Source organism: Leuconostoc rapi, from assembly GCF_016908715.1.
In the GTDB taxonomy this organism is placed as follows: domain Bacteria; phylum Bacillota; class Bacilli; order Lactobacillales; family Lactobacillaceae; genus Leuconostoc; species Leuconostoc rapi.
This window is the reverse complement of sequence record NZ_JAFBEK010000003.1, coordinates 1-57,671: the sequence shown is the minus strand read 5'-3', so window position 1 is coordinate 57,671 and position 57,671 is coordinate 1. Positions and strand designations below refer to the sequence as shown.

Genomic DNA, 57,671 nt, shown 5'->3' with positions numbered 1-57,671 from the left:
TCAATTTTAGCCGGTAAAGGTACGACAAACGCCGTTCCTGATTCGCGCAAATCAAATTGTTGAACTAAAGCTTTGGTTAATATCAGATAAGCAAAGCCAGAAGGCAAAATAGTTAGATTTTGTAAAACATAGCCGGATAATTTGGCAGCACTCTCAGAAATTGTTTCCATGCTATGGTGAACAGCTTCATAATCAAAATGGTACCCAAACAGTTCCGAAACAACGCGAAAAGTTTCCTGATCCATACTATACATAAACCGACCAGTGTCGCCAACAATACCAATATATAGTAAACGTGCCGCCTGGTCTGTCATAACAAGCCCTTGGTCCTTGAGCGCTTCATAAAACTCAAAAATCATGGTACTTGTTGCAGAGTGACCTTCCTTAACCCACTGCCAATCACCATAAGGTTCATCATTAGGGTGATGATCAATCTTAATTGTTTCCAATCCATTCGACCAACGTTGGTCATCAATACGTGGCGCATTTGCCGTATCTACCATAATAACTAAGGCATTACGATATGTTTTGTCAGGAATGTCATCCATAAACGAGCTATCTTCGCTCATCCATGCTAATCCAGGAACTGCTTTACCAACGGCATAAATATGTTTTTCTGGAAAGCTTGCCTTTAATATAGCCTTTAACCCTAGTTGTGACCCAAATGCATCTGGGTCAGGTCGTTGATGACGATGAATAATAATGGTCTCGTATCGTTTAATTTGTTCAAATAATTGCACTTCAATTGTTGCCATAATTTTGTCTTTCTCATTTTGTGTCTCGGCACGTGGACGTCGTATGCCTTTATCTAGTATATCACGTTTAAAACAACGTCATTTCCTCAAATGCACTTGATTGTAAATTACTCATGGACATGCCTAATAAACGAATGGAAAACGGCGCTTCCACCAGTTCATCAAATATTACTTGTGCATTTTGGACAAATGCTTCTTCTGAGAGCGGCCAAGGTTTTTCATGCGTTGTCGCTCGTGTCGTTGTCACAAAATCAGCATCACGTATTTTAATATTAAGTGTTCGACCCACAAGATGACGTGTGCGCATGGCTTTAATCATGCTGGCAGCTAGTTTTTTAAATTCTTCTTGTATATCAAGTTCTCGATGTAACATCTGGTCAAATGTTTCTTCTTTACCAATCGACTGCTGCTGACGTTGCCATTTTACCTCGCCAAAATGAACGCCACGTGCCTGCCAATAAAGGTTCTCGCCCATTTTACCAAATAATGCGCGTAGTTCTTCATAAGACATAACTCGTAATTGCGCGCCGTTTTCAATATGTATGTTTTCAAATTTTTCACGTGTTTTTTGACCAACGCCTCGAAATTCACCAATACTTAATTCGTCAAGAAATAACAACATATTTTCTGGTGTGATCACTGTGACACCATTTGGCTTATTAAATTCGGAACCTAATTTTGCCAACAATTTATTATGGGATACACCAATAGAACTTGTTAATCGTGTCGCTTTTAATATGTCATGCCGGATTTCTGCAGCTATTTGCGTACTTGGCTGGCTTAAGTCCGTTATGTCAAGATATGCCTCATCAAATGCTATAGGTTCGACCTTATCTGTAAAAGTATGAAAAATCTCATGAATTTGTTTGGAAACAAGTTTATATTTATTAAAATTAGGCGTCAAAAAAATGCCATTAGGTGCCAAGCGTTTGGCCTCAGCTGCACGCATTGCGGAGTGAACACCGAGCTTTCTGGCAATATAATTAGCTGTCGTCACGACACCATGCCCGCCCGTCTCTTCTGGATTACGTGAAATAATCAGCGCCTTGGTTCGTAATTCAGGATTATCACGCATTTCAACTTGGGCATAAAATGCATCAAGATCCACATGTAAAATTTTACGTGTATCATTAGCAATTAAAAAATCAGTCATATCTATATTTTATCACAAAAAGAACATTTGTTCGTCTTTTATCGCATAATAACTTTTGCTTTGCTTGACTAAATCTAAATGCATATAAAAACCCCCTGACCGAAGAGGGCAATGGTCAGGGGGTAGCTGCTAACCATAAAGTTAACAACTCAATCAATCAGTAATTGGGGGGCTGATTGAAACATTACTAGGGGAGTAATGAAACTCAAATATTATTCGAGTATGTATTAAGTATAAACCCTCGAGGGCGTTTTTTTATATCGTAGACTTTGCTGTTCTATTACGTAAATATTACAAAATAAAAAGTTTAATTTTATGCTTTACTTAGATAAAAACACACCCCAGGGGTGTGTTTTTAAATAAATTAAACGTCGCGACGGCGTTCTTTGATACGAGCTGCTTTTCCTTGCAAAGCACGCAAGTAGTACAACTTGGCACGACGAACGGCACCAAAACGCGTTACTTCAATTTTATCAACACGTGGTGAGTGTAATGGGAAAGTACGTTCCACACCAACGCCAGATGAAATCTTACGTACTGTATATGTTGCTTGGATACCAGTACCCTTACGTTTGATAACAACACCTTCGAACAATTGAATACGTTCGCGTGTGCCTTCAACAATCTTAGCAAAGACCTTGACTGTATCACCAGCACGGAATTCAGGGATATCAGAACGTAATTGTGCTGATGTAATGTTTTCTAAAATACTATTTTGACGCATTGGTCATTCTCCTAGTCGACAATCTTACACTCGTCCTTAGACTAAACGCACAGCGGATTATCGTTAATATGGCTTTTAGGCCTTCATACATTATAACAAATTATTTTTTTATTGTCTATTGTTGGTATATTATTTTGTGTAAGTCATTAAATCTTCTGATATCACATCAATTTTAGCTTGAGACGCTGACTGTGACTCTGATTCTACGCCAATATAAAATTTCAATTTAGGCTCAGTTCCTGAAGGACGTACTGCAACCCATGACCCATCTTCAAGCCAATACTTCAAAACATTAGCCTTCGGCTGTGGTAATGTTGTCACTTGACCTTCATTAGTTGTTTGTGTCGCTGTTGAAAAGTCTTGTGTTCGGATAACCTTTAAACCACCAATTGTGATAGGCTGATGATCTCTAAACTTAGCAATAATGGCTGCCATCTCATCAACACCATGAATACCTGGAAAATCTAAACTAATGGTCTTTTCTTCAAAGTAACCAAACTTTTCAAACAACTCCTGCAAGCCATCCGCAAAAGTTTTACCTTGAGATTTATAATAAGCAGCAACTTCAGCAAATAGAACAAGTGCTTGAATGGCATCCTTATCATGTGAAAATGGTTTAACGAGATAACCAAAACTCTCTTCAAATCCAAACAAGAAAGTCTGTTCTTTAGTCGCTTCGTACTGGTCAATTGTTGCAGCAATGTATTTGAACCCTGTCAAAACATCTGCAGTAATCACGCCAAAGCTTTCGGCCACTTTTGAAGCAAAACGTGATGATACAATAGATGTAACAATTGCGCCATTTTCGGGTAATGTATGTGTATTTTTCTTAGCTGTCAACAAATAGTTAACTAAAACAGCCGCAATTTGATTGCCTGTTAATACTTGGAAACTACCATCTGCCAATTTAACTGCAGCACCCATACGATCAGCATCTGGATCGGTTGCAACGACAGCATCAGCACCGTCTTTTTTAGCATAAGCAATCGCCATTTCCAACGCAGCCGCATCTTCAGGGTTAGGCTTTTTCACCGTTGGAAAATCACCATCAATAACAGCCTGTTCCTTGACGATGGAATAGTTCGTAAATCCAGCTTGTTGCAACGCTTTTTCACCAATGTATTGTCCAGTCCCATGTAATGGCGAGTAGACAAACTTTAATGACTCTCCTTCTTTAGCAACTAAGTTTTTATCAACTGTAACTGTCGCAATATTCTGAAGATATTTATCATCAATATCTGAATCAATTATTTGAACATATTCATCTGTCGTATCTAAGGCAATATTGAATATGTCTGTAATCTGCTCTAGTTCCGCAACAACAATATCAACCGCCTCTGGTACCATTTGTCCACCGTCTTCACCGTAGACTTTATAGCCATTATATTCTTTAGGATTATGCGATGCCGTGATCATAATTCCTGCAAAGGCACCTAACTCACGAACTGCAAAAGACAATTCAGGTGTTGGACGCAAACTCCTAAACAAATATGACTGGATATGATGCGCTGATAATACACGTGCCGCATCTGATGCAAATTCAGGCGAAAAATGACGTGAATCAAAGCTAATAGCAACTCCACGCTGTTTTGCGGTTTCACCTTGGGCATCAATATATCTTGCCAATGCTTCTGTTACTTGGCGTACCGTAAAAATATTCATACGGTTTGTTCCAGCACCTAAAACGCCACGCATACCGGCAGTACCAAAACTCAAATTTTGATAAAAGGCATCTTCTTGTTGATCCGGTGTGTATTCAGATAGATTCTTTTCCAAGTAGTCAGGCAATGTAGCTGCTTGCCATTGTGCTAAACTTTTTTGATAGCTCATGTTTTTCTCCTATATTTTATAAGTTCATTATAACAAAATTTAATTCTTTTCAAACAAATAAGTTAAGTCTCACCTTTACAAGGCCGCTATTTTCGTATGATTTTGAAAAATATACCACAATCATTAATTTATTCTAGCAAAAAAGCGCCTAGGCGCTTATGAATTTGACAATTACCTTGTCGTAAATATTTCTTTACCATTTTCAGTTACAGTAAAGTTTTTAGTTGCAAAGTTAGCGTCCAATACAGCTACTGTCTTACCATCTGCTGATGAACGTGTTACTGTTAATTCATTTTCACCATCATTGACAACTTCAATTTTACCTTCTAAATCAAAGGCAGCGCTTGTATTGCGGAAGCGTAGCAAATCAAACAAGTTTGAAACTACTGGTCGCTTTGTTGTTTCAGCAATTTCAGCCAAATCATAATAATGGCGGTTAATGTTACGACCTTCTTTTGAGCTTTCCAAAAGTTCGATATCATTTTCACCAGCAAGCAAACCAACATAATAAATTTGTGGAATACCAGGCGCAAAGATTTGTGTGGCACGTGCTAATAAGTAAGCCGCATCATTGTTGCCCAATGCTGAATAGTATGTGGTGTTAATTTGATAAATATCCAAGTTGTTGTAAGCAGCTGAAGAGAATATCTTCTTAACATTTGCCCCAACCTTATACATTTCTTCAGTAGTAAAGTCTGTTTCTTCTTGCGTTAACAAGTCTTTTGCATCAACAACACCAATACCATCGTGCGTGTCCAATGTTGTGAATTGCTTCATTGGGCTTTGACGTAACCAGTCAGCGATACGGTTGGTCTTACCTGAGTATAATGAATACAGTGTCAATAATGGCAATGCAAAGTCATATGAATACATGTCGTGATCAGTAATCTTACGAACAATCTTGTAGTGTTCGTGAATTTCAGGTAATACTTCTGAGCCTTCAGCAGCCAAAATTTCACGTACTTCGTCTAAGATTGCCCAAATTTCAGGTTCAACGAAGAAATCATTTGTGTCTAACTTCTTGATAGCATATGCAAAGGCGTCCAAACGGATAACAGACGCACCATGATGAGCCAAATTAACTAATGAATCTTTAATAAACTTTTTTGTTACTTCTTTAGTAACATCCAAATCCATTTGTTGGTCACCAAATGTGTTCCAAACTTGGTCAGTTGTGCCGTCAGCAAACGTTACAGGGGCAAAAGGTGCCTTATCCTTACGCTTGTAAATCATATCAATATCTGCATCTGTTGGACGATTTTCTGGCCAGAATTCTGAATACTTCAAGAACATATCATAATATTCTGATTCTTCCTTCTTTTCCAAAAAATCTTGAAAATACTTTGATTGTGGTGAAATATGGTTCAACATAAAGTCAAACATTAAGTAATACTTATCTGCTAATTTTTCAACATCAGACCAGTCACCGAACTTTGGATCTACTGTTTCATATTCTTCAGGTGCAAAGCCACGATCGCCAGTTGATGGGAAAAATGGTAAGACGTGAACGCCACCTACAACACCATCAAGTTCGTTAGTCAATACTTGATTAAGTTCCTTTAGGTTCTTTCCAAGTGAATCAGCATATGTGATAAGCATCGCTTCGTTTGTCAGTTTTTTCATGATTTCCGTTCTCCTTGTGTAAACATTGTACATACTATCATAGAATTTGGGTTACTTTTATTGCGCCACCTAAAGGCGCAAATTTAAAATTGATTAAGCTTTTTTTCGATTTGTGATAAATGTTATCACTGCAATAATTAACAAAATAACGCCCAATAATGGAATTGTTGTGTAGGCAGCTTCATCAACACTATTTGTCTCATTACCCATTACTTTAGACAAAAGTGAAATGATAAATGGTTCAACAAAGACGCCGACGTTAAAGCCAATCAATACAATTGACGTCACAAATGGTTGTTTTTTCAGCGGTGCTAAGTTAGGTAATTGACTAAATATAAATGGTGATATCAATTGCATTGGGAAACCTATTAATAGGACACCCACTGTTAGCATGATAAAATTGTGATTTGAGAAAGCTACTAAGAAGTTAGATACTGCCATTAATAACAAACCAACTTGTAAAGTAAACCGACCAAACAACTTTTGCATACCACCATACACTAGACCACCAACCATTGCGGCAACTAACATAAACGATAAGATTGTAGAAACCAACAAACCGGATACGCCAGCGCTCTGTGCCATGAATGGGAAACTAAGTTGAATTGCCATGTAGTCAATCACTAAAAATGCAGCAAACAACGTCAAAACCCAAACAAGTGGGCTAATTGATTTTGGTGAATCAACCTGAACCTTTTCTGTTTTTTTCTCTGCTGTATGATCAGCTAGCATTTCCGACGTGTCTGGTACGCGAACATAAAACAAATAAAGAATTGGAAAAGCTAAAAGATAAACCAAGAATGTCGCATGCCAATTAATATTCAAAAGCAAACCAGCGACAAACGTCAAAACTGCTTGACCGATTTGTTCTACTGCCGCACGCCAGCCAAGCATTGTTGCTCTTGTTTGACCTTGATACATCACAGCAATCATCGAAACAGCCAGTGAATTAAAGATACCAAGACCTGCGCCTAATACCATTCTTGATACTAAAATGGCATAGTACGAATTAACAAAAAAAGGCACAACTCCTGCAACACCGACTAAAAATAGCCCTAAGATAATCGTCTTTTTATCACCTAGTTTAGCTGCGATGAACGAACTTAATAGCACAAACACAGTCACGACAATTGATGGTGTCGTTGCTAAGGCTTGCACCTGTGTTGCAGATACGCCTAAAGCTTTTGTCATTTGAGGCATGGCCCCATTGATCGCATAGGCGCTAGTTAACATGAATGAAATAGCCAGAAATGCGATTTTGGTAACCCATTTATCTTGACTTTGCATTATTCTCTCCTTAAAATATCGGTTTAGAACCGGTTCCTTTTTTAAACAAAAAGACACTTTCTTTGTGCATCTTAACACAAATAATTGTAACCGCTTGCACCTCAATTGTCAAACGCTTTTCAAGATGAAAATAAGAATGATTATTTTCAGAAAATTTCATATTTTTTCCAATACTTATTCTTCAAAGAATTAGTCACTTTTATGAGAAAATAAAAATAAAAACTTTTTTTATTTTTTACCTAATAAAAAAAGTAAATTGCTGGCAATTTACTTTTTAAAACACATTACACTGATTTAACTTCGGCAGGCAAAGCACTAATATAATCATAAACACCCTGTCCTGCCACACTACCGTCACCGACAGCAGTTGTAATTTGACGTAATTCTTTTGCCCGAACATCACCCACAGCAAAGATACCATCAACAGATGTCTGCATACGATCATCCGTAATTATCCAACCGGCTTTATCCGTAATATTCAAATTCTCAAGTCCTTGTGTATTGGGTTTGAGACCAACATACACAAAAACACCACCTGTCGCAATTTCAGATACTTCTTGCGTTTGATTATTAATCACACGAACACCAGTAACCTTGTCGCCATTACCGAGAATATCAGTGACTTCAATGTGCCAACGAAATGACATTTTATCATTAGCAAAAGCACGTTCTTGCGTAATTTGTTGGGCACGAAGCTTATCACGTCGATGCAACACAGTAACCGATTTAACTACATTAGCTAAATATAGGCCCTCTTCAACAGCAGAATCACCACCACCAATGACAACGACGTCATCATTACGGAAGAACGCTCCGTCACACACAGCGCAATAACTCACACCACGGCCTTGATAGTCCTCTTCACCATCAACACCTAAATGTGTATGTTCTGAACCAGTAGCAATAATAACTGCCTTAGCGATATAATTATCCATATCCGTATGAATAATTTTATTATGCCCTTCTATTTCAATACTTTCAACAACACCGAAACCATATTCAGCACCAAATCTTGTTGAAGAGGCATACATCTTTTCTGATAAATCGGGTCCTAAAATAGACTCAAATCCAGGATAGTTTTCAACCTCAGCTGTATTGTTCATTTGACCGCCATATATGCCACGATCTAACATCATAACTGATAAATTAGCGCGTGATGCATAGGTGGCAGCTGTCATGCCTGCAGGTCCCGCCCCAATAATCACAACGTCATACTGCTTATAATCTGCCATCGAGTAGACCTCATTTCACTTACTTTTTGTTAATCTAATTTTACACGCGTTTAGGTTATTTGTCGAGCGGAACGATTTTCTCTTAACCAACACGTTTTAATACGTCTCATGTAACTTAAACACGTTGATAAACTCTAGACGATAGCTGTATCTTAAAGTTTGGCTGCTAGTTCTTTAATATAGGCACGTAATTGATCTTTGGTTTGTGGATGCTTGAGTCCAAACTCAATGTTGGTTTCTAAGAAACCAATTTTTGAACCGATGTCATAACGATTGCCTTTAAATTGATGAGCATAAACATGTTGGCGATTATTTAATGAATCAATGGCATCTGTTAGTTGTATTTCATTACCTTTGCCCGGCTTCGTGTTTTCTAATTCTTCGAATATTTCAGGTGTTAACAAATAACGTCCAATAATTGCTAGATCAGATGGCGCATCTTCTGGTTTAGGTTTTTCAACAAATGATTTGACACGATATAAGCCGTTTGAAGCTTCAGCTGCTGGATCAATTACGCCATATTCAGAAACTTGATCATGAGGCACTTTCATAACAGCCAACGTTGATTCACCAGTCTCTTCATAGCGTTGGATTAGTTGCTTTGTTAATGGCACGTCGTCTTCCATTAGGTCATCCCCTAATAAGACCACAAATGGTTCGTCACCAATAAAGGCTTTAGCTGTTAACACAGCATCACCTAAACCTTTGGGATGTGATTGGCGAATAAAGTACATATTAATATCGGTTGTTTCTTGGACAATCTTTAGTAATTCATCCTTACCCTTATCACGTAAGTTATTTTCCAGCTCAGGGTTTGAATCAAAATGATCTTCAATCGATCGTTTTGACTTACCATCAACAATAACAATATCCTCAATGCCTGAAGCAATGGCCTCACGAACAATGTATTCTATTGTTGGTGTATCTACGATTGGTAACATTTCTTTAGCTAAGGCTTTTGTAGCAGGCAAAAAACGCGTACCTAATCCAGCTGCTGGGATAATTGCTTTACGTACTGGTTTCATTTTAATTACTACTCTCTTTCTTATTCTTCTTTTATGCCCTAGGATAGATTAATCTTCAGACTTGAGTGGTCGTGACATGAGATCTTTAATGACCTCACGCAGCGGCTTATCTTCGTACAATGCTTGATATATTGCATCCGTTATAGGCATATTCACATGGTAGGTTTTTGAAAAATCATAAACAGCCTTTGTTGTGTTTACGCCTTCAATAACCATCCCCATATCATCAATAACCTGTTGCAAGTTTTTACCTTTGCCCAGTGCCACGCCAGCACGATAATTACGTGAATTTGGCGACATTCCTGTCACAATTAAATCGCCAATGCCAGCGAGCTCATATAATGTTGATTCTTTAGCACCCATAGCTAAGCCAAGTTCACGCATCTCAACTAGGCTTCTTGTTAACAATGCCGCTTGCGCATTTGCACCATAACCCAAGCCAATCAACATACCCGAGCCAATTGCCACAATGTTTTTTAAAGCTGCAAATAACTCTGAACCCAGTAAATCATGATTTGTGTATGCCCGAAAACTATGATTAGATAATGCCAATTGCAATAGTTTTGCAGCCGCTTCATCTGAACTACCAATCGAAACAGCTGTTAAGTCATGCTTGATGACATCTTCAGCATGTGAGGGCCCTGATACGACAACTAGCGCTGACCGGTAAGCTGCTGGTACTTCTTCAGCTAACATCTCGGAAATACGTTTATAAGTGTCTTGTTCTAGTCCCTTTGTGGCATGCGCTAAAATAACTGTTTGGGATAGTTCTTGTAAGACTTGCGTAAGTTGTTTGGCGACTTCACGAACGGCCTTAGTTGGTACCACACTTAGTACGATATCAACATCTTTAACAGCTGCCAACATATCGTTGGTCGCTACCAAACGGTCAGTTAACGTGGCATCTGGTAAATATTTAACATTTTGGTGTTTTTGGTTAATTTCTACTACCTGATCAGCATTATGCGTCCACAAACGGACGTCATTCCCATTTTCCGAGGCAGTATTGGCTAAGGCAGTCCCCCATGATCCAGCACCAAGAACCGCTATCTTAGTCATTTTTATTCTCCAAATCTGTTTTTTCGTTTTTTAGCATTTCCGCAGACATGCGCTTTTCTAGTGTTTTTAAGGCATCAATACCCATATTAGCTGTGCGGAATTTTACTGCCGCTGCATCAATCACACTAGCTGTGTTACGACCAGGTGTGACAGGCACAACCATTCGTTTGATTTTAACGCCCAGAATTTCAAGTGTGTCATTATCATTTCCCAAACGGTCAAAGTTAGCTTCACCAATCTTACCGCTGGATAAATGAATATTCAGTGCAATTGTTGCATGTGAACGGACAGAAACAGCACCGTAAACTTGTTGCACATCAATAATACCCACACCACGAATTTCCATCATATTACGGAGAACACCATTTGGTTCACCGATTAAACGTTCTTCATCCTCTTGATAAATATCCACACGATCATCAGCAACCAAACGCGCCTTATCTTGTTGTATTAATTCTAGTGCCGATTCCGTTTTGCCAATACCGGCATCGCCCGTAATTAACACACCTAAACCATGCACATCAATCAAAACACCGTGGACATTTTCACGTGGTGCTAGTTGGCCACCTAAGTAATAAGTCATATTAGACAAAATACGCGAAGAAGTTAGTGTTGACGTTAATATTGGAATTTGCGCCTCACTAGCCGCTTGTTTGAGCTCCTCGCTAATTGGTAGCCCTGTTGACACAACAAACGCAGGCGTTTTAGCATCAGCCATGCGACGATATACCATCAATAGTTCTTCATGACCCATACGCTCTGAAAAAGACGTTTCCGTAATACCAAGTAATTGCACCCGTTCTGGTGCATAATAATTAAAGTAACCCGTCATTTCAAGTCCAGGCCGTGAGATGTCTGCTGTTATAATATCACGTTCTAAGTATTGTGCGCCAGCCACAATTTCAAGACGTGTATTATCGACTAATTGTTTTACTGTTACTGAATTTTGTGCCATTTTATTTTCTTTCTACGTTTACGCGTAAGTCAGTTGTCAACATGGTGTTTACAAGCGACAAAATAATCGCCGTTAACATGGCCCAGCCAAAATTTAAAAAATCAAAGCCGCCAACAAGGTCTGCTGTTAGTTCGAGCATAAGAGCATTGATAACAATTGTAAATAAACCAAAAGTTAAAAATGTCAACGGTAACGTTAAAATCGTCAAAATTGGTTTAATAATTGTATTTAATACTGCCAACACTAAAGCTGCGCCCAAAGCTGTTAACCAATTATCAACACGAAATTGATCTTGAAAAAGTGCTGAAAGCACTAAAAAAACTAACATCGTTATCGCTAATCGTGCAAAAAACCTCATACTACCTCCTAGTATACTACTTTGTAAGCGCTTAACATACTGTTATACCAAGCTTACTCATGAATAGGTACTACTTCATTATACCAAAATTTTGTACATCTTGAGAAACAAAAACGACTAAACAATAGTTTAGTCGTTTTAACTGATTACTTTCGTCTGATTCAGGCCACCAAAGCGGCCATGCTTACTAATTAATCTTATTTAAATGAAATAGTTATAACCTGGGTTTAATTCAATAATTTTACCCGTACGTTTATAAACAATCCATTCAGCAATATCAGTTGTATAGTCACCAATGCGCTTTAGATAACCAGCAATAACCAGATAATCGGCAGCAGAATCAACTAACTCTGCATCCTCTTTCATCCCCTCAACAGAGTCGAAACGAACCTGGGCTGCACGTTTTGATAATGACTGATTTTCATCCGCAATAGCTTCCGCACCCAGTGCATCATTTTTAATATAATATTCCATAACCGTTGACACCATTGTCGCGACTTGTTCGCCCATGGCACCAAGAGATTGTTCAACACTGGCAATATGCTTTGTGCCCTTAACACGGATGGTTGAATTTGCGATGTTACGCGCTTGGTCTCCCATTCTCTCTAACACGGACACAGCCTTTAAAATGGTCACAATCTCACGTAAGTCAGTTGTTACGGGTTGGTATAAGGCAATCATTTCGAATGTTTTCTTTTCAATTGCTGCTTCTCGTTCATTAATTTGGTGATCATTTTCTAGGATGGCTTTTGCCCCTTCACGATCATGATCCACAAATGATTGAACAGACTTTTGAATCGTTTGGGAAACAAGCATTCCCATTTCTGTAAATGAATTATCTAGATCTGCTAACTCTTCATCAAATAATCGTCGCATGTTGTTTCTCCTCCTCATAAATATATGAGCAATTAATTATCCAAATCGACCACTGACGTAGTCTTGTGTTTCTTGTCTTTGCGGATTTAAGAAAATGTGCTTGGTTGCATCAACTTCAATTAAATCACCACTTAAAAAGAAAGCGGTACGATCCGATATTCTTGAAGCCTGAGACATCGAGTGTGTAACAATAATCATCGCATAATCATCACGTAAATTCAAGAGTGTCTCTTCAATGTTATGACTAGAAACAGGATCCAAAGCAGAGGTGGGCTCATCCAATAATAACAAGTCTGGTGATGTAGCCAAAACACGTGCAAGGGATACACGCTGTTGTTGTCCACCAGATAGTCCCAGCGCTGACTTATGCAAATCATCCTTTACTTCTTCCCACACAGATGATTGCTTTAAAGACTTTTCAACTGCCTCATCAAGCACCGCTTTATCTTTAATTCCCGCCAATTTTAAGCCAAAAGCAACGTTTTCATAAATAGAGAAAGGAAATGGGTTGGGTTGTTGAAAAACCATACCAATTTGTTTACGCAGATCAACTGTATCTGTTGTTGGTGCATAAATATCTGTGCCATTAAAATCAAATGTGCCAGTAACTGTCACATTGTCTTCTAAGTCATGCATGCGATTTAAAGCACGCAGATAAGTTGATTTTCCTGATCCTGACGGACCTATCAAAGCTGTAATCCCTTTTTTTGGGAAATTAAGGTTGATGCCATGAAGCGCTTCTTTTTGACCATACCATAATTTAACATCTCGTGTTTCAAGTATATTGTCTTGTTTAATATCTGTCATCCGAAATTCCCCGAAATGTAATCATTTGTCAATGCGACCTTTGGTCGCGTAAAAATCTTACGTGTCAAATCATACTCTATCACTTTACCCATATGGAAAAACGCCGTGTAATCACTGATACGCGCTGCTTGTTGCATATTATGCGTCACAATAATAATTGTATACTGATTCTTTAATTCCAGTAAAGTATCTTCAACTTGGGCAGAAGAAATCGGATCAAGGGCACTTGATGGTTCATCTAGCAACAAAATATCAGGTTTTAGAGCTAACGCTCGAGCAATTACCAGTCGCTGTGCTTGACCACCAGACAAAGCCAAGGCTGATTTATTTAATTCATCCTTAACCTGGTCCCATAATGCTGCTTGTTTTAAACTTGTTTCTACAATTTCATCAAGTTCTTGTTTTTTGTAGTGACCACGTTGTGTTAAGGCAAAGGTAATATTGTTATAAATCGACTTCGCAAACGGATTGGGTCTTTGAAAAACCATACCAATATGCCGACGCATTTCGTAAACGTCAATTGCTTTTGTATTAATATCAACACCGCGATACATAATATTACCATTAACTGTTGCAACACTGTCATTCATACGATTTAAAGAGCGCAAAAATGTTGACTTACCTGAACCAGAGGCACCCACTAAACTTGTGATTTTATAGCGTTCAAACGATAAATCGCCTTCACTCAATGCTAAATTATCGCCATAATACACTTGTAAATCCTTTGTCGATATCGCAATTTCGTGTTTGTCAGAGTTCATGTCCAAAATGAAACGCTCTGGTGCATTTTCAGTGATAAACTCGCTCACTGGTTTTAGATCGATGTTATTAGCCATTTTCTCTCCGTTACTCTAATTATTTGAGATATTAATAATACTGCTGTCGTACCATGAAATGACCGATGCGTCACACAAACGGATGACACAACTGCAACAGTTAAGCACTTGTTAGTTTCTTGTAAAGCTGTGCACCAATTTTTCGAGCACTCAAATTAAATAGCAACACAACAATAATCAAAACTGCAGAAGCACCAGCCGAAACTGCATCTAAATCAGGCATAATACCTTCAGAATTAATTTTCCAAATATGAACAGCTAAAGTTTCAGCAGGCCGCATTGGGCTCAGTGGACTAGCAATGTTAAATGGATTCCAATCGGCAAAGTTCAAGGCTGGAGCAGATTGACCTGCCGTATAAATTAAGGCGGCTGCTTCACCGAAAACACGTCCAGCAGACAAAACAACACCGGTAACTATTGATGGGACAGCCGCTGGTAAGATAACATGAATGACCGTCTCCCAACGTGATAATCCAAGTGCTGACCCAGCTTCACGCTGAAGATTAGGAATTTGTGCTAAACTCGTTTCAATTGAGCGGGTTAACAGGGGCAGGTTGAAAAAAGTCAATGCAATTGCACCAGAGAGGATTGAAAACCCAAAATGGAACTGTACAACAAAGATCAAGAACCCAAACAAACCCACAACAACTGATGGTAAAGAACTCAAAATTTCAATCGCTGTACGCACAACAGTTGTAAATTTACTTTTTTTAGCATATTCATTCAAGTAAATTGCCGCACCCAAAGCGATTGGAAAACTAATAACCATTGCTAGAATAAGCAAATAGAATGAGTTGAAAAGTTGGATACCAATACCACCTCCAGCCTCAAAAGCTTTTGCTGGTGAGGTTAAGAAATGCCAAGATAAGTGTGGCACACCGCGTACCAAGATGAAAGCAAGCATTGCAATCAAAATCAGCGCTACAATAGCAGAAATTGCATAAATCACGCCTGTTGCTATTTTATCAGCAGTTTTTGCATTCATTATTTCATTTCTCCTTTACGTCCAATCGCGCGAACAATTAAATTAAATACTAATGACATCAGAAGCAGAATCATGGCCAATGTCCACAAAACATCATTTTGCAATGAACCCATAACAGTATTACCGATGCCCATTGTTAATACTGACGTCAATGTTGATGCTGGTGATATTAAATTATGTGGCATTAATGCCGCATTACCAATAACCATTTGCACAGCCAAAGCTTCACCAAACGCACGCGCCATACCGAAAACAATCGCTGTTAAAATACCAGGCGTTGCTGCACGAAGCACGACCTTATAGATCATCTGCCATCGTGTTGCACCGATAGCCAATGCTGATTCTCGATAATGTCTTGGTACAGATTTTAAAGTATCAACAGTCATGGAGGTAATTGTTGGTAAAATCATAACAAACAATACAATTGTACCCGATAAAATACCAAATCCCGAGCCGCCAAATATATGACGAATACTTGGTACGACAACTGTTAAGCCAATAAATCCATAAACAACAGATGGAATACCGACTAGCAACTCAATAACAGGTTGCATAATTTTTGCACCACGTTTTTGTGCAATTTCAGTCATAAATAACGATGTACCAATAGCAAACGGTGTTGCTATAATTGCTGCTAAAAATGTGACTAAAAATGAGCCAATGATCATCGGCAAAGCACCAATATATGGTTGCTTGGTTTGCGGATTAACGACTGATGGATTCCATGTTGAGCCAAACAAAAAGTCCTTAACATGTACGCCGCCAGTAATGAACGTTGATAATCCACGGCTCATAACAAAGGCAAATATCGATACGACAACAATTACAATTAGGATTAGAGCCGCTAAACTAATCATCTTTCCTAACGAATCTTTTTTTGTCGATTCAGATTTTTGCATCAACTTCTGTGTAATGTTATCCATTTTATCTCCATTACATCAAACATCGTTTTAAAGTCCGTACATGGTTTGTACCGCTTAAAAGAGATATAAGACGCATTTTTTTTGACTGTTCAATTCTATTAACCAATTAGTAATTACATGTTACAAATTACTTTTCAACAACTTTACCATCTACTTGTCGGGTAATGCGCATATCATGTATAGAGATGTACCCTAATTTGGGTACCAGTGTGCTTTGAATATCTTTTGACATGAGATAATTCAAAAACTTGGCAACTGGCTTACTTGGTTCCCCATTTGTATAGACATGCTCATAAGACCAAATAGGATACTTACCATCTGAAACATTTTTATTTGTCGGTTGTATATTGTTGACAGATGCTGCCACGACTGTTTTGTCAATATAACCAAAAGCCGTGTATGATATTGCTCCCGGCGTCGTTGCAACAATAGATCTTACCATACCAGACGAATCTTGTTCTTGCGCTTGGATACTCTGGGCCCCCTGTAGGCCCCACTTTTCAAATGTGGCTCGTGTCCCAGAACCGGCCGCACGATTAATAATAATAATGTCTTGATTTTTGCCACCTAATTGATGCCAATTAGTTACCTTACCAGTAAATATGGCTTTCAATTGGTTAGTTGATAGATTTTTTATGCCATTCTCTTTATTTAAAAGTGGTGCAATACCCACAACAGCAACTTGGTGGTCCACTAACTTTTTAGCATTAATGCCCTCTTTTTCCTCGGCAAAAACATCTGAATTACCAAGGTCAACAGCACCTTGTGATACTTGGCTTAAGCCTGTACCGGTTCCGCCACCTTGCACATTTATAAATGTGCCCAAATTGGCTTTTGCATATTCCTCACCAGCAGCTTCAACAAGTGGCTGCAGAGCGGTTGATCCAACTGCCGTGATTGATGTGCCAGTGGCACCTTTGTCTCGTGCTGCATAAGCGGTTCCAAATACCGCCACAATACCCACAGCTACAATTGTTGATACAATCGCGCCGCGATGTGATTTCGACATGACAATGCCTCCCAAGATTTAACTACTACACCTTTATTATCTTAGAATGATGTAAAAGTAACAACGATGTTTTGTAAAGGTTGTGTAAAGAAAAAACTTACAAAGGCAACGTCACACTAATCGTTGTCCCAACGCCGACTTGAGAGTTCACCTTTAAATCACCATTATGTTTCCTCACAATTTCATTTACAATAGATAATCCTAGGCCTGTGCCACTCGCAATCGCACGTTGACGTGATTCATCCCCACGATAAAAACGTTCAAAAATACGTGACTGCTGAGTTTTTGGAATGCCAATACCCGAGTCTTTTACATTAATTTGCCAATGTTGATGATCTTTATAAGCCGTAATTAAAATATCACCCTTTAGTTTGTTGTACTTTACAGCATTAACAATCAAATTTTGTAAAATAGTTGCCACATCATTTTTAAAACCTCTGACAAAAAAATCAGAAGGCACGTCATTTTTGAGAGTGACTTGCTTCACACGCGCTAATGTCTGAACGTGTTGCCACTGTTCATCTACCATGTCATGAATTGCCATTTCAAGCGACACTGCCTCATTTTTTTGTTTGACACGTGATAGCGCCAAGATGTCACTAACAAGTGATGTTAATCTTTGGGCTTCCTCAGCTACAATGCCCAGAAACTGCTGTCTCGTTTCAAGTGATTCTCCTGCCGGACCTTGTAACGTCTCAACAAATCCAGTAATTGCAGTTAGCGGTGTTTTGAGCTCGTGAGAAGCATTGGCCAAAAAATCTGATTGCATACGTTCAGCTTGTAAAACAGAAGTTAAATCATATAAAATAATCATCACTTCAGCATGTTGTAAATCTCCTTGATGGTACAATGTACTCACTTCATACTGCTTTACCTCACCAGCAATTTGTAAATTCAAGATTGATTGTTGATGACGTTTTGTATTAAAGGTTTGTGTTATTAATTCAGAAAGCGTAAATTGCCGAATGACCAAGCTTTCGGCAATTGGCGTTGATGGTCTATTAATGCCCAACAAGCTAGCTGCTGTTTCATTAAAAGCATCAATCACATGTTGCCGATTCACATTAATAACACCTACGGGCAAGCTTGCGAGTAATGATTGGTAGTTGGTTACATCTCTTTGCGCTGCTTGTTGTGTATGATAGATATAGTTTTGTAAAACATTAAACTGACGTATCAATCCATCATATGGTAATCCTGGTTCAATTAAAACTTCACGTGGTATATCTCCGGCTATTGTTGACTGTATTCTTTTTTGCATAACTTGTAGTGCTTGTTGTTGCCTATTGTCCCAGAGTGTTGCTAGCCACATTTCAAACATTGCCGCAATCACCATCAAACTAACCACAATGAATCGCTGATGATTATTAAACGTTATCATGCTTTCCAACATGCCGGTCATAATCATATTAACTGCTAAAAATGATAGATATTTCAAGACTTTTTTTTTCATAAACTACTCCAATATAACTATCATATCAAAAAAAACCGCTTTCGCGGATTTTAGTGTTTCTGTTGACAGTTATATTACTACTTGTTAGCTACTTTACCCGTTGCATCACGAGTCACTTTCATGTCAGTTAATCCAATATACCCCAATTTAGGCACAATTGTCTTCTGTACGTCTTTTGTTGTAAAGTAAGCTAAGAATGCTTTTGTTGCCCCCGTTGGTTCACCCTTGGTATACATATGTTCGTAAGCCCAGATTGGCCATGAATTATCTTCAACATTCTTCTTATCTGGTGTGACCTTATCAATATTTAATGCTTTAATACCTGAAGCGTCTAGGTAAGCAAAGGCAAGGTATGAAATAGATCCTGGTGTGGTCGACACAATTTTCTGTACCGTACCATTTGAATCTTGTTCTGTTGATTGCACTGCATTTTGGCCGTCTAACACATTTTTCTCAAAGACTGCTCGAGTACCTGAACCCGTTGCACGGTTAATAACAACAATTTTTTCATCTTTACCACCAACTGATTTCCAGTTAGTAATCTTACCAGTAAAGATATCACGTAGTTGTTCCTTTGAAATGTTGGCAACTTGCACATCGGAATTAACCACTGGTGCAATACCAACGACTGCCACCTGATGATCCTTCAACTTAGAAGCGTCAACACCTTCTTTTTCTTCCGCAAAGACATCAGAATTACCGATTTGTGCTGAGCCACTTGCCACTTGACTCAAACCAGCGCCTGAACCGCCACCTTGAACTGTAATTGTCACGCCGGGATTTTTCTCCTGGAATGATGTGCCAACTTGTTCTGCCAATGGTTGCAAAGCAGTTGAGCCAAGCGAAAGCACCTTACCACTCAAATTTGTTGATGATGCTTTACTTGCCTCATTTTTTGCCGTACTCTTACCTGAATTGGCATTCGTATATATGGCGACACCTGCTGCAATAACAACAACACCGCCAATGACCCCGACAATTGTTTTGTTCATGACTCGTTCTCCCTTGTCTATGCTTCTTTTGAAGCGTATGTAATGTAAACTTGGTTGTAGTAGAGGCTCTTGGGTGCCTGTCCTTGTTTACAAGTTATATATTACGCACGTTGTGTCAAAGAAACACTCGCAAAACTGTCACGATTAGGTAAAGCATTGTAAAGAGAAATTTACATTCTTAATTAACCATGGTATAACCAAACCCACGCACTGTTTTTAGCACTTCTGGTGACTTTGGATTTGTTTCAATTTTTTCTCTCAAATTACTAATATGCATGTCAACCATACGACTTTCACCCACGAATTCATAACCCCAAACTGCTGTTAAAATCGTTTCACGATCAATGACACGACCTGCTCTTTGAGAGAAATACAACAATAGTTCGTACTCTCGTGGCGTCAAAGTTAATGTTTTATCATTTTTCGTGACGACTTTTTTATTATCATCAATGACAAGATTTTGAATTCTAATCACATCTGTTCGTTCGGATTCATGATGATCAACTTGTGAACGGCGCAAAACGGCTTTCAGACGTGCAATGACTTCACGTGGACTAAACGGTTTTGTGATATAGTCATCAGCCCCTAATTCTAACCCAAATACGCGGTCAAACTCATCACCTTTTGCAGTAATCAATATCACTGGCGTACTAATCTTATCCTGACGTATCGTTTTTAAAACAGTCATGCCATCCATCACGGGCAGCATGAGGTCAAGCAAAATGGCATCAAAATCCTGTTTACCCACAAGTTCATAGGCTGTCTGACCATCAGCTACCACAGTTACGGTATAGCCATTTTGCTCTAAGTTGTATTTTAACAACGTTGAAATTGAAGTTTCATCATCCACTACTAAAATTTTTGCCATGATCTGCATACACTCATTTTTGTAAAAGTGCATTCCTCTCCAAATGTTTATTTACTTGCATTGTAACAAAAAAAATGGAAACGCCCTAGCATTTCCATATATTCTTTACAGTTTTTATACAATTGGTTCATCTGTTAAATCATCGTCATCAGATACTAACTCTAGTGTATCCGTCTGATCTAAATCTGAATCAGGTAAATCATCTGGCTCTGTGTTCTCTGATGAAACACCATCACCTATACCAAAAGCATCACGCACTTTGACATAAATTTCCTGTCTCATTTCGGCATTTTCAGGTGCATCCAAAAATTCCTTGGCTTTTTCACGACCTTGACCTACTTTAATGTCGTTATAATAATAAAAAGCGCCTGCTTTTCGAATAATTTCTTGTTCCGCACCAAGGTCTAGTATTTCTCCCGTTTGAGAGATACCCTTACCGTACATAATATCAACTTCGGCAACTTTGAATGGTGGCGCCACTTTATTCTTCACGACCTTAACTTTTGTTAAGTTTCCAGTCACATCGGTGCCATCTTTAATTTGAGTTGAGCGACGCACTTCTAAACGAATTGTTGAATAGAATTTCAACGCACGACCACCAGGTGTTGTTTCAGGATTACCAAACATGACACCAATCTTTTCACGAATTTGATTAATAAAAATAGCAATTGTGCCTGTGCGATTTAGTGTCCCAGCCAACTTACGTAATGCCTGGCTCATGAGACGTGCTTGTAACCCAACGTGAGAATCGCCCATTTCACCTTCAATTTCAGCACGTGGTACCAACGCGGCAACGGAATCAACAACAATCATATCTACAGCGCCTGATTGAACTAACGCATCAGCAATTTCTAACCCTTGCTCGCCAGTATCTGGTTGTGATAGTAACAATTCATCTTTTTTCACACCCAATGCCTCGGCATATTTAACATCCAAAGCGTTTTCAGCATCAATATAAGCCGCTGTACCGCCTGCTTTTTGTACTTCTGCAACGGCATGTAAGGCAATTGTCGTTTTACCAGATGATTCTGGTCCATAAACTTCGATAATACGGCCCTTTGGATAGCCACCAACGCCCAACGCAACATCCAACTTAACTGAGCCTGAAGGATAAGTTTCAACCTGTGTTAACGCATTATCCCCCAATACCATAACAGAGCCCTTACCAAAGTTTTTCTCAATTTTCTTTAGCGCCTCATCTAATGCTGCTTTGCGACCTTTTGCTTGGCTCTCTTTATCATCTTTTTTAGTCGTTTTTTTAGTTACCATATTTGTGGCTAACTCCTTTTACTTTACTTTATTAGTTTACCTGCTTTTAAAGTCAAAAGCAAGCATTTTGCGAACAATTGTTCGTTCATGTTCGCTTCATTATTATGATACGAAAAAAGCGCTTATTGCGCTTTTACATCCCATCTGAAAAAACATAGCGGTTTTTCCAAAAATAATCTATACCGGAATATATGGTAAAAATAACCGCAATCCATAATAAAACATCGCCAATTGGGAAGCCTAGAAAAGCAAATGGTATGTTTTTAAGGTATAAGAAAAAAATAGCAAACATTTGCGAAAATGTTTTAATTTTACCAGGCATTTGCGCTGCCAATACTTGACCGTTATTTTCAACAATCAATGTTCTTAGTCCGGTAATAGCTAATTCACGGATCACAATCACAGCTGTCATCCAAGCAGGCACAACATCAAAACTTGTTAAAAATATCAAGGCTGTTAGAACTAATAATTTGTCCGCTAATGGGTCAGCAAACTTACCAAAATTAGTAACCAAGTGTTGACTACGAGCTATTTTGCCATCCAGGAAATCAGTAAATGATGCAACAGCAAAAACGACCGCAGCAATCAACCAATTTACCGGTAGTGCTATATCTGATACATTAATAGTTGCCCATTGATAAGGTAGTGTCAATATTAAAATAAAAACAGGGATTAAAATCATACGAAAAACAGTTAGTTTATTAGGTAAATTCATCATGTCCTCTTAATTATTCAAGTTCACTAAGACGTTCCAAAACGGCGTTGCCGTGTCGACAACAGTCACTTTTTGCTTATCAAATGTCATAACCGCATTGGTGACATTTGTAAATTGCGCATTAACCGCCGCTGTTCCTTTCGGAATATCAATCGTTTTCTCATCAGTAACCATCTCGTTTAACAAGACAGTATCACCAGCTGTCACTCTAACATTTGTACCTGCGCCTTGCGCACTGATCTTAACAACATGCTGCTTATCAGCCTGCCCAGATAAACTGTAGACAGTTGTTTGTAAAGCAACATTTTGTTCAGGTGTCCCTAAATCTAATTTAGCTTCAGTTTTCTTTGGTTTCTTTTTACTTGAACTTGATGCTTTGGCTGTAGATGACGTCTGTTTGGAAGTATCATCAGGGACGTTTGTTGTTGAAACTGATACATTGCCGCTATCGTTACTTTGTTGCCTACCAATAGTCACGTGTGTTAACACAAACCAAACAGCAATTAATGCCACAACAATCAACGCAACCATCCAAATTGTTGGCAACATGTTTGATAGGCGTGACTGGGCAGATGGCGAGGAGTCCAAGCCTGCACGTACGACCCCGTCATTATCTCGATGCGCGCGACTGAGATCATTGGTTCGAGAAATTGAGGCCGGTGTTTCACCTAACAAATCTTCTGGATTTAACCCAACGGCCATGGCATACTGTCGAATAAACGCACGCACGTAAAAATCTCCTGGCAAAATACCGAGGTTATTGTTTTCAATCGCTTCAAGATATCTTCTCTGAATCTTAGTTGATGCTTGAACATCGTCCAATGTTAAATTTTTCTTAAGACGAGCAGTTTTTAACTGCTCACCTATCTGATTTGTCAAAGTTTCAGTCATATTTTTCCCAATACTATTTTTGCAAAACAAAACGTTGTAACTGAGCGTTTTGATATATTTTTTCAGCGCTATCTAATATATCATTATACGTTAATTCTTGTAGTAACATAATTTTATCAAATAAATTAGTACCAAAAAGCACATCATCCCCACGCAAAGCAATACTTTCTAAAGAATTCAAACGTTGAATACCTTCCCCTAAGGTTGCCCGTCGTAACGATTCAAAATCACTCATCTTACCTGCAAGGACTGTCCGATAATTAGCAATTTGTTGTGCAATTGCGTCAGCTAGTTTATCGTACTCCGTTGTTTCTGAAAAGAAACTAACAAATTGATAACTACGGAGCAAATCAAATGATGTTTCAAATTCAGTATCGATAATACCTTTATTATACAGGTTTTGATACCAGTCTGTCTGCTCACCAAACAACATATCAGCTAAAATATCAGCTACCAACATGAACTTAGTAGCTTCTTGCCCTGTTAAATTATTTTCTGGCAATCTTATACCTAATGCTATTTTAGGACGTGACACATCAAATTTTTTGAATGCCACTTGCTTATTTGGCGGTGTAATTGGGGCTTCAAAACGTTGCACTGCAACATCATCAAAATGTTTCTTATTTTGGTTTTCTTGAATGATTGCTAAAATCGTCTTGGGATCAAAACGGCCAACTAGCTGTATAGTCATTTGTTTTGGTTGGTAAAAAGCGCGATGAATATTGTATAACAGCGCTGGTGTGATTTTGGCAATAGATGCTTTGGTTCCCGCGATATCTTCTGCTAAAGGGGCGTTTGGGTACATGAGTTGTAACAATCCCATATAAACGGCCCAATTAGAATCATCCTCATACATCTGAATCTCTTGACCAATGATTCCTTGTTCTTTAGCAATTGTTTTGTCACTAAAATAAGGTTGTTGAACAAAATCCAATAAATGTTCAAGTGCTTGTTTTAAATTTTGAGTTGTTGAGAAGAGATAACTCGTTTGATAAGCGTTGGTGAACGCATTGGCATCAGCGCCAAGTTCACCAAAACGCGTAAATGCATCACTATGTTCTTTTTCAAATAACTTATGTTCTAAAAAGTGAGCCGTCCCCGCCGGGATATCAATTGGTAACTCATCATTCATCTGAAATCGCGTATCTAAAGCGCCAAAAGGGGTTGTCATCACCGCAAACGTCTTATGATAATCAGCTTTTGGAATCAGGACAACTTTTAACCCGTTATTTAATGTTTCTGTTAACACAGTTTCTTTCAAATTTGGATATTGTTTTTCTATCATGAATTAGGCCTCGGGTAATAATGTAAACTGACTTTGCAAGATAACGTTCCCTGCTAGTTTAGCCACGTCAGATGCTGTGACAGACTCCACAGCACGAACCCAATCATTAACCCGCGTCTCACGATGTGTCAATAAACGTGAAAAAGCAAGCTCAATTTCACTTGTTGGTGAATCTTGTTGGCTTAAATAATCATTAATTAAACTCGATTTAACAGCCGACAAGGTATCATCACTAAAATCTCCTGATTGAATTGCTGTTATTTGTGCTTGGATCATATGTTTCGTTTGTGACACTTTATCCACATCAAGTCCTGCCGCAACAATCATAAAGCCAGTATCATGTTGCCAACGCGAATAAATACTATATGCAAGCGATTCTTTTTCACGGACATTGACAAATAGCTTAGATAGCGGTGAACCCCCAAAGAGCGCATTCATTACTAATGCAACGAATCGCCTTGGATCATCAGGTGCCAAAGCTAGGCGATAACCTAACGTTAAAATCGCTTGGTTAATATCTGCTTGCGTTTCAAACGATTCATGTGGCGTTTCTAACAGTTCTTGTCGATAAAATGGTTGTAAGTTTTTTTCTTGGTGATCTACTAATGGCCAGGTTTTAAATTCTGACACGATACGTGATTCATCAACATCACCGAAAACAATCAGATTCATCGTATCGTCGGTCATCATGTTCTGATAAGCCGCGTAAACATCGGCTGAGGTGAGCGCTTTAACAGCACTCACACGACCTGATGAGGATACTTTCATCGTGGGTTCATTATAGGTTAGTTCACGTAGCTTAGACACCGCATAGCGGTTTTTATCATCGCTCAAACTATCTAATTCATTGATTAAACTCTGCTGTTCCTTGGCAAATGTTACTTGATCAAATTGGTTATTTTCAACTAACGGATCAAAAATCATGTCACGCAAGAAATTAAAAGCATCATGCAACAATGTATTTTTTTGTCCAACATAGATTGGTGCCGGTACTTGCAATGTATAACGCACATGGTGCGTTTGTCCAAAACGTAGAACATCTGTTTGATACTGTGCGCCATACAAGTTAATTGTTTCCTGGGCGACAACTTGCTGACTAGGATATTTTTTTGAACTCACAGCAGTTAAATAAGTTAACAGCGATCGCGCCGCGACATCAGTATCCTGCAAAGGCGCGACAAAATCTACTGCGATATGGAGCGTTTTAAATTGTGTTGTTGGTAGAACGACAAGGTTCACACCTTTTTTAAGTTGTATTTTTTTCATAGTATTGGGGAAAATAGACGGCTGAACTTTTGTAAAAAGGTGAGCCAGAATGATTGCTTTTCAAAATCCTCGATTGTTAATCTTGTTGAACTGTCAATATCTTTTTCAAATAATGTTTCTAAATGGGTCGCAAACTCGGGATCATACACAAAAGCATTTGTCTCAAAATTCAAAACGAACGACCGAATGTCCATGTTGGCCGAACCAACCGTGCCTATCTCATGATCAATAATCACAACTTTACTGTGCAAAAAGCCACCATCGTAACGATAAACTTCTGCGCCAAGTTCAATAAGCTCTTTAGCATAATATTGTGTTGCGCGGTAAACAAGTGGGTGGTCGGGCTTGTTTGGAATCATTAAACGGACACGGATGCCTGACATGACAGCAATTTCAAGTGTTTCTAAAACAGCAGAATCAGGAATAAAATAAGGTGTTTGAATAGTAATTTCAGAGCGAGCCGAGGCAAACATACGCATAAACCCCTGCTTAATTTGTTTCATATCATTGTCTGGGCCACTAGAAACGATTTGCACCATGGCGCGCCCTGGTAATTGTGATATTTCTGGAAAATAGTCAATCGTTTGTGTTAACAATTCTTTTTCTTCAGCAGTGGCATTCCAATCCATTAAAAATCGGCTTTGCATCGATAAAACGGCATCGCCATGGATACGAATATGTGTATCACGCCAATGACCAAATTTTTTAAAATAACCTAAATATTGGTCCCCAACATTAAAACCACCCACATAACCAATAGCACCGTCAATAATCGCTATTTTTCGGTGATTTCTGAAATTAAAGCGTAAGGTGAGTAGTTGGAAACGGCGCATGAGGAAAGGCGCTGCCACACCACCCGCGTCACGTAATCGCTTATACATATCATGATGTTGTCCCTGCGAACCGAATTGATCGTAAACAACACGGACTTCAACGCCCTCACGTGCTTTTTGCGTTAATAAATCAATTAATTGATTGCCAACGCGATCATCATAAATCGTAAAATACTCTAGGTGAATGTGATGAGAAGCATGTTGAATATCTTCAAATAATGCCTTAAACTTTTCATAACCATCTGTGAAAGTCTGAATATCATTTCCACGTGTTAGTACAGCATCGTCAGATGTTAGAAACAACCGAACAAGTTCAGAAGCTGAATCTGGTATTGGCAAGAGCTGCTCGATTTTTTGCAGTTGCCGTCTCTGGTTATCTGCTATCTGTTCCAAGCCACGCTGGTCCTGTGTCCTTAAACGAAAAATTTTCTTATTCGATATACGACTGCCAACTAAGAAAAATATAAAGAAACCAACAACAGGTAACGTGATTAACACAAGTAACCAAGCCCAAATTGTAGCAATATCTCTTTTTTGGCTAAAAACAGTAATAATCGCCACAAATGTGTTAATAACTAGAAGAACTAGCACTATCATCCACAATGAATCTCTTATCATACATTCCCTCTTCTAGTTTTTAATATTACTACTAGTTTACCATTTTTCAGAGTTTCATGACAAAATAACATCATTCTTATGCAAAAAGCTGAAGGTTATTCAATCGGCGAATAACCTTCAGCTTTTATTTTAAAAAAGACATTAATTTGAGAACCATTTCTTCTCAATCTGTGTCATACGGCCATCTTTTTTAAACTTTGTCAGTGTATCATTGACAGCTTGACGTAACTTAACATCAGATTTACGGAAACCAACTGCAGTTTGATCGACAGCGAAACCACCAACTGTAACCGTATAATTCTTAGGGTTTGCTTGATGCGCCACATAATAACGTGCATAATCCTCATCAATTAATAAACCATCAATTCGACCAGCATTCAGATCAGTGAATGCTTTATCAAACGTATCATAACCAATTACTTTCTGATCCTTAACGTATTGCTTCAAAACTTTAGGATGCTCATTGAACGTTTCGTCACCACTAGACGCTGTTTGATCTCCTAAAACCTTACCTTGCATGTCAGAAAATTGATTAATATTATTTTTCTTTAAAGTGACTAACACTTGTGTTGCTTGATGATACGTGTCTGAAAATGCTACCTGTTTAGCACGCGCTGCAGTTTTAGTGTAACCATTCCAAATGGCATCAATATTACCGGTATTTAATTCCGTTTCTTTCATCGACCAATCAATTGGCTGCCATTTGACTGTGATGCCCATTGACTTGAATGCTGCATTAGCCAAATCCACATCAAAACCAATAATTTTACCGTTTTTGTCACGGAATCCCATTGGTACAAATGTATCATCTAAACCAATCGTAATTTGTTTATCTCGTTTAATGCGCTGCCAGTCATCTGTTTTAGTTGATTTTTGCGCATTCTGAGACGTATTTTTAGTTCCTGAATTCAAACTAATTGCCAGCCAGCCAAAAATGCCAATAACGATCAAACCAACAATTGAATTGACAATGATTTTTTTCTTCATACTTACCATCAGCGTGAAACCTCCGTTGCAAAATCAAAAACACGGTCCGAAACTAATTCAGCAAAAGGATGATCATGCGTAATAATCATTTGTGTGACCCCTTGCGCTTTTAACGCTTTAACCACTTCAGCTACTTGATTCGTTGAAGCTTCATCTAGACCACTTGTAGGCTCATCATAAGCTAAAATCTGTGGATTCATTGCTAACGCACGTGCGATGGCCGCACGTTGTTTCTGTCCACCTGACAATTGAAAAGGATACAAATCTGCCTTGTCAGCCATACCTAACGTTTCAAGGATATTGCGAGCCTGTTTTTGAGCTGTTATTTTATCAATTTTATTGACACTAATAGGTGCTAATGTAATATTATCAAGTACGGTGTAGTTCGGAAAAAGATTAAAATCCTGAAAAATCAGGCCGACCTTGGCATCGGAACGTGTACCATTGACTGGTAGTTGCTCGTCATTCAAAATAACTTCGCCACTATCAGCCGTTTCAAGTCCTGCCAATATTTTAATCAACGTTGTTTTACCAATACCCGATGGACCAACGATACTCAAAACCTCACCATCTCGCACGGTTAAATCAAGCGCTTTAAATATTGTATTGCTACTGTACTTTTTAGTTAACTTTTTAATTTCTAACATGCGTTACCTCCATATATTAAGACGCTTTTCGCTACGACGCAATAACACCGTGACGATAGCTGTCATCAGTAAATAAATCAAGCCAACAAGTAGATAAGGGACCAATGTCACATCCCGACTGGCGGCAATATTTCCTGCTCGTAAGATATCACCCAAGCCGATCACATAAACCAACGACGTGTCTTTCACCAAATTGATGACTTCATTACCAAATGAAGGTACAACAATTTTAATAACCTGTGGTAATACGATTTTAAAAAAAGTTTGGGTTCGCGTAAATCCGAGAACGCGGGCAGCATCATATTGACCACGCGGTACAGACTGTAAACCGCCACGGAATATTTCGGCTAAATACGCTGCATAGTTTATAATAAAAGCGATAACCGCCGCCTCAAATCGTGGAAAAGTGATGCCCATCATACCTAAACCATAGTAGACAAATATGAGTTGCAACAATAATGGCGTGCCACGCATAATCCAAATATAGCCATTAATTAACCAACGTACTGTAAAATATTCTGATTTCATGCCAAGCGACACGATAATACCAAGTGGTACAGATCCAATAATTGTTAAAAAGAATACCCCCAGCGTCATTTTCAAACCTGCTAGTAAGTTTGGGGCAATTTCTAGAAAATAGTTCATTATTTACTCCTTTTTAAGCGTTATTAATAACGCTGTTTGAATTAAAAAATCCTCTTGCAAATAATATGCAAGAGGATGCGTCAGCATGGTTCCACCTCAGATTTTAATTTTGTTCACACAAAACTACTCTGTCAGTCTTTTATGTTAAAAACGTCAAAACGCCCTCTGAATACAATATGTATTCAGAGGGCGTTTTCCGCGGTTCCACCTCTTATCACATAACCATCACTGATTACGTCTCAATAAGTCAAAAGACTGTATGCGGTAACGGGCAACCCCGATGTGACCTACTTAACTTCAATCACACACTCGCAGATGTGTTTCATTTAACATAATCATTTGCTCACACTACCCGCAAACTCTCTGAAAAAAATGTTAAACTACTCTTCTACTCAACGTTTTTTAATATAATACTTATTTTAGGCTTTTTTTTTTATTTGTCAAGGGCTATCTCAAAAATTGAAATAACGATAAGGTTGGATAATAACAAAGTGCGACAATAACCGTATTTAAAATAACCGTTGGTAGTACTTCAAACATGAAAAAAGTTGTTAAACTAACGTTTGCAATGCCAATTATAAATCCAGCAACATAGGTTACGACTAAAAAACTGACCAATCCAATTAAAAACACAGATAGTCCACTCAATAAGCGTTCGTCTAATACTTTATGACACTGTTTCATCACAGCAACGGCAACAGCAAATGCCAGCGTATATGTTCCAAAAATACCTGTATAATACATATCAAACAAAACGCCAATAACGATAACATATAGCCAAAGTGGTACATCAGGTTCTACTTCAAACTGAACGGCATAAAACAACCATCCTAGTGTAAGCGTTGGTAAAATATACCAGGGAAATGCAGTGAAAATACCACCCATACCAGCCATCAACGAGCCATCAACAAATAGAAGAAAGACCAACACAACTGGATAAACAACACGCAACCGTGTTAACTGCCAAAATGCCATTATTGCGCTCCAATCTCTGATACTGCAACAACGACCGTTGTAATGTTACCCAAATCAGCGGCTGGTTCAATGTTGATACGCTTCGACAAACCATAGTCATCTTTAGAAACACTAGCTACTTTACCAACGTACAACCCAGAAGGAATAACGCCACCCAAGCCAGATGTTTCAACAAGATCTCCTGATTTGATTTTGTTATCAGATGTGACTTGTCCCATAATTAATTGGTTCTTTTCACGATTAAAACTCGTGACGATACCATTAACATCGCCATTTTCGCCTTTAATTGTAATTGCAAATCGATTTGCATCTTCACTCGTGTCTGAAATTAAGGCCACTTTGGCATTGGTCGTGTTCACTTCACTAATACGTCCAATAATACCAGCTCCAGCAAGTACAGGCATGCCCTTTTTAAGACCCGAATTTAAGCCTTTATTAATGACAAGTTGTGATTGCCAGGTGCTTGGTGAACGACTAATCGTTACGGCAGACACCGTCTTATAGTCAGTTAGTGTGGCTTCTAGTTTAAGTTGCTTTTTAAGGGAGGCATTTTCTTCTTCCACTGTCTGCAACCGAACCTTATCTTGTGCAAATTCATCAATTTTTGATTTCAATGCTTGGTTTTCTTCAAATGTATCCAATAAATTACCAATGCTATTTGCCGTGCGACCGATAGCTGTCGTCGGCACAGAAATAACACGACTAACACCGCCAGCTAAATCATTACCAAAGCGTTGTATAAATGGCGGCTGGTTTGTTCGTTTTGCCCACCAGTTAGACCCTGCAATTAACCCCACAATCACAATGAAGGCAATAATAATTGTTACAACGGCGCGTGACGAAAATAGTTTACGCATCTTGTTGTCCCCTTGTTTCAAAAATAAAAGCGTAGCGCAAGCGCTACGCTGGTGTTCGATTATCTTAATTAATGGTTAACGTTGTCGCATAACATCAATGGACTTCAACGCTTCACCTGTACCAATTGCTACGGCATCAAGCGGTTCATTAGCAATTAAGACTGGCACCTTTGTCGCCTCTTGTATAATTTTGTCCATGTCTCGCAACATGGCGCCGCCACCTGTCAAGACCATACCATGATCAATAACATCAGCTGCTAATTCCGGTTGCGTCGATTCTAACGTCTCACGTATCGCAACGACAATTTCTTGTACGGGTTCTTGAATAGCTGTCGCTACATCCTCTGCCGTAACGTCAATCGTTTTTGGCAACCCTGTCAATAAGTCACGACCTCGAACAGAAGCATCTGGTAGCGTTCTCGCTAATTCTAATGACGCAGCACCAATTTCAATTTTTAATCTTTCAGCTGTGGGTTCACCAATGGTCACATCGTACTTGTTGCGTACAAAGTTAGCAATCGCCTCATCTAACTTATCACCAGCAATACGAATTGATCGACTTGATACAATACCACCTAACGAAATCGTTGCAACATCTGTGGTACCACCACCCATATCTACTACCATTGAACCAGTTGGATCCATAACAGGTAACCCTGCACCAACTGCAGCAGCAAATGGCTCTTCGATGACATATGCATCACGAGCACCAGCCACACGAGCAGCATCAATAACAGCGCGGCGTTCAACTGCGGTGACACCGGAAGGTACACCGATTGTCACATAAGGTTTCCCAATGCGACCACCCAATGCTTTTTGTAAATAGTAACGGATCATCGCTACTGTCGTGTCATAATCCGCAATAACACCATCACGCATTGGTCGGATAGCTGCAATACTGGCGGGTGTTCGACCAAGCATATCTTTGGCTTCAGACCCGACAGCAACGACTTCGTTTGTTTGCGTGTTACGCGCTACAACAGACGGTTCACGTAAAACAATGCCGCGTCCTTCAATGTATACATATGTGTTGGCCGTACCAAGATCGATACCGACGTTTCGTTGTCCAAATGAAAATGCCACTATGCTTGCCCCTTTTGTGCTTTCTGTTATCAAAAAATGCGCACACCTTATTTTATGCTTAACTTATAGTATTGTAGCATAAAATAGCATACTTTTGCCGACTAATTTGCACGGACATATTTGATATGGCCTTGTTTTCCCGCAATACCGCGAATCCGGTTCTGAGATGGAAAATCTCGCCAAATTTTCTGGAAATCTGGAAAAGTATCTGGTGTGATATCTATTTGATTAATTTTACCATCACGTAAATCATTTAGTTGTTGTTCGTAATCCATTATTAATACCTCATATCTATTATACAACATTTATTTTAGCACTCAATGCAAACGAGTGCTAATTTTAATTGCAATTTAATCTTATGGTGTTATACTTAAGGCATATTAAATAGAAAGGAAAGGTGTAAGGTAACTGAAAGTGATTTTACTTTTAGTGGTATTATCTTGCACGACTTGATACTATGGCATCACAAGACCCATTTGGATTTAGTAACATTAATTTTGACGAAATGATGCGCGCTATGAACGATCAAATGCAATCCGCGCAAGATAACGGCCAGGCTAATCTTGGTCCACAACAACAGAATAAAAAAGATAAAAATAAGAAACGGCCAACATTATTAGAAGAATACGGTATTAACTTAACGCAACAAGCACGTGAAGGCAAACTTGACCCTGTTATTGGTCGTGACTCAGAGGTTGCACGTACAATTGAAATTCTCAACCGTCGTACCAAAAATAATCCAGTTTTAATTGGTGAACCTGGTGTCGGTAAAACAGCGGTTGTCGAAGGACTTGCGCAAGCAATTGTTGCCAACAAAGCGCCTGAAAAACTACGCTCCAAGGAAGTCATCCGTTTAGATATGTCTGCTATGGTGCAGGGTACTGCTATGCGTGGTCAGTTTGAGGCACGTATGCGCCAATTAATGAAGGAAGTTGCCGATAATGATGATATCATTTTGTTTATCGACGAAGTACACGAAATTATGGGCGCCGGTAATGCTGAAGGCGGTATGGATGCTGGTAATATTTTAAAACCTGCCCTTGCTAGAGGTGAGTTCCAGTTAATTGGTGCGACAACATTGAATGAATACCGTAAAATTGAAAAAGACGGCGCCATCGCCCGACGTTTCCAACCAGTTCAAGTTGAAGAGCCGTCTAAAGACGCCACGGTTACAATTTTAAAAGGTATTCAACAACGCTATGAAACTTATCATCATGTTCGTTTTACAGATGATGCGATTGCAGCAGCAGTTGACTTATCTGACCGCTACATCCCCGAACGTTTTTTACCGGATAAAGCAATTGATTTGATTGACGAAGCCGGTTCACGGAAAAACCTAACGATGACAATTACAGATCCTAAGGCAATCCAATCTAAAATAGACACTGCTGATAAACTAAAACAAGAAGCTATTGATAAGGAAGATTTCGAAAAAGCCAGCTATTGGCGAGACCAGACGAATCAACTTGAATCCCAAAAAGTACAAGTCGAGGCGCATCCTGAAATGTTTAAGCCTCAAACCATTACAGAAAAAGACATCTTAAAAATTATCGAAGATAAAACTGATATTCCAGTCGGTGACTTAAAGGATAATGAGGCAAATCAATTGCAAGAGCTTGACAGCCATTTATCAGATCATGTTATCGGACAAGAATTAGCTGTTCAAACTGTTGCTAAAGCGATTCGCCGAAACCGTATTGGGTTAACGAAATCTGGTCGTCCAATTGGCTCATTTCTCTTTGTTGGACCAACTGGTGTCGGTAAAACAGAATTAGCTAAGCAGCTTGCCAACGAAATGTTTGGCAGTAAAGAAGCTTTAATCCGTTTTGACATGTCAGAATATATGGAAAAGCATGCTGTTTCGAAAATGATTGGTGCCCCTGCTGGATATGTTGGTTATGAAGAAGCTGGTCAATTAACTGAACAGGTTCGTCGTCACCCCTACTCATTGATTTTGATTGATGAGGCAGAGAAAGCGCATCCCGATGTTATGAATATGTTTTTGCAGATCTTGGATGATGGCCGCCTAACAGATGCACAAGGACATGTTGTCAGCTTCAAAGATACTGTTATTATTATGACATCAAACGCTGGTTCAACAGACACAGGCAACACACCAATGGGATTTAATCAAATTGATTCTCAAAGTCGTCTATTACAGCGCTTAGAAAGTTACTTCCGACCTGAATTTTTGAACCGTTTTGACGACATTATTGAATTCCAACAATTATCAAAAACACATTTATTATCAATTGTTGATCTCATGTTAGCTGATATGAATGCTAACTTAGCTGATAATAATTTAAGTGTGCGCGTCAGCGATGCCGCTAAAGCTAAGCTTGCAGAGTTGGGTTATAATCCAACACTTGGTGCACGACCTCTTCGTCGTGTATTACAAGATAAAATTGCAGATCACCTAGCAGATTATTATTTAGAAAATCCAGAGAGTACACAATTATTTGCAGATATTGATGATGCCACAAATGACATTGTGATTTCCGAAAATGAATATGTCAAAGCTTAAAAAGTACACATTTTAAAAACGCCACTGGGTGGCATGCGTTTGGTATGAAGCCAAGCACATGCCACCCAGTTTTATTTTGAAGTACGACGTATTATAGTATAATATTTATTAATGAGGTAATCTATAATGAACAAAATTTTAGAAGCACAATTTTTGGTTGATCAACTATCTGATGATCAACAACATGTTATCACTCAGTTAAACACTTATATTCATGACAGTATTCTAAGAAAGCAGCATGCCGTTGCGATTATTCAAGGCGCTGCCGGTACTGGTAAATCGGTTGTGCTCATGCAACTAGTCAAACAATATATGACAGACTCGCACTATAAAACTGCCTTAGTAGTCAATCATCCCGAACTTTATAAAGCCTATCAAGATATGGCAAAAGATTTTTCTGGACTTAATCCGCGTGATATTCGCAGACCAACTGCGCTCATCAATGATGCACAGAAAAACCACCGTCAATACGATGTTATTTTTGTTGATGAGGCCCACTTATTATATTCAAAATCAGAACCATATGCCCATTATCGTGGGGAAAATCAACTCACTGATTTAATGAATTTAGCTAAAATTGTTGTCGTCGTTTATGATTTTAACCAGGTTTTTCAATCCAAAATGTACTGGTCGCAAGACCTATTATTAAATACAATAGGTGACCATCCACATCAGCAATTTAATATGGATTTTCAATATCGTATGATTGCTAGTGAATCGCAGATTGATTGGTTAGACAAACTCACGGCCCAAAAACCAATCACACCATTTCCAAAAGATAGTAATTTTGAATTTGAGGTGTTTTCAACTGCAGGTGCGCTCTATGAAAAAATAAAATCTAAAAATAAGGCGTTTGGGTTAAGCCGTGTCGTAGCTACATCTGGATTTCCAAGAATTGACGGTCGCCATAATGTTGAAATGGATTCTTTTTCGTTACCTTGGGATGAATGGGATCCGCAACGGACACATTGGGCAAAACGAGAATCTTCTATCACGCAAGTAGGGACAATTTATACATTACAAGGTTTTGATTTGAATTATGTTGGTATGATTATTGGCCCATCTTTTGGTTATGATGCTAAAACAGATCGTATGACTATTTTGCCAGAAAAATATTCACATAAAGAAATTTTCAAAAAAAGAAAAGACCTACAATTCACGCCAGCACAATATCAAGATTTTATCGCTAATGTGTTAAATGTTCTAATCAAGCGTGGCAAGTATGGTTTGTATTTAACTGCATACGATGATGCCTTAAGAGAACGATTAGTTGCCTTACAACAAGATAGTCAATTGTCTGGAAACGATGATTGATAGTCAAAACATACGTACCTTGAAATACACAAAAATTGCCTGATAGTAAGCACACTTACTATCAGGCAATTTTTTTCATCATAATTAGTGATGCATCACTTATAACACGCCAATAAATTGAAATTCATCTAACTTAGCTAACTGGCTAGGATTGGTTCCTGGCTTATTTAGAGGTACCGCAACACCTAGTTTAGCGTAGTAATTTTGCCAAAAATCTGAAATTACCTGCTTGCCATCACCAAATTGCATCGGTTGCTCTTCAATCATTAATACATCTGCAAATGCTATTGCTACTAACTGAGAACAGTAAAATCCAAAATCATCTGGATAAAACGAAAAATTATAAGGACGCTTGTCAAACTGTTTTGCGCGCGCAACAACGCCATCTAGATTTTTAATCGTTGGCCGATAAACATCCGCATGTTCAAAAGCCTCTAAAAATTCACTCAGAGTCTGTATTGCAACACCAAGATGTGATGTCGCATGAATGACAGTATTCGCGTCAATAACAATCGCCACATGAACGTATTCACCTGTTGATGAAGCTATGGCATCATCTAGGCTATCATGCTGACTGTGAACAAATAATAAATCGGAGTTTCGTATTTTCATGTGACTATTTTACCACGTAGAAACCGACCAGTAAAATTATTGCCAAACTTCACTCAAAAGATGTGTTTCCTCAGGCTTTGGTCCAACTGCAAAACTTAGTAATTCGACCTCAAGTAATTCTGATATACGCTTTAAATAATTTTGTGCATTAACAGGCAAAGCATCAAATGACTGGATACGAGTGATATCTTCATCCCATCCTGGAAGTGTTTCACAATTCACGTCTAACCCTTCAAACCAGGTGTCTGAAGCGGGAAAATGATGAATTTCTTCACCTTTATAAGTATATGACGTTGCAATTTTTAGTTCCTTAAGACCAGACAAGACATCAAGGGAGTTAATAGCCAGCTTAGTCAATCCAGAAACTTGTACAGCGTGTCGTAACGCAACAGCATCAAGCCAACCAATACGACGAGACCGCTTGGTCACAACACCATATTCATGACCAACTTCACGAATATGATCTGCAATATCATCGTGTAGCTCAGTTGGAAACGGTCCTTCACCAACACGTGACGTATAGGCTTTGATAACGCCAACAACATCTTGTATTTGCTTAGGACCAACACCAGCACCGTTCATGACGCCGCCGGCAGTCGGATTAGAGCTTGTAACATAGGGATAAGTCCCATGATCCACATCTAGCATAATGCCTTGTGCGCCTTCAAAAACGACGCGCTTTTTATTGGCCATTAATTGACCTAATAAGTATGATGTATCGGTAACATAGGGTGCCAATTGACGGCCATATTCAACATAAGTGTTGTAAACTGTTTCGTAATCCAAAGCTGCTTCTCCGTATAGCTTGGTCAATTGTTTGTTTTTAAATGGCAGATAGGTCTTGAGTAGTTTTGCAAAGACCTCTGGATCAATGAGATCAGCTACACGAATACCGACACGAGAAATTTTATCTGTATATGCTGGTCCAATGCCTTTTTTTGTTGTACCAATCCGATTATTTGAGGCTGATTCAGCAGCCTTATCAAGTTCAATATGATATGGCATAATCACATGTGCACGATTTGAAATGCGTAAATTTTCAATTGAAATACCTTTTGATTCAACTTCCGCAATTTCTGCTAACAATGCTTCAGGGTTGACAACCACGCCATTACCAAGGATTGCGAGCTGACCTTTTGTCAAAATACCTGATGGTAAGGCTGATAATTCAAATTTCGTCTCACCATGCCAGATTGTATGCCCCGCATTATTTCCACCTTGATAACGAACGACTGCATCAGCGTTTTCAGCAAAAAAATCAACAATTTTTCCCTTACCTTCATCACCCCACTGCGAGCCAACAACAATTACACCAGACATATTTTTCTCCTAGTACATTCCCCAGCTGCTTTCAGACGGGATAGGTTTATCGGAGAAAGTCTTGTGATTAACAACCAGCAATGACCTGTTTGCGCCTATCCGTGAGTGTCCCTCTGTGGACATACATTTTATTTTTTAGCAAAAAACGAACATTAAAACTTTAAACGTCTTTTACCTATACATTTTACCATATAAAAAAGCAGTAAGATAGTTCAAATTCAGCAAAATATTATCATTCTCTCAATAAAATGACATTTTTCGAACCTTTCTACTCAATAACAACTATCACACAACTTGTTGTTTTTAAATTAAGACTTTTTTAGCGCAAGCAGGACTTGTTGCATACCACGATTATCTTCTGGGGTACCTAAAGCAATTCGAATCCATTCGGCATTCAAACGATCATTGACCTGATAGCCTTCTGATAATAAACGCGCACCATATTTTTTTGTATCGCCAACTTTAATCCAGATAAAGTTCGTTTGTGACTCATAAAAAGTAAATTGATTTTCAAATAAAAACGTTTGAAACGCCGTTCTTTCTTCAATTACTTTGCGGACAACTTGGTTTAGGTAATCTTGATCTTCAATGGCGGCTGTACCACCAACAATTTGATAAGTATTTAAGTTATATGGTAAACGTACTGCCTGCATAACACCATACAATGGCTCTTGAATAATACCATATCCAACGCGCAAATTAGCTAAACCGTATGCTTTAGAAAGCGTACGTAAGACGACAAGATTCTCATAGTTTTCAACATCTCTGGCAACCGTAGCATCTGGTTCAGATACAAAGTCATAATAAGCTTCATCAACAACCAGTACAACTGATTTTGGTAACTTATCCAAAAAAGTTAAAATATCTGCTCGTTTCTCAAACACACCTGTTGGATTGTTGGGATTAGCAAGCCACACCATAGTCGTTTTGTCGTCAACTTCGGCTAGCATTGCTTCAAAATCAAGTTGTCCTGTTGTTGGTTGAACGGGTACTCTTTTTGTATCAGCCTGTTCAATTTGAGCGTGCATCGCATATTCACCAAAAGTCGGATCTGGCACAATAATATTTGATCCTGGGGTTAATACCGTTCGTGTTAGTAATTGAATCAATTCATCCGCACCAACACCAAAAACCAAACTTTCAGGGGCTACTTGATCGTGCTTGGCAACCGCTTCACGTAACGCTGTCGCCTGGCCATCTGGATAATAACCTAAGATATCATCTGGTGTCGCTTTAATTGCCTGTGCCACTTTAGGTGTTGGCCCATAGACAGACTCATTGGCTGACAAGCGAGCCAAATATTGTAACCCATACTTTGCTTTAACTGTCTCAGCTGGTAATTCTGCCTGATAAGCAGACATATGTTTAATTGATTCTTTCATTCTTCGACTCTCCAATTCTTGCGCTCGTGCAATCGTGATTTTTGACCTGCCCGACTGCCAAGTTCATTTTTAATGTCATCAAGTGAGACACCCTTTTCAACTAATAATACCATTAAATGAAATAATAAATCAGCCGTTTCATAAATTAATTCATCATTTGTATTCTTTGCGCCGAGAATAACTTCCGTTGACTCTTCTCCAATTTTTTTGAGAATTTTGTCTAATCCCTTTGTATAAAGATAATTTGTGTATGAATTTTCTTCTGGTTGGTTTTTGCGAACCAATGCTTGTTCATACAATGATTCAATCGTTTGTTGTGCCATAATACTATCTCCTTTACTACCCATTACGCCTCTGGAAAATCACCCGTTGTCCACTGATTTGTTACCAACGCTTGATTATTATTTGTCAGGGTTTCGCCAGACACACTGTTAAAAAAACAAGAGTAGGCCCCTGTGTGACAAGCTTGTCCGTTAGGCATGACTTGAATCAGCAATGTGTCCAAATCACAATCCAAAGTCATGGATACAACACGTTGTGTATGACCACTCGTTTCACCTTTATGCCAAAGTGTTTCACGTTCACGTGACCAAAACCACGTTTCTCCTGTTGATTTGGTTAAGTCATAACTTGCTTCATTCATATAACCCAACATCAAGATAGCACCAGTCGTTGCATCTGTTATAATAGCTGGCACAAGCTGATTTTGAGAAGCCTTATTGAAATTTGGTTTTTGTTCCACTGTCATAATCTGACAACCATCCCTTCATGATGTAACCGCTGCTTTAAATCAGGAATGGCGATTTCCCCATAATGAAATACAGAAGCAGCTAACGCAGCATCGACACGTCCTGATTTAAATACTGCAACAAAATCAGATAAATCTCCTGCACCACCGCTTGCAACAATTGGCACATCAATCACGTCATCAAGTGCTTGGTACAAAGCGACATCGTACCCTTGTTTGGTGCCATCAGTATCCATACTTGTCACAAGTAACTCACCTGCGCCATATTGTATCATCTGCTGCGCCCACGCCATTGTCTCCAGGTCTGTTGGTTTGGTACCACCTGAGACATAAACACGATGCATATTTGCGACATCATCCCACTTTGAATCAATCGCACCAACAATCGCTTGTGATCCAAATAATTCAGCGCCTTGTCGAATAAGATCGGGGTTTGCAACCGCCGCTGAATTTAAAAATACCTTATCTGCCCCTGCCTTAATAATCGCACGCATACTTGCTAAATCAGTGACGCCCCCGCCAGCTGTTAAGGGAATGAAAACAGCTGATGATACACGTTCAATCATGTCTATCATCGTGCTACGGCCTTCAAGTGTCGCTGATATATCCAGGAAAACCAGTTCATCTGCGCCAGCATTTTGATAGGCAATGGCTGCATCAACTGGATCGCCAATATCTTTTAGATTAAGAAAATTAATGCCTTTTACCACACGACCATTTTTGACATCAAGTGCCGGTACAATGCGTTTTGCTAATGCCATATTATCCCTCCAATTCAGCCAACTGTGTTAATGATATTGTTCCTGCCGCTAAAGCTTTGCCAACAATGATATCTTGTATACCTGCTTGGTTAAGCTCTTCTAGATCATCTATCTTTGCTATCCCACCACTCGCAATAATGTTAACATGGCTAAATTGATGCTGAAGTTGAGCTAATAGCGTCGTATTTGGTCCACTAAGGGTCCCATCACGTGAGATGTCAGTGACAATAAAATTTTCAACACCGACTTTTATCATGCCAGTCAGCAGAGTTTCAAAGTTGACAGTTGATTGTTCAAGCCAGCCTTCCGTCGCCACCTTACCATATTTTCCATCAATGCCAACTGCTATTAACTTCCCATATTTTTCAATCGCTTGTTGCACTAAATTAGGATTTTTTAAAGCAACAGAACCCAAAATGACACGATTAATGCCAGCATTCACATACTGATCAATTTGCGTCAATGTTCTAATCCCACCGCCAACCTCAATGAAACCAGTAAATACTTGGCGTATATCAAGAATTGTTTTAAAATTGGAGGCGACGCCGGATTTCGCACCGTCCAAATCAACAACATGTAGGGCATTTAGTCCAGCATTATTGATTTGTATTGCTTGCTTGATCGGATCAGAGTTAACGACAGTCCCGGCATTATAATCCCCTTTTAGTAAGCGTACAGACTGACCGCCCAGTAAATCAATTGCAGGTAATATCACGCGATCACCGCCTTATCTGAAACCATATCTGCAAAGGCTTGCCAAACCCGCAAACCTACTTCACCCGATTTTTCTGGATGAAATTGCGCACCAATGATATTATTCTTGATAACAATACTTGGGACCTGCACACCATAATCTACACTAGCCGCAATATATTTTACATCCGTTTTAACATAATATGAATGCACAAAGTACGTAAACTCATCTTTAACGCCTCGGGTAAGCGCATTTTCAATTGCAACATTATTTTGATTCCATCCCATTTGTGGTACTTTAAAGCCTTGTTTTTGCGGTAATGTGACAACCTGACCTGGTATCAGTCCCAGCCCTTTTGTTTCACCAAATTCTGTTGACGAGTCAAACAATAATTGCATGCCAAGACAAACACCAAGGATTGGTGTCCCATTTGCTGCTGCTTTTTGAATAGGTATAAGCAGTTGATACGTATTAATTTTGTCCATCGCTGCTCTGTAGGCACCCACACCGGGAATAACAATACCGTCAGCAGCCAAAATTTCAGCAGGATCTTTAGTCAATTTCGCTGGCATATCGACATAGTCGATGGCTTTCATGACATTACGAATATTGCCTGCGCCATAATCAATCACTGCAATAAACGGATTTTCTTTTGACATTAAATCACTCCTTTTGTCGAATTAACCCCAATAATATCAGGATTACGTGTCACAGCTTGACGCATCGTACGCCCCATAGCTTTAAAAATACTTTCGATTTTGTGATGTGTATTACGGCCGTACAAAACAGCAATATGCACATTAGCGTGTGCTTGATCTGCAAACCCCTGCCAAAAGTCCTCAACAACCTCTGTCTCAAAGGTACCCAACACAGGTGCTGTTAATTCGGCTGCAAACACTAAGTATGCACGGCCAGATAAATCAACAACTGTTCGCGTCAATGTCTCATCCATTGGTACAAATTGTGCCCCATAACGTTCAATACCAGATTTATCACCTAATGCTTGTGTAAATGCCTCACCTAAGGCAATGCCAATATCCTCTGTTGTGTGGTGTGAATCAACATTCAAGTCACCACTAACCTTGACTTGCAGCCCAAATCGGCCGTGTTTAGCAAATAAAGTGAGCATATGATCAATGTAACCAATACCCGTATCAACTGAAATAGGTGTTTGTTCATCAATATTTAAAGTTAACGCGATTTGTGTTTCAAATGTATTCCGTATAATGGTTGCTGTTCTTGACATTGTCAATTAAATTCCTTTCTGATATGGTACAGATATTATTATGATTGACGCACTTCGATGGCACGTGCGTGACCTTCCAACCCCTCTTCACGGGCTAGTGAAGCCACATCGCTGGCATCATCACGTAACGCATCTTGTGAATAATTCAAATATTGGATACGTTTTTGAAAATCCCATACACCCAAGGCTGAACTAAATCTTGCTGTGCCACCAGTTGGCAAAATATGATTTGGTCCGGCCAGATAATCTCCTAAGGGCTCAGATGCATATTTTCCCAAGAACACAGAGCCGGCGTTTTGTATTTTTGCCAAGTAATCATAAGCATTTTCCAACTGAATTTCCAAATGCTCTGGTGCAACGACATTCATCAAATCAATCATGTCATCAACCGTATCAACGAGATAAATAAAACCATTACTATCAACTGCAGCTCGCGCGATATCAATTCGTGGCAATGTTAGCAGTTGTTTGTCTACTTCTTTAGATACAGCTTGCGCTAATTTTTCCGAATTTGTAATCAAAATTGCTCGCGCATTGACGTCATGCTCCGCTTGCGACAACAAGTCAGCCGCAATATCTTGGGGCCGAGCCGTATCATCAGCCAAAATACCAATTTCTGATGGTCCTGCAATCATATCAATCGCAACTTGCCCATAAACTGCACGCTTGGCAGTGGCAACATAGACATTGCCTGGACCTGTAATTTTATCTACTTTTGGTATGGACTCCGTACCATATGCAAGTGCCGCAATGGCTTGTGCGCCGCCCACTTGATAAATACTATCAATACCAGCTATTTTGGCTGCTGCTAGCACCGCTTGATTTAAGCCATCTTTTTGTGGCGGTGTCACCATAATAATATTTTTAACCCCAGCTATTTTGGCTGGCAAAGTATTCATTAAAACCGATGACGGGTACGCCGCCGTGCCACCCGGAACATAGATACCGACTGCTGATAACGGTGTCACTTTGGTCCCTCTTACTACGCCAGGACGCGGAGAATCTTCAAAGGATTTTTGTAACTCCAATTGGTGAAACGATCGGATATTGGCTGCTGCCTTCTCCAATGCCTTAATCACTGCAGGATCGACGGCTTTTATGGCCTGGTTAATTTGTGAGGCACTCACCTTTAATACATCAAGTGACACACCATCAAAAGATTTGGCATATGCTTTTAGCGCTGCATCGCCCTTTTCACGTACAGTTGCAATAATATCAGTAACACGATTTTCAACCTGTGGGTCGATTGTTTTTGACGTTTGCTGGCGTATACGTGCCTTAATTTGATTGATCGATTCATTTTTAATGATTTGCATGATAATCTCCTTATTTTTTCTAACTCAATCGTGTGATCAAGTTATCGATGACTTGCTTTAATTCTGATTGAAATTGAAGCAATGCACCTTGACGTACAAGTAAATGGGTCGACACACGACCAACAGTATCATAAACGACAAGATTATTTTCTCGTAATGTGTTGCCTGTTTGTGTAATATCAATAATCGCATCTGATAACCCGGTTAATGGTCCTAACTCTACTGATCCAGATAACTTAACAAGTTCGACATCTTCACCCCGTTGAGCGAAATATTGTCCTGTTACTTTGGGATACTTTGTTGCGATACGCTTACGCTGCACACCATCTATTTTAAAATTTTTAGGTGCGGCAAGAACAAGTTCTGCCTGTCCTGTTTTTAAATCAAGTACATCAAAATGATTTTGAATTTGTTCAGCGATTGTGTCAGATCCAACAATACCAATATCACCAATACCACGATCAAGATATTTCACAACATCTCCGGGTTTAACTAAGATAAATCTGTAGATACCATCTGGACTATCAAATATTAATTTTCGTTCTGGGTTATCTAATGGCGTTGTGTCGATACCAGCAGATTTTAATAACGGTCGCGTGTCTTGTTCAACACGTCCCTTAGCCAAAACAACAACGATTGGTTCAACTGGCTTATGGTCGACTGCTTCACGCCGCCAGTCTGTCATGATTGTATCAATATTTAAACCCATGCCCACAGCAGGTAGTCGTTTATTTTGGAAACTTTCTAATAGCCGATCATATCGACCACCACTGAACAGGTAACGTCCCAAACTAGGGACAAAACCGCGGATGATCGTACCAGTGTAATAGGGTTGTGGGGATGACGCCGCAAGATCAACCGTAACTGCTACATCGGGATAACGCTCATGAATGAATGTAGCAAGTTGTAACCACCGATCAACAATATCATTAACTTCAGGCAGATCTTGTAATTGCCACATCACTGTTTCACCATCCTCGCCAAAGGCTAAAGGCCAGCGTTTCAGATTTTCTGGGAAATCCTTAATAGTGCGTTGAATTTTCTCAAATGCCGTCATATTTTTATGCTCAATGGCTTGCTTAAGTGCAGCTTGTTGTGTTTTAGAAATACTCAGTGTCGTCAACACGCGATCAATTAGTCTCGTATCACTAATGACAACTTGAACATCTGCAATACCAAACTGTTGGGCAAAATCTAGCATAATATCTAATGCTTTCATTTCTGCATCAAAGCTGGCATCCCCAATCAATTCAATACCAGCTTGTGTTTCCTGGTTGTATTCGCCGGACAAATAATTAGTCCGGCGAAATACATCCCCAATATAATAAAATTGATGCGTTTGTTCTTGTTGTGCCTTAGAAGATAAGAATCGTGCTATCGGCAGCGTAAGATCAGGTCTCAACACGAGGTTTTCACCCACTTGGTCGCGCAAATGAAATACATTATCATGTTGATATTGTTCAAACACACTTTCTCTTTCGATTAATGGTGTATTGATTGCCGTAAATTTTTTTGAATTCAATGTCGTACTAATCACATGACATATTTGTTGCTTTTGTACTAATGACGCGCCAAATTCATCATGTGAACCAGCTGCTAAAATTTTATCACTCATTAACGACTCCTAATTTAAATTTTTTTCTAATAAAAAACGTCCTTGCAAACTATATATCATAGTTTGCAAGGACGTTTTCGCGTGTTCCCACCTTGATTTTAGATAAACTTACGTCTATCTACTCATTCACCTGCTAACACAGGTGTACTCGGTATCGGGAGTTTCCGAAATGATTTTTTATCACTTCACTCATCGGTGTGTTTCATTCAAAACGTAGGCGCCCATCTCAATGCGTTAGCTTAGGCACTTCCTGTACAACGTTACTTCAATTACTCTTCCGACTTCAGTAGCTTTTATTAGATTAAACTAATCATACACCCATAATATTATATGTCAATACTTATTTTAATTTTTTCAAAAATGAGTCAACAACATGATAATCTTGCCCAACAGCGCTAGCTTCATGGGCATCTGATCCGTAAACCATTTCAATTTCAAGATCACGTGCTTTTTTTATTATATCCGTGGTCGGATAAGTTTCGCCATTATACGGTTTTCGCAAACCAGCAGTATTTAAATCTAATTGAAAATGATCATTTTTGATTTGTAACAATAAATGATCTATTCGCACCTGATTGCTAGCATCAAATGGTGGCAAATCAAAATATTTTTGATACTTCCGAATTAAAGTGACATGTCCAATTCGAATGACAAACTGATTAGGCAGTGTCGCCGCAAAATCCAAACTTTTTTTAATCGTTGTTAGGTAATTTTCAAAAACAGCTTGTGGGGCGTGCTTGATTTCTGGAAAATAGGCAGCCAAAGTTTCTGGGTCAAAATCAATTGGTGCCACTAAATGATCATGATTGGGTAAAAAATGAACTGATAAAACAATTTCATCTAGCCAATCCGCCTGTGCCATTAGAAACTGCCGTATGACTGGTTCGTAAGCTTGTAAATAGTCTACTTCAAATCCACTTTTAATATGAATTTGATCCGCATATTTTTTCTGAACGCGCGCCACTTCTTTTTGATAATCTACTAATTCTGTTGATAACATCGCCGAACCACTTTGTGCCGCAGCAGGTCCGGTAAAATTCGCCAAGAAATCTGCCGGTAATGGTGCATGCTCTGTTACTACATACTCTGTGAATCCTAATGCAATTGCTTGTTCAATATAATCATCTAAACGTTCATTAGAACCATGATGTGAAAAACGTGTATGGGTATGACCATCTTTTTTAAACATATGTCGTCTCTCCTTGAAATCATTGTAGCAGAGAATACATTAACACGCCATGACCCATTTTTTTATGCCTGACTACGTCCTTGTTCGTCATTATACAACTTCGTGTCATAGATTTTAATAAATGGTAAATAGATTAGGAAGGCAATAATCACACAGATCACCGCTAATACAGCTGCCTTCCAGTCAACCGTACTGATAAATGCGCCGATACCCACTGGTGATGGCCATGGTGCTTGAATGACGATTGGACGAATAAAGTGAAAATTGATCGCCGCGTAAGCAACTGAAGCAGTCACCATAGGTGCCATAAAGAATGGAATGGCAAGATAAGGATTATAAACAATAGGCAAACCAAAGATTAAGGGTTCATTAATGTTAAAGAAAGAAGGCACAATAGCCGCTCGACCTAACACTTTTAATTGTTCAGAACGCGCAAGTAAAGCGATAAATATACACAATCCCAATGTTGCTCCTGAACCGCCTAAAATAGCGAAAGAATTGTTAAACTCACCAGCAAATGGTATATTCGCACCATGTGAGTTTGACACCATATTTGCTAAGAAAATTGGTGTAATAAAAGCAGAAATAATATTTGCACCATGAATGCCAACGATCCATAAGGCATGAATCAAGAATTCAATCACCATGATACCCAACCAAGTGCTCGTCATATGCGTAACGAAACTAAATGGAATGGCAATCATTTTAAAGATATCGGTGCCGACTAACACTAAACCACCGTTAATAGCTAACACCACAACAGCGATAACAAATGTCGGAATTAATGCGGTAAATGACCTTGAAACACCTTCGGGTACGGCCTCAGGCATTTTAATTGTCCAATTATGCTTGACACAGAAGGCATATAACCACACGGCAAGAACAGCCATAATAATCGCAGTAAAGATACCACTAGTTCCAATACGATCAATCGTGCTTGTCATTCTAAAACCGTTAATAACTTTTACATCTGGTGTGATGGTGTTAAGTAGCACAATTTTGCCACCCTTTAAAACTAACTCAGGTAAACACATAAAGAAAGCAAACAGCGACAGGAAAGCACCATTGAGTGGCGCAACTTTTAGTTTATCCTCAGTCTGGATGATTCGCGTTAATTCAAAGCCAATCGCTAAACTGAAGTACATCGCCAAAATCCCCATGGTTGCTGTGTTAGCAATCATATAGAGGTCACTAAATTTAAAGAATGTGGCATTAAAAAATCCGGTTAAAAAAGGGAAAACTGTTGGTAAAATATTCAATACTAATATCATTGATCCTACAATGGTAAACGGAATGGAAGCCATTCCTGCTGCCATAATGGCACGCACAATACGGTATTGCGCAATTTTCGTCATCGGTTTTAGCAGCACCTTTTGTAAGAAGTTAAACAAACGCCCATTTTCCATAACTATTTCATCTCCTTGCTTGTAAGTGAGTTCTGGTAGGCTATTAAGCGTGCATAGTATTTATCTTGATCCACTGAAATTAAGTTCAGACGCTTGTTAACTACCAATAGTAACAAAATACCAAGTAACAATAAGAATAAAACAATCACCCTGTTTTGCCACGTATTATTAACAAATTGGAATAATGACGAAAACAGCGGTGTCATTGTACTGACAATTAAAACGGCATTAGCAACCATCTGGCTTCTGAAATAAATTTTCGAATAACGTAATTGATTACTGTGTTGACCAAATAATTTTATTTGTTCGATAATTGCCAGTGACGTGATTGCAATTAATAATAATGGTAATGCCACCACCCAAGTGTGTCTCATGATTAAAGCCCAGTACAAATTAACAAAGAAAAAGAAAGCCGTTGCATAGCGAATCAATATAAAACGATTGAATTGCATACTTTTAAGACTCATATCCTGACGATTTTTTTCAATACTGGCTTCTAAGAGACGTTCTTTAGACTTTAATGTTATCCTTTCCGACTTCAAAGTTGTCTTCAATTTCTTTTACCTCCTTATAAAGGTTTTCCATCTCGACAGCCATTTCACGTAATGCCATAGTTGTCATCAGATGATCTTGCGCATGTACTAAGATAATTTCCATATCAATTTTCGTGCCCGCGGCATAGCTTTGTAATAACTTTGTTTGTGACTTGTGTGCTAATAATAATTCATCGTTTGATTGTTTTAATTTTTGATCAGCTAATTCAAAATTTTTATGACGCATCGCATCAAAAGATTCGTGTATATTCGTCCGTGAGTTGCCACTGTGCAAAATAATTTCAAAGGCTATGACTTGAATTTCTTCAGAATTCATCAATTTTTACCCCCTTTCATCATCAGCATAAATTGTTGCCGAAATGTTTTAAAGTCAGCTGCTGAAATTAACTGCTCTTGTGATACGATATTTTCTGTCAAACGTACAATTGTTTGGGTTGTTTCAGTCAATCCTTGATTATTCCAATACGACGGTGATAATAGGAACACCAATTTAATATTGGGATAGTCGTCTGACCATTTCAGCCCATTTGGTATCACGCCAATAGCAATTTTAGGCACTTGACTAATAGGTCTCAATGGATGTGGGACGGCAATCACATCACTAAATGTGACTGCACTCAACTGTTCACGTTGGTTAATTTGATCTAAAAAATCTTCTTTGAATTCTGGCAGTTCATGCGTCATAATCATACGCGTTAATTGATCTAAAACCTCCAAACGCGTTGTTGGTTTTTGCCAGATTTTAAAACGTGTTTTATTTGTAAATTGGTCAAAATAATCTAATGGTTCGTTTGACGGCTCATTTATTGATGAATTTTTATAACCGACGCTAGCATTGACCTCGAGTTGATCCAAAAAGTGATGTAATTTTTGCATATCTACAGTTGTTAAAAAAATACTCACTTGAACAATCGGTACTTTAAACACCTGTGTTGATAAATCTATGGCACTTATAATAAAATCAACGCCTTGGAGTACACTGTCGTCAATTTCGTAATACCCTTTGATACCAACAATATGAATAAATTTACCAAACTCTTTTGCAATTCGATTATTAAGTAGTTGCGCTGATCCAAAACCCGTAGCACAAATAATTAATGCTTTTGGTTTATTAAAATCCTTATATTTTTCAATCGCTGCCATAAAATGTAGTGTTAAGTAAGCAATTTCGTCATCATTAATATCAAAATGCGAGAGTTGTTCAGAAAAGCTAAGGTAATGTTTAACAGCAGTAAAATACGGGGCATAATTCATTTTTATTTCTTGCAATAATGGGTTTTTTAATTGTAAACCTTGTTCAAGCCTCACAATCATCGGTTTCAGATGTGCAACAAGATTCTTTCGTAACTCATAGTCCTGAGACACTGGATAACCTGTTTCCCATTCAATTTTTTGCAAAATATCGTCTAAATCATGCCAAATTTTCGCATCACTTGGCACATTATTATTTTTTCCTTTAGCTAACAACTGAATTGTTAGGTAGGCTACTTCATTTTCTGGTACATTGAGCTCTGAACTGGTTTCAACACGATCAATAATATTTTGAGCAACTGCATGAACACTTTTTGTTTCAGCAGTGTCATCAAGAATAATCGGTTGTAATTCAAAACCACCAGCCATCCTCTGAACACTTAAAGCGATATACAATACGATATTTTGTATCGTAAAGTCAGTTAAGTCAATACCAGCTTCACGGCACTCATCCAGAACAATAATTGTAATCTGATCAAAACTAATTGTTTTAAAAAATGACTTGTTTGCCATGTAATGTTGAAGCGTATTGCCACTATGATTAAAGAAATAATCTAGAATAAAATGTCGCCGATCACGCTCTAAACCAGTAATAAATATGCCTCTGTTTGGCTTGCTATCAATTACTAATCTGTAGGGCACCAGTATTTTTCGAATTAATGTAAGGTCTTTGGATAAAGTAGACCGTGTGACAAATAGTCTTTCTGCCAAATCATCAATTAAAAATGTTTGGTTCTCAATAACTAATTTATTCAATATATATTTTTGACGATCAATCGTATCTGTTTTATTGATGGTACTAATTGCCCACTGTGATAATTCATAATTTTCATTTAAAAATAAATCAAACATCACCGGGTGATCAATGTGTAAACGATAGCCAAAGCTTGGTTTGGATTCGAACTGAGCGCCGTTTGCAATCAGTTTTTCTTTTAATTTTTTAACATAACTTCGAATAGTTCTTGATGAGAATGAGAGTGTTTCAGCCAGTTCCTCGCTAGTAACAAAACGGTCTTGATTATCTAGTAAATAAAGCAACAAATCCCGCTCTTTTTGTAACATCATCTCACCTCATTATCAGTTACACGATTAGTTCAAACATTTGTTTCAACTAATTTGGCCATTTTTTCAATCCCCATTGGAATCGGAATGTAGGCATCAAATGGAATTGACACAACTGGCTTGCCAACCTCTTCACCAATTTTTGTGAAATTATCCAGATACATCGTTGTTTGAGGACTAATTAAATATAAGTCAAATTGCCCACCACGAATGGCATCTTCACCTTCAGTAGCTGTAATGGCATCTAATTCGATAGCCTTATTTTGTGCTTTGAAGTAATCTGTTGTTTTTTTAGCCATCATAGATGATGACATACCCGCTGCACAAATAATCAATGCTTTTTTCATGATATATTCCTTTCTAATTTAACTGCTCACCGTTTGTCGCAATCACTGTTTTGAACCACTCAAACGAATCTTTTTTAGATCTGGCTAAAGACCCTTCATTTTTGTTATTTTTATCCACATATATGAAGCCATAACGCTTATCCATTTCACCAGTGCCCGCCGACACTAAATCAATGCAGCCCCATGGTGTGTACCCGATCAAATCAACCCCATCTTCTGTGACCGCTAATTTCATTTGACGTATATGCTCTCTCAAATAGTCAATCCGATAATCATCATGTATCGATCCGTCAGGTTCGACCTTGTCATATGCGCCAAAACCGTTTTCAACAATAAACAAAGGTAGATGATATTTATCAGTAAACCAATTTAACGCGTAACGCAAGCCCTTAGGGTCAATCTGCCATCCCCAATCACTTGCTTCTAAATAAGTATTCCGAACGAGGCTATTTTGCATGGTCAAATCGTCAAACGAACGCACATCATCTTTTTGAATTGCATGCGACATATAATAACTAAATCCGATATAATCGACTGTGCCATCATGCAAATCTTGTTTATCTTGTACCGTCACATTAATTTCAAAACCTTTACGTGCCCAATACTTTGTTAAAAATGACGGGTAAAAACCATTAACATGTACATCAGCAAAGAAGTAATTTTTTTCCATTGCTTTTTGAGCTGCTAATACATCATCTGGGGCCATTGTTGCTGGATAAACTGGTCCCATAGCAATCATACAGCCTATTTTTAGATCTGGATTAATATCGTGTCCAATTTTAACTACGCGTGCGCTGGCCACTAATTCATTATGAGCTGCTTGATACATCCCCTCTTCACGGTTTTCACCTGGCTCAAAATGTAATCCAGAATTAGTGAACACAGAGAAATCATTTTCATAATTTGCTTGATTGTTGATTTCGTTAAACGTCATCCAGTATTTAACTTTGCCTTGATAACGTTGTAAACACGTTGTTGCAAATTTTACAAATAAATCAATTAATGCACGATTGCGAAATCCACCATATTTCGTTACCAAGTGATATGGTAATTCAAAATGAGAAAGCGTTACAACGGGCTCAATATCATTTTTGAGTAATTCATCAAACAAATCATCATAAAACTTTAGACCTGCTTCATTGGGTTCTGTTTCATCTCCCGTCGGATATATTCGCGTCCAAGCAATTGATGTTCGAAAACACTTAAAGCCCATTTCCTTGAATAAACTAATGTCTTCTTTGTAGTGATGATAAAAATCAATCGCTTCATGATTAGGATAGTACTCACCTGGTATGACACCGTCTGTGATGCCACGTGCTTTATTCGGCCCACCAGCAGTCATCACATCTGCAACACTGATACCCTTACCTCCTGCTTGCCAAGCACCTTCAAGTTGATGTGCAGCAACAGCTCCCCCCCAAAGGAAATCTTTTGGTAAACTTTGCGTCATTTTAAATTCCTCCTTATATTAACTATAGTTTATCAAGAAAGCGCTTACATTTCCATTACCTTAATTGCCGCAAGCATGCGGAAATTAAGGTAACAAAAAAACACGCTGATTGCGTGTTATATTGTTTCAAGAATTGTGCGTAAAACACCATCATTATCATTATCAGCAACACTAATTGCAAAATCGTGTTGCAATAAAGCATCATCAGAATTTGTCATAGCAACTGGATGGCCAACATACTCAAGCATTTCCATATCATTGAGACCATCGCCAAAGGCCATAATATCATCTGGTGCAATGTCTAGTGTTTCTGCAATATAAGTGAGCGCATTTGCTTTATTAACATTAGGGTTAACAATATCAACTGCGCCATAACCTGATGTTGTCACATGAACTTTATTGCCTAGCAACGTTTTTACGTCACGCATGAAATCATATTCTAACTGTGGTAATACCAAAGATATCTTCAAAATAGGTTCATTAATTTCAGAAACTGAATCAATTAGGGTTAGATTTTGAAAATAAGTTTTAGCAAAGTCAAGATGTGCTGCATTATACTTTTTAACAATCATGAATGCCCTATCAGCTGCAACAAAAGACAAACCGAGTTCAACGTTATCAACGTACTTATCAACTAACTGATCCACCACGGCTGGTACATCTGTTGGTACTGACCAAACATGCTTTAATTCACCATCTAAAACAACTTCAGCCCCGTTGTTAGCGATCAATTGATATTGACCTTCAAAATTTTTAAAGTATTCGCGTACTTTTTGAACGTGATTACCAGTAGCCACAATGAATTGACCGCCTTGTGCATGTAATTTATCCAATACTTCTTGAAATAATGGTTCATTGAAGGATTTATCTTTTTTTAGAAAAGTGGCATCCAGATCCGAAGCAATCAGTTTAATTGACATATCTCTCCTCTATGAATTAAAAACTTATGGTTAGTCTAGCTAGTTAACGTAACAACCACCACATCAAAAATCTAATAAGGCCAAAAACAACAAGCCCTGGCACCGCTGCCATAATGATAGCAATTAAAACTACTGGTACTGATAGATTAGGTGCGTTAAGTAAATTGGCACCTAACATCACAACAAATACAAAGGTCGGCAGTACACGTTCTAATCGTTGCATTACTTTTTACCACGCTTCTTCTTAGCCTTTTGTAAGCGTCGTGCAGCTTGTTTAATGGCAAAATTTTGAACTTTTTGACCAAAGTTACCAGTAGGCATGCCACCACCGGCGCCACCCATCATAGATGACATATCCATACCAGCGCCACCCATCATTTTATCAATACCACCAAAATTACCATTCGTTGCTTGATTCATCATTTTCCGCATCTGGTCAAACTGCTTAATCATACGATTAACTTCAACAGTTGGACGTCCCGCACCAGCTGCCAACCGACGTCGCCGCGATGGGTTGATTAAATCCGGATTTTCACGTTCGGCTGGTGTCATAGAACTGACAATTGCTTCTAAATGAGCAAATTGTTTGGCATCAATATTAACGTTAGCCAAAGCAGGATTATTAGCCATCCCTGGAATCATTTTCAACAAATCTTCCATTGGCCCCATACTTTGTACTTGCTTGAGTTGCGCAACAAAGTCATTGAAATCAAACGTATTTTCACGCATTTTTTCAAGTTGTTTTGCTTGTGCTTCCTCATCGAAATCACGTTGCGCCTTTTCAATTAGGGTTAAGACGTCCCCCATACCCAAAATTCGTGACGCCATGCGATCTGGATAAAAAACATCTAAATCTGTTGGTTTCTCGCCTTGACCAACGAATTTAATTGGTTTCCCAGTCACATCACGAATTGAGAGTGCAGCGCCACCACGCGTATCGCCATCTAATTTGGTCAATACAACGCCTGTTAAATCAAGTGATGCAGAAAATCCTTTTGCTGTTTCAGCAGCATTTTGTCCTGTCATGGCATCAACCGTCAGCAGAATTTCATCTGGTTGTGCAATCTCTGCAACATCCTTTAACTCTTGCATTAATACGTCATCGATTTGTAAACGTCCAGCTGTATCAATAAACACGTAATCATTTTTATTCTCAGCTGCTTGTGCCAAACCTTGACGTACAATGTCGCGCGGATTAACATCCGTACCAAGCTGAAATACCGGTATATCTAAATCACGACCTAAAATTTCCAACTGATCAATAGCTGCGGGACGGTAGACATCGGCAGCTATTAAAAGTGGTCGCGCTTGTGATTCTTTTTTTAGTTTGTAAGCTAATTTTGCAACAGTCGTTGTTTTACCAGCACCTTGCAAACCCGCCATCATAATAATTGTTGGAATTTTTGGTGACTTATTAAGAGGGACAGCTTCTTCACCCATTGTTGCTGTTAACTCATCGTTAACGATCTTAACAATTTGTTGTGCTGGATTTAACCCTTCTAGAATATCTGCGCCGCTTGCCTTTTCTCGCACATTTGCAACAAACTTTTTAACTGTATCATAGTTAACATCGGCTTCCAGTAATGCTAAACGTATTTCTCGCATCGTTGCCCGCAAATCTTCTTCACTGACACGACCACGACCAGTTAAATTCTTCATTGCCTTAGAGAGACGTTGGGTTAAGTTTTCAAATGCCATAGTATTTAAGTGCCCAGATCACCAGTATTATATCGTTGGCGTCGAACACGTTTCCCCTTTTAGAATAGTATTTTAATCTTCTATTTCGTGCGCCAATAATTGGGACACAAGTTCTTTTAACTGTACATCTTTATTATAATACATTGCAATGTATTCTTGTACTGCCACCTCAATTGTCGAGCGCGCTTCAAAATTAGCCTGCAGATGTAAGATACTTTCGTACTTTACAAGCTGGTCAATACCACGTCGAATGTTGTCTGACACTGCTTGGCGACTGACAGTTTCAGCCTCTGCAATTTCAACGATTGAATAATCATCTTCAAAATAAGAACGCAAATAATCCTGTTGTTTGGGTGTCAACAATTCACCATAAAAACCAAATAAACCATTAATACGATTTTTTTCTTCAAAATTCATGCAATCAGATCCTTAAATAGGCCATAAATAAATTCTTCAGGTTTAAATTCACGCAAATCACTGGCTTTTTCACCAAATCCAACCCATTTAACTGGTAAATGCATCTCATTTCTGATGGCAAAAACAATCCCACCTTTTGCAGTACCATCCATTTTTGTCAATACAATGCCGGTAACATCAGATGAGTCTTTAAATAGTTTTGCTTGCTGTAAAGCATTTTGACCAGTTGTTGCATCAAGAACTAGTAACACTTCGTGTGGTGCACCAGGTATTTCACGCTGAATAATGCGTTTCATTTTTTCTAATTCCTGCATGAGATTCACGTTGTTTTGTAAACGCCCCGCTGTGTCAACAAATAATACATCAACATGTTCATCACGTGCCTTAGCCACCGCCTCAAAGACAACGGAAGCTGGGTCAGCTTTTTCTTTACCTGAAACTACAGGTACGCCAGCTCTTTGACCCCATTCTTGTAATTGCTTGGTTGCACCAGCTCGAAATGTATCGGCAGCAGCAAGTAAAACAGACTTGCCCTGTTGCTGATACTTTGTGGATAACTTTCCGATTGTTGTCGTTTTTCCCACGCCATTAACACCAACTAGTAGAATAACCGTGGTGCCATTGCTGTTAAAATGCATTGTTGCATCTTCATCAACGCCGTCTGCCTCATACATATCAACCATTTTTTTGATGATCACATCACGAACGTCTTCTTTATGTTTGGCATTTTCTAACTTGACTTCTTCACGAAGTTCATCAGAAATCTTGATTGCCATATCAAAGCCAACATCAGCGCCAACTAAAGTTTCTTCCAAATCTTCAAAAAAGTCTTCATCGACTGAACGGAAATTTGCTAAAAAGCGATTAAAACGTGCAGCAAAACCTGTACGTGACTTTTCCAATCCCTTATCATAAACCTGTTGTTCTGTTTCTGTTTCTGTTTCTGTTTCTGTTTCTGTTTCTGTTTCTGTTTCTGTTTCTGTTTCTGTTTCTGTTTCTGTTTCTGTTTCTGTTTCTGTTTCTG

The 57,671-nt window shown here is 38.7% G+C and carries 59 protein-coding genes and 1 other annotated feature (1 of these 60 running past the window's edge); of the genes, 2 read left to right on the top strand and 57 right to left on the bottom strand.

The genetic code is table 11. The features are described 5' to 3' along the window. The 34 genes from JOD28_RS04105 to JOD28_RS03940 form a co-directional block, all read right to left on the bottom strand. Positions 1-755: the 5' portion of a DHH family phosphoesterase gene (locus JOD28_RS04105; RefSeq protein ID WP_204769615.1), read on the bottom strand. 238 nt of this gene lie to the left of the window's left edge; the window shows 755 of its 993 coding nt (coding positions 1-755); the start codon lies at positions 753-755; its stop codon lies off the left edge, out of view. Positions 756-822: 67 nt separating this feature from the next. Then, entirely contained in the window at positions 823-1,908 is a 1,086-nt protein-coding gene (gene dinB, locus JOD28_RS04100) for a DNA polymerase IV (protein WP_204769614.1), read from the bottom strand. A gap of 364 nt (positions 1,909-2,272) precedes the next feature. After that, complete coding sequence (gene rplS / locus JOD28_RS04095; RefSeq protein ID WP_013103804.1) at positions 2,273-2,632, bottom strand: 50S ribosomal protein L19; 360 nt, start codon at positions 2,630-2,632, stop codon at positions 2,273-2,275. A gap of 129 nt (positions 2,633-2,761) precedes the next feature. Continuing rightward, positions 2,762-4,462, bottom strand: a complete 1,701-nt coding sequence (locus JOD28_RS04090) for a phospho-sugar mutase (RefSeq protein WP_204769613.1) — start codon at positions 4,460-4,462, stop codon at positions 2,762-2,764. A 171-nt stretch (positions 4,463-4,633) separates the two neighbouring features. Further along, entirely contained in the window at positions 4,634-6,085 is a 1,452-nt protein-coding gene (gene gtfA / locus JOD28_RS04085; protein WP_204769612.1) for a sucrose phosphorylase, read from the bottom strand. Positions 6,086-6,178: 93 nt separating this feature from the next. Continuing rightward, a complete protein-coding gene (locus tag JOD28_RS04080; RefSeq protein WP_204769611.1) occupies positions 6,179-7,372 on the bottom strand; it encodes an MFS transporter in 1,194 nt (397 codons plus the stop codon). A gap of 10 nt (positions 7,373-7,382) precedes the next feature. Beyond that, positions 7,383-7,532 (bottom strand): hypothetical protein, encoded by a 150-nt coding sequence (locus tag JOD28_RS04075; protein ID WP_204769610.1) that lies wholly within the window; start codon positions 7,530-7,532, stop codon positions 7,383-7,385. Between the two features lie 124 nt (positions 7,533-7,656). Beyond that, the gene (trxB, locus tag JOD28_RS04070; protein ID WP_204769609.1) at positions 7,657-8,604 is read right to left on the bottom strand and encodes a thioredoxin-disulfide reductase; all 948 of its coding nucleotides are present in this window, start codon (positions 8,602-8,604) and stop codon (positions 7,657-7,659) included. 152 nt (positions 8,605-8,756) lie between these two features. Next, complete coding sequence (gene galU / locus JOD28_RS04065; RefSeq protein ID WP_204769608.1) at positions 8,757-9,629, bottom strand: UTP--glucose-1-phosphate uridylyltransferase GalU; 873 nt, start codon at positions 9,627-9,629, stop codon at positions 8,757-8,759. A gap of 48 nt (positions 9,630-9,677) precedes the next feature. Further along, on the bottom strand, positions 9,678-10,688 hold the full coding sequence (locus JOD28_RS04060; RefSeq protein WP_204769607.1) for an NAD(P)H-dependent glycerol-3-phosphate dehydrogenase: 1,011 nt from the start codon (positions 10,686-10,688) through the stop codon (positions 9,678-9,680). Then, the gene (gene hprK / locus JOD28_RS04055; RefSeq protein WP_204769606.1) at positions 10,681-11,643 is read right to left on the bottom strand and encodes an HPr(Ser) kinase/phosphatase; all 963 of its coding nucleotides are present in this window, start codon (positions 11,641-11,643) and stop codon (positions 10,681-10,683) included. Before hprK ends, JOD28_RS04060 begins: the two co-directional genes overlap by 8 nt. 1 nt (position 11,644) lies before the next feature. Beyond that, complete coding sequence (locus tag JOD28_RS04050; RefSeq protein WP_204769605.1) at positions 11,645-12,001, bottom strand: phage holin family protein; 357 nt, start codon at positions 11,999-12,001, stop codon at positions 11,645-11,647. Between the two features lie 201 nt (positions 12,002-12,202). Continuing rightward, positions 12,203-12,877: a phosphate signaling complex protein PhoU gene (phoU, locus tag JOD28_RS04045; protein WP_204769604.1), complete on the bottom strand. Its 675-nt coding sequence runs from the start codon at positions 12,875-12,877 to the stop codon at positions 12,203-12,205. A 36-nt stretch (positions 12,878-12,913) separates the two neighbouring features. Next, entirely contained in the window at positions 12,914-13,684 is a 771-nt protein-coding gene (pstB, locus tag JOD28_RS04040; RefSeq protein ID WP_204769603.1) for a phosphate ABC transporter ATP-binding protein PstB, read from the bottom strand. Next, entirely contained in the window at positions 13,681-14,520 is an 840-nt protein-coding gene (gene pstB / locus JOD28_RS04035; protein WP_204769602.1) for a phosphate ABC transporter ATP-binding protein PstB, read from the bottom strand. Before pstB (JOD28_RS04035) ends, pstB (JOD28_RS04040) begins: the two co-directional genes overlap by 4 nt. A gap of 100 nt (positions 14,521-14,620) precedes the next feature. Continuing rightward, on the bottom strand, positions 14,621-15,505 hold the full coding sequence (gene pstA / locus JOD28_RS04030; protein WP_204769601.1) for a phosphate ABC transporter permease PstA: 885 nt from the start codon (positions 15,503-15,505) through the stop codon (positions 14,621-14,623). Further along, positions 15,505-16,428 (bottom strand): phosphate ABC transporter permease subunit PstC, encoded by a 924-nt coding sequence (pstC, locus tag JOD28_RS04025; protein ID WP_204769600.1) that lies wholly within the window; start codon positions 16,426-16,428, stop codon positions 15,505-15,507. Before pstC ends, pstA begins: the two co-directional genes overlap by 1 nt. 127 nt (positions 16,429-16,555) lie before the next feature. Continuing rightward, positions 16,556-17,437: a phosphate ABC transporter substrate-binding protein PstS family protein gene (locus JOD28_RS04020; protein ID WP_204769599.1), complete on the bottom strand. Its 882-nt coding sequence runs from the start codon at positions 17,435-17,437 to the stop codon at positions 16,556-16,558. A gap of 97 nt (positions 17,438-17,534) precedes the next feature. After that, complete coding sequence (locus JOD28_RS04015; protein WP_204769598.1) at positions 17,535-18,890, bottom strand: sensor histidine kinase; 1,356 nt, start codon at positions 18,888-18,890, stop codon at positions 17,535-17,537. Between the two features lie 77 nt (positions 18,891-18,967). Then, positions 18,968-19,882, bottom strand: a complete 915-nt coding sequence (locus JOD28_RS04010; RefSeq protein WP_204769597.1) for a phosphate ABC transporter substrate-binding protein — start codon at positions 19,880-19,882, stop codon at positions 18,968-18,970. A 178-nt stretch (positions 19,883-20,060) separates the two neighbouring features. Beyond that, positions 20,061-20,750, bottom strand: coding sequence for a response regulator transcription factor (locus tag JOD28_RS04005; protein WP_239531079.1), 690 nt, complete (start codon positions 20,748-20,750; stop codon positions 20,061-20,063). Between the two features lie 114 nt (positions 20,751-20,864). Next, the gene (gene recA, locus JOD28_RS04000) at positions 20,865-22,019 is read right to left on the bottom strand and encodes a recombinase RecA (RefSeq protein ID WP_204769596.1); all 1,155 of its coding nucleotides are present in this window, start codon (positions 22,017-22,019) and stop codon (positions 20,865-20,867) included. Positions 22,020-22,152: 133 nt separating this feature from the next. Further along, a complete protein-coding gene (gene pgsA, locus JOD28_RS03995; protein ID WP_204769765.1) occupies positions 22,153-22,734 on the bottom strand; it encodes a CDP-diacylglycerol--glycerol-3-phosphate 3-phosphatidyltransferase in 582 nt (193 codons plus the stop codon). A 9-nt stretch (positions 22,735-22,743) separates the two neighbouring features. Next, a complete protein-coding gene (locus JOD28_RS03990; RefSeq protein ID WP_204769595.1) occupies positions 22,744-23,625 on the bottom strand; it encodes a helix-turn-helix domain-containing protein in 882 nt (293 codons plus the stop codon). A gap of 13 nt (positions 23,626-23,638) precedes the next feature. Next, positions 23,639-24,910, bottom strand: coding sequence for an EF-P 5-aminopentanol modification-associated protein YfmH (yfmH, locus tag JOD28_RS03985; RefSeq protein WP_204769594.1), 1,272 nt, complete (start codon positions 24,908-24,910; stop codon positions 23,639-23,641). Positions 24,911-24,913: 3 nt separating this feature from the next. Continuing rightward, positions 24,914-26,176 (bottom strand): EF-P 5-aminopentanol modification-associated protein YfmF, encoded by a 1,263-nt coding sequence (yfmF, locus tag JOD28_RS03980; RefSeq protein WP_204769593.1) that lies wholly within the window; start codon positions 26,174-26,176, stop codon positions 24,914-24,916. Continuing rightward, complete coding sequence (cls, locus tag JOD28_RS03975) at positions 26,173-27,627, bottom strand: cardiolipin synthase (protein WP_204769592.1); 1,455 nt, start codon at positions 27,625-27,627, stop codon at positions 26,173-26,175. Before cls ends, yfmF begins: the two co-directional genes overlap by 4 nt. 141 nt (positions 27,628-27,768) lie before the next feature. Further along, a complete protein-coding gene (locus JOD28_RS03970; RefSeq protein ID WP_204769591.1) occupies positions 27,769-28,623 on the bottom strand; it encodes an amino acid ABC transporter substrate-binding protein in 855 nt (284 codons plus the stop codon). After that, positions 28,623-29,261 (bottom strand): amino acid ABC transporter ATP-binding protein, encoded by a 639-nt coding sequence (locus tag JOD28_RS03965; protein WP_204769590.1) that lies wholly within the window; start codon positions 29,259-29,261, stop codon positions 28,623-28,625. Before JOD28_RS03965 ends, JOD28_RS03970 begins: the two co-directional genes overlap by 1 nt. Positions 29,262-29,264: 3 nt before the next feature. Continuing rightward, entirely contained in the window at positions 29,265-29,906 is a 642-nt protein-coding gene (locus JOD28_RS03960; protein WP_013103778.1) for an amino acid ABC transporter permease, read from the bottom strand. Between the two features lie 182 nt (positions 29,907-30,088). After that, positions 30,089-30,311 (bottom strand) — a binding site (T-box leader). 42 nt (positions 30,312-30,353) lie between these two features. Continuing rightward, positions 30,354-30,881, bottom strand: a complete 528-nt coding sequence (gene mreD / locus JOD28_RS03955) for a rod shape-determining protein MreD (RefSeq protein WP_204769589.1) — start codon at positions 30,879-30,881, stop codon at positions 30,354-30,356. Further along, positions 30,881-31,738 (bottom strand): rod shape-determining protein MreC, encoded by an 858-nt coding sequence (gene mreC, locus JOD28_RS03950; protein ID WP_204769588.1) that lies wholly within the window; start codon positions 31,736-31,738, stop codon positions 30,881-30,883. Before mreC ends, mreD begins: the two co-directional genes overlap by 1 nt. Positions 31,739-31,813: 75 nt before the next feature. Then, the gene (locus JOD28_RS03945) at positions 31,814-32,821 is read right to left on the bottom strand and encodes a rod shape-determining protein (RefSeq protein WP_013103775.1); all 1,008 of its coding nucleotides are present in this window, start codon (positions 32,819-32,821) and stop codon (positions 31,814-31,816) included. 101 nt (positions 32,822-32,922) lie between these two features. Further along, on the bottom strand, positions 32,923-33,096 hold the full coding sequence (locus tag JOD28_RS03940) for a hypothetical protein (RefSeq protein ID WP_204769587.1): 174 nt from the start codon (positions 33,094-33,096) through the stop codon (positions 32,923-32,925). Positions 33,097-33,278: 182 nt separating this feature from the next. Here JOD28_RS03940 and JOD28_RS03935 point away from each other — a divergent pair, with 182 nt between their 5' ends. Next, positions 33,279-35,345, top strand: coding sequence for an ATP-dependent Clp protease ATP-binding subunit (locus tag JOD28_RS03935; RefSeq protein WP_204769586.1), 2,067 nt, complete (start codon positions 33,279-33,281; stop codon positions 35,343-35,345). 126 nt (positions 35,346-35,471) lie between these two features. After that, positions 35,472-36,659 carry a DUF2075 domain-containing protein gene (locus tag JOD28_RS03930; RefSeq protein WP_204769585.1) on the top strand — a complete coding sequence of 396 codons (1,188 nt, stop codon included), beginning with the start codon at positions 35,472-35,474 and terminating at the stop codon, positions 36,657-36,659. 99 nt (positions 36,660-36,758) lie between these two features. On the opposite strand, the gene JOD28_RS03925 is transcribed toward JOD28_RS03930, so the two are convergent. From JOD28_RS03925 to ftsY, 23 genes are all read right to left on the bottom strand, one after another. Beyond that, positions 36,759-37,271, bottom strand: a complete 513-nt coding sequence (locus JOD28_RS03925; RefSeq protein ID WP_204769584.1) for a YiiX/YebB-like N1pC/P60 family cysteine hydrolase — start codon at positions 37,269-37,271, stop codon at positions 36,759-36,761. Between the two features lie 36 nt (positions 37,272-37,307). Then, on the bottom strand, positions 37,308-38,591 hold the full coding sequence (locus JOD28_RS03920; protein ID WP_204769583.1) for an adenylosuccinate synthase: 1,284 nt from the start codon (positions 38,589-38,591) through the stop codon (positions 37,308-37,310). Between the two features lie 308 nt (positions 38,592-38,899). Beyond that, a complete protein-coding gene (gene hisC / locus JOD28_RS03915; protein WP_204769582.1) occupies positions 38,900-39,973 on the bottom strand; it encodes a histidinol-phosphate transaminase in 1,074 nt (357 codons plus the stop codon). Continuing rightward, positions 39,970-40,296 (bottom strand): phosphoribosyl-ATP diphosphatase, encoded by a 327-nt coding sequence (gene hisE, locus JOD28_RS03910; RefSeq protein ID WP_204769581.1) that lies wholly within the window; start codon positions 40,294-40,296, stop codon positions 39,970-39,972. The genes hisC and hisE overlap by 4 nt, the downstream gene beginning before the upstream one ends. A 23-nt stretch (positions 40,297-40,319) precedes the next feature. Beyond that, positions 40,320-40,721 carry a phosphoribosyl-AMP cyclohydrolase gene (hisI, locus tag JOD28_RS03905; protein WP_204769580.1) on the bottom strand — a complete coding sequence of 134 codons (402 nt, stop codon included), beginning with the start codon at positions 40,719-40,721 and terminating at the stop codon, positions 40,320-40,322. After that, the gene (gene hisF, locus JOD28_RS03900; protein ID WP_204769579.1) at positions 40,718-41,482 is read right to left on the bottom strand and encodes an imidazole glycerol phosphate synthase subunit HisF; all 765 of its coding nucleotides are present in this window, start codon (positions 41,480-41,482) and stop codon (positions 40,718-40,720) included. The genes hisI and hisF overlap by 4 nt, the downstream gene beginning before the upstream one ends. Position 41,483: 1 nt before the next feature. Further along, positions 41,484-42,197 (bottom strand): 1-(5-phosphoribosyl)-5-[(5-phosphoribosylamino)methylideneamino]imidazole-4-carboxamide isomerase, encoded by a 714-nt coding sequence (gene hisA / locus JOD28_RS03895; RefSeq protein WP_204769578.1) that lies wholly within the window; start codon positions 42,195-42,197, stop codon positions 41,484-41,486. Continuing rightward, positions 42,194-42,835, bottom strand: a complete 642-nt coding sequence (hisH, locus tag JOD28_RS03890; protein ID WP_204769577.1) for an imidazole glycerol phosphate synthase subunit HisH — start codon at positions 42,833-42,835, stop codon at positions 42,194-42,196. Before hisH ends, hisA begins: the two co-directional genes overlap by 4 nt. Next, positions 42,835-43,422, bottom strand: coding sequence for an imidazoleglycerol-phosphate dehydratase HisB (gene hisB, locus JOD28_RS03885; RefSeq protein WP_204769576.1), 588 nt, complete (start codon positions 43,420-43,422; stop codon positions 42,835-42,837). The genes hisH and hisB overlap by 1 nt, the downstream gene beginning before the upstream one ends. Positions 43,423-43,460: 38 nt before the next feature. Continuing rightward, positions 43,461-44,738, bottom strand: a complete 1,278-nt coding sequence (gene hisD / locus JOD28_RS03880; RefSeq protein ID WP_204769575.1) for a histidinol dehydrogenase — start codon at positions 44,736-44,738, stop codon at positions 43,461-43,463. A 19-nt stretch (positions 44,739-44,757) separates the two neighbouring features. Next, the gene (gene hisG, locus JOD28_RS03875; RefSeq protein WP_204769574.1) at positions 44,758-46,353 is read right to left on the bottom strand and encodes an ATP phosphoribosyltransferase; all 1,596 of its coding nucleotides are present in this window, start codon (positions 46,351-46,353) and stop codon (positions 44,758-44,760) included. Positions 46,354-46,693: 340 nt separating this feature from the next. Beyond that, positions 46,694-47,542: a histidinol-phosphatase HisJ gene (gene hisJ, locus JOD28_RS03870; RefSeq protein WP_204769573.1), complete on the bottom strand. Its 849-nt coding sequence runs from the start codon at positions 47,540-47,542 to the stop codon at positions 46,694-46,696. A 62-nt stretch (positions 47,543-47,604) separates the two neighbouring features. Then, positions 47,605-48,933, bottom strand: a complete 1,329-nt coding sequence (gene celB, locus JOD28_RS03865) for a PTS cellobiose transporter subunit IIC (protein WP_204769764.1) — start codon at positions 48,931-48,933, stop codon at positions 47,605-47,607. A 17-nt stretch (positions 48,934-48,950) separates the two neighbouring features. Then, positions 48,951-49,502, bottom strand: coding sequence for a sugar transporter (locus JOD28_RS03860; protein WP_239531075.1), 552 nt, complete (start codon positions 49,500-49,502; stop codon positions 48,951-48,953). Then, on the bottom strand, positions 49,459-49,818 hold the full coding sequence (locus tag JOD28_RS03855) for a PTS cellobiose transporter subunit IIA (protein WP_204769572.1): 360 nt from the start codon (positions 49,816-49,818) through the stop codon (positions 49,459-49,461). Before JOD28_RS03855 ends, JOD28_RS03860 begins: the two co-directional genes overlap by 44 nt. Beyond that, positions 49,818-51,818, bottom strand: a complete 2,001-nt coding sequence (locus JOD28_RS03850; protein ID WP_239531073.1) for a BglG family transcription antiterminator — start codon at positions 51,816-51,818, stop codon at positions 49,818-49,820. The genes JOD28_RS03855 and JOD28_RS03850 overlap by 1 nt, the downstream gene beginning before the upstream one ends. Positions 51,819-51,847: 29 nt before the next feature. Then, a complete protein-coding gene (locus JOD28_RS03845; RefSeq protein ID WP_204769571.1) occupies positions 51,848-52,162 on the bottom strand; it encodes a PTS cellobiose transporter subunit IIB in 315 nt (104 codons plus the stop codon). Between the two features lie 13 nt (positions 52,163-52,175). Next, on the bottom strand, positions 52,176-53,612 hold the full coding sequence (locus JOD28_RS03840; RefSeq protein WP_204769570.1) for a 6-phospho-beta-glucosidase: 1,437 nt from the start codon (positions 53,610-53,612) through the stop codon (positions 52,176-52,178). A gap of 116 nt (positions 53,613-53,728) precedes the next feature. Further along, complete coding sequence (locus JOD28_RS03835; protein ID WP_204769569.1) at positions 53,729-54,532, bottom strand: Cof-type HAD-IIB family hydrolase; 804 nt, start codon at positions 54,530-54,532, stop codon at positions 53,729-53,731. Positions 54,533-54,575: 43 nt separating this feature from the next. Further along, complete coding sequence (locus tag JOD28_RS03830) at positions 54,576-54,755, bottom strand: hypothetical protein (protein ID WP_204769568.1); 180 nt, start codon at positions 54,753-54,755, stop codon at positions 54,576-54,578. Continuing rightward, positions 54,755-56,230, bottom strand: a complete 1,476-nt coding sequence (ffh, locus tag JOD28_RS03825; protein ID WP_204769567.1) for a signal recognition particle protein — start codon at positions 56,228-56,230, stop codon at positions 54,755-54,757. Before ffh ends, JOD28_RS03830 begins: the two co-directional genes overlap by 1 nt. Before the next feature lie 72 nt (positions 56,231-56,302). Beyond that, entirely contained in the window at positions 56,303-56,647 is a 345-nt protein-coding gene (gene ylxM / locus JOD28_RS03820) for a YlxM family DNA-binding protein (protein WP_204769566.1), read from the bottom strand. Beyond that, positions 56,644-57,671: signal recognition particle-docking protein FtsY (ftsY, locus tag JOD28_RS03815; RefSeq protein ID WP_204769565.1), on the bottom strand; the 1,028-nt coding region annotated here is incomplete at its 5' end. The genes ylxM and ftsY, both read right to left, overlap by 4 nt.

Coding starts and splice junctions, on each gene's coding strand:
- dinB (WP_204769614.1), bottom strand. CDS start 1,908: ATGACTGATTTTTTAATTGCTAATGATACACGTAAAATTTTACATGTG.
- rplS (WP_013103804.1), bottom strand. CDS start 2,632: ATGCGTCAAAATAGTATTTTAGAAAACATTACATCAGCACAATTACGT.
- JOD28_RS04090 (WP_204769613.1), bottom strand. CDS start 4,462: ATGAGCTATCAAAAAAGTTTAGCACAATGGCAAGCAGCTACATTGCCT.
- gtfA (WP_204769612.1), bottom strand. CDS start 6,085: ATGAAAAAACTGACAAACGAAGCGATGCTTATCACATATGCTGATTCA.
- JOD28_RS04080 (WP_204769611.1), bottom strand. CDS start 7,372: ATGCAAAGTCAAGATAAATGGGTTACCAAAATCGCATTTCTGGCTATT.
- JOD28_RS04075 (WP_204769610.1), bottom strand. CDS start 7,532: ATGAAATTTTCTGAAAATAATCATTCTTATTTTCATCTTGAAAAGCGT.
- trxB (WP_204769609.1), bottom strand. CDS start 8,604: ATGGCAGATTATAAGCAGTATGACGTTGTGATTATTGGGGCGGGACCT.
- galU (WP_204769608.1), bottom strand. CDS start 9,629: ATGAAACCAGTACGTAAAGCAATTATCCCAGCAGCTGGATTAGGTACG.
- JOD28_RS04060 (WP_204769607.1), bottom strand. CDS start 10,688: ATGACTAAGATAGCGGTTCTTGGTGCTGGATCATGGGGGACTGCCTTA.
- hprK (WP_204769606.1), bottom strand. CDS start 11,643: ATGGCACAAAATTCAGTAACAGTAAAACAATTAGTCGATAATACACGT.
- JOD28_RS04050 (WP_204769605.1), bottom strand. CDS start 12,001: ATGAGGTTTTTTGCACGATTAGCGATAACGATGTTAGTTTTTTTAGTG.
- phoU (WP_204769604.1), bottom strand. CDS start 12,877: ATGCGACGATTATTTGATGAAGAGTTAGCAGATCTAGATAATTCATTT.
- pstB (WP_204769603.1), bottom strand. CDS start 13,684: ATGACAGATATTAAACAAGACAATATACTTGAAACACGAGATGTTAAA.
- pstB (WP_204769602.1), bottom strand. CDS start 14,520: ATGGCTAATAACATCGATCTAAAACCAGTGAGCGAGTTTATCACTGAA.
- pstA (WP_204769601.1), bottom strand. CDS start 15,505: ATGAATGCAAAAACTGCTGATAAAATAGCAACAGGCGTGATTTATGCA.
- pstC (WP_204769600.1), bottom strand. CDS start 16,428: ATGGATAACATTACACAGAAGTTGATGCAAAAATCTGAATCGACAAAA.
- JOD28_RS04020 (WP_204769599.1), bottom strand. CDS start 17,437: ATGTCGAAATCACATCGCGGCGCGATTGTATCAACAATTGTAGCTGTG.
- JOD28_RS04015 (WP_204769598.1), bottom strand. CDS start 18,890: ATGAAAAAAAAAGTCTTGAAATATCTATCATTTTTAGCAGTTAATATG.
- JOD28_RS04010 (WP_204769597.1), bottom strand. CDS start 19,882: ATGAACAAAACAATTGTCGGGGTCATTGGCGGTGTTGTTGTTATTGCA.
- JOD28_RS04005 (WP_239531079.1), bottom strand. CDS start 20,750: ATGGCAAAAATTTTAGTAGTGGATGATGAAACTTCAATTTCAACGTTG.
- recA (WP_204769596.1), bottom strand. CDS start 22,019: ATGGTAACTAAAAAAACGACTAAAAAAGATGATAAAGAGAGCCAAGCA.
- pgsA (WP_204769765.1), bottom strand. CDS start 22,734: ATGAATTTACCTAATAAACTAACTGTTTTTCGTATGATTTTAATCCCT.
- JOD28_RS03990 (WP_204769595.1), bottom strand. CDS start 23,625: ATGACTGAAACTTTGACAAATCAGATAGGTGAGCAGTTAAAAACTGCT.
- yfmH (WP_204769594.1), bottom strand. CDS start 24,910: ATGATAGAAAAACAATATCCAAATTTGAAAGAAACTGTGTTAACAGAA.
- yfmF (WP_204769593.1), bottom strand. CDS start 26,176: ATGAAAAAAATACAACTTAAAAAAGGTGTGAACCTTGTCGTTCTACCA.
- cls (WP_204769592.1), bottom strand. CDS start 27,627: ATGATAAGAGATTCATTGTGGATGATAGTGCTAGTTCTTCTAGTTATT.
- JOD28_RS03970 (WP_204769591.1), bottom strand. CDS start 28,623: ATGGTAAGTATGAAGAAAAAAATCATTGTCAATTCAATTGTTGGTTTG.
- JOD28_RS03965 (WP_204769590.1), bottom strand. CDS start 29,261: ATGTTAGAAATTAAAAAGTTAACTAAAAAGTACAGTAGCAATACAATA.
- JOD28_RS03960 (WP_013103778.1), bottom strand. CDS start 29,906: ATGAACTATTTTCTAGAAATTGCCCCAAACTTACTAGCAGGTTTGAAA.
- mreD (WP_204769589.1), bottom strand. CDS start 30,881: ATGGCATTTTGGCAGTTAACACGGTTGCGTGTTGTTTATCCAGTTGTG.
- mreC (WP_204769588.1), bottom strand. CDS start 31,738: ATGCGTAAACTATTTTCGTCACGCGCCGTTGTAACAATTATTATTGCC.
- JOD28_RS03940 (WP_204769587.1), bottom strand. CDS start 33,096: ATGGATTACGAACAACAACTAAATGATTTACGTGATGGTAAAATTAAT.
- JOD28_RS03935 (WP_204769586.1), top strand. CDS start 33,279: ATGGCATCACAAGACCCATTTGGATTTAGTAACATTAATTTTGACGAA.
- JOD28_RS03930 (WP_204769585.1), top strand. CDS start 35,472: ATGAACAAAATTTTAGAAGCACAATTTTTGGTTGATCAACTATCTGAT.
- JOD28_RS03925 (WP_204769584.1), bottom strand. CDS start 37,271: ATGAAAATACGAAACTCCGATTTATTATTTGTTCACAGTCAGCATGAT.
- JOD28_RS03920 (WP_204769583.1), bottom strand. CDS start 38,591: ATGTCTGGTGTAATTGTTGTTGGCTCGCAGTGGGGTGATGAAGGTAAG.
- hisC (WP_204769582.1), bottom strand. CDS start 39,973: ATGAAAGAATCAATTAAACATATGTCTGCTTATCAGGCAGAATTACCA.
- hisE (WP_204769581.1), bottom strand. CDS start 40,296: ATGGCACAACAAACGATTGAATCATTGTATGAACAAGCATTGGTTCGC.
- hisI (WP_204769580.1), bottom strand. CDS start 40,721: ATGACAGTGGAACAAAAACCAAATTTCAATAAGGCTTCTCAAAATCAG.
- hisF (WP_204769579.1), bottom strand. CDS start 41,482: ATGGCATTAGCAAAACGCATTGTACCGGCACTTGATGTCAAAAATGGT.
- hisH (WP_204769577.1), bottom strand. CDS start 42,835: ATGTCAAAAGAAAATCCGTTTATTGCAGTGATTGATTATGGCGCAGGC.
- hisB (WP_204769576.1), bottom strand. CDS start 43,422: ATGTCAAGAACAGCAACCATTATACGGAATACATTTGAAACACAAATC.
- hisD (WP_204769575.1), bottom strand. CDS start 44,738: ATGCAAATCATTAAAAATGAATCGATCAATCAAATTAAGGCACGTATA.
- hisG (WP_204769574.1), bottom strand. CDS start 46,353: ATGAGTGATAAAATTTTAGCAGCTGGTTCACATGATGAATTTGGCGCG.
- hisJ (WP_204769573.1), bottom strand. CDS start 47,542: ATGTTTAAAAAAGATGGTCATACCCATACACGTTTTTCACATCATGGT.
- JOD28_RS03855 (WP_204769572.1), bottom strand. CDS start 49,818: ATGAATTCTGAAGAAATTCAAGTCATAGCCTTTGAAATTATTTTGCAC.
- JOD28_RS03850 (WP_239531073.1), bottom strand. CDS start 51,818: ATGATGTTACAAAAAGAGCGGGATTTGTTGCTTTATTTACTAGATAAT.
- JOD28_RS03845 (WP_204769571.1), bottom strand. CDS start 52,162: ATGAAAAAAGCATTGATTATTTGTGCAGCGGGTATGTCATCATCTATG.
- JOD28_RS03840 (WP_204769570.1), bottom strand. CDS start 53,612: ATGACGCAAAGTTTACCAAAAGATTTCCTTTGGGGGGGAGCTGTTGCT.
- JOD28_RS03835 (WP_204769569.1), bottom strand. CDS start 54,532: ATGTCAATTAAACTGATTGCTTCGGATCTGGATGCCACTTTTCTAAAA.
- JOD28_RS03830 (WP_204769568.1), bottom strand. CDS start 54,755: ATGCAACGATTAGAACGTGTACTGCCGACCTTTGTATTTGTTGTGATG.
- ffh (WP_204769567.1), bottom strand. CDS start 56,230: ATGGCATTTGAAAACTTAACCCAACGTCTCTCTAAGGCAATGAAGAAT.
- ylxM (WP_204769566.1), bottom strand. CDS start 56,647: ATGAATTTTGAAGAAAAAAATCGTATTAATGGTTTATTTGGTTTTTAT.